The following is a 55,089-nucleotide window of genomic DNA, read 5'->3' as shown; positions in this document are numbered from 1 at the left end:
CTGCTGCCCAGCCTGTGCGACGCGACACCGCTCGAAAGTCAACTCGACTGCAAGTCCAGCGCGCACCGATTCATCGCGCCGCTCGTGGCGAGCAAGTCCATCAACGCGCAACCGATGCGCGTCGAAGCCAATTCCGTGAACGCTTTCAAGCCGACGCAGGGCAGCGAGCTCACGGCCTACGGCTTTCGCGTCTACGCCGTGCTGGGCTACGAGCACGGCGACGACATGTTCAAGCGCGGCAGCGGCCAGCCGATCAACGATTCGGCGTACGGCGTCGTGGTGCTCGGCGCGGCGGAGACGGTGGAGGCGAAGGTGCGCGAATCGGGCAGCACGGCGGTCGTGAAGCAGGTCGTGCCGATGGTCATGACCGCCGTCTTCTGCGACGGCAGCGGCCCGCGCGAGACGACGACCGCGGGGCCGGTCACCACGGAAGCGTCGCGCAGTCGCTGAATCTTCGTCGATAATGTTCTCCCGATCGAGCGCGCAAGTGTCGCGCTCGGCACAACAGGAGAACGCAAACATGTCCGACGCAGCCAACCAGTCTCAACGAATCGCCATCGTCACCGGAGCGGGCAGCGGCATCGGCCGCGCGGCGGCGCTGGCTCTGCTCGGCGACGGCTGGTCGGTCGTGCTGGCGGGGCGGCGTCCCGCGCCGCTCGAAGCCGTCATCGATGAATCGAACGCCGGCGATCGCGCGCTCGCCGTGCCGACCGACGTCGCCGATCCGCAATCGGTCGAAAAACTGTTCGGTGCGGCGGTCGCGCGCTTTGGCCGCGTCGATCTGCTGTTCAACAACGCGGGCGTGTCGAACCCGCCCGGACCGTTCGAAGACTGGACGCCCGAGCAATGGCGCAATGTCGTCGATATCAATCTCAACGGCATGTTCTATTGCCTGCAGCAGGCTTTCCGCACGATGAAGGCGCAATCTCCGATGGGCGGGCGCATCATCAACAACGGCTCGATTTCCGCGACGGCGCCGCGCCCGAATTCGGCTGCTTACACATCGACGAAACACGCGGTCGAAGGGCTGACGAAATCCGCGTCGCTCGATGGCCGCAAGTACGACATCGCGGTCGGTCAGATCGATGTCGGCAACGCGTTCACCGAGCTTTCGCAGCGCATGTCGAAGGGCGTGCCGCAAGCGAACGGCGAGATCGCCATCGAGCCGATGATGGACGTGAAAATCGTCGGCCAGTCGGTGCTGTACATGGCGAATCTGCCGCTCGACGCCAACGTGCTTTTCCACACCGTGATGGCGACGAAGATGCCGTTCGTCGGCCGCGGCTGAGCGTTTCTCCTACGCGGTCCGATACCAGACGCGTATGCCCGAGTACCAGTGGCTGACGCTGGTATCGTCGCCGGCGCCGAACGTCGAGAGGCTCTCGACGTTCAGCACGTCGATGCCGTGTTCCGCGATCCACTTGTTCGCGCGCTCGACGAGCGCCGCGCCGTTCTCGTACACGTTGCCCTTGATGATGTGATGCTGCAGGATCTGTCGCTCGAAATCCTCGTAAGCGATTTTCGTCATCCGTCGTCTCCTGAATTTTCGTTTTGATGCGCCGCTCGAACCGGCACGCGTTTTTGCTGCGGCGCAGCGCTATCGCCGCATGACGCGTTCTGCCGATTCGAGCATCATATGGCCTGATACACGGTCGTGCGAATCGGTTTATCCCGCGTTCGCGCGGCGAGCATGACAGCATTGCCCGAAGGCGATCACAACGAAAGCGCGCGCCAGCGCCAATAAAACGCCCGGCTCACGGAGACACAAGGAGAGCACGCATGGACATGCGGCAACGCGAGCACATCGAGGCAGTCGTCGCGGCGACCACGCGGGCGGACGCGCTCGGTTCCGCGCGCACGCACGACAGCATCATCGAGTCTTCGTGGCGGCGTTGCGTGCATCAGTACGGACTCGATCCGTCGCGGATGCAGGAAGCGCGCATCCTGCCGCAGACGCGTCTGCGCGAGCATCAGCAACGCATTGACGATTTCGCGCGCATCGCGCGGCACGGGCTCGAAACGCTCTACGAGCAGGTTGCGGGCATGGGCTACGTCGTGCTGCTGACCGACGCGCTCGGGGTGACGGTCGATTACATCGGCGACGCAAACACCGACTCCGCCTTGCGCCGCGCCGGCCTTTATCTCGGCGCGCAATGGAGCGAAGCGGGCGCGGGCACCTGCGCGGTCGGCACCGCGCTCACGACCGGCCAGGCGCTGACCGTGCATCAGATCGACCATTTCGACGCGACGCACATTCCGCTCACGTGCACGGCCGCGCCGCTCTACGACTCGCGCGGCGCGCTGTGCGCCATTCTCGACATCTCCGCGCTCACCTCGCCGCAAGCGCGTGACAGCCAGAATCTCGCGCTGCAGCTCGTGCGCATCTACGCGGGGCATATCGAGAATGCGAATTTCCTGCGCACGCATCGGCAAGACTGGATTCTGAAGCTGAACACCTCGCCGGAATTCGTCGATGTCGCGCCGGAATACCTGATCGCGCTCGATGCGGGCGGGCGCATCGTCGGACACAACCGGCGCGCGCACGCCATGCTCGCGGCGGAAATCGGCCGGCCGATCGCGCCGGGCGTGCTGTCGGCCGATGGCGCGGCGTCGTTGATCGGCGCGCGCTTCGACGCGCTGTTCGACGCGCGTATCGAAGACCTCGGCCGCTTCGTGTATTCGCGCCCGAGCGAACTGCGCGCGGTGCCGCTCGCGAAATCCGGCTCGCTGCTGTATCTGAGCGTGATGCCGCCCGCGCCGTGCTTCACGGCAACGGCGAACGCGGCCGCGCCACGCGCCGTCGAAGTGCCCGCGCCGCTTGCCGCGCTGTGCGGCGGCGATGCCGCGCTCACGCGGCAACTGGAACGGGCGGCCAAGCTCGTCGATTCGCCGATCAATTTGCTCGTCAACGGCGAAACCGGCAGCGGCAAGGAATTCTTCGCGAAGGCGCTGCATCGCGCGAGCGCGCGGCGTGCGGGGCCGTTCGTCGCGGTGAACTGCGCGGCGATTCCGGAGACGCTCATCGAAAGCGAATTGTTCGGGCATCTGCCGAACAGCTTCTCGGGCGCGGGCGCGCGGGCCAAACGCGGCCTGATTCAGGAAGCGGACGGCGGCACGCTGTTTCTCGATGAAATCGGCGACATGCCGCGCGAACTGCAATCGCGACTCCTGCGCGTGCTGGCCGAAGGCGAAGTGCTCGCGATCGGCGCATCGCGGCCCGTGTCCGTCGATGTGCGCGTGATTTCCGCGACGCATCATTCGCTCGACGCGCTCATGCAGGACGGACGTTTCCGCGAAGACCTCTACTACCGTCTGAACGGCGCGCGCTTCGCGTTGCCGCCGCTGCGCGAGCGAACGGATCTGGACTGGCTCATCGCCCGGTTTCTCGGCGACGACCGGGTCACGCTGTCGCCTGCGGCGCGCGAGCGCCTGCATCGGCATGACTGGCCGGGGAATCTGCGCGAGCTTTCGAACGCGCTGCGCTATGCGCGCGCGGTGTGCTCGAACGGCCTGATCGACGTCGATGACCTGCCCGAAGGATTCAGCGCGCCGCAGGCTGCGCCGCCGCGCGCGATCGAAGACTTCGATCCGCATCGCCTGCCGCCCGAAGGCATGCTGCTGATGCAATACCTGCGCGCCGCGAGCTGGAATCTGAGCGCGGTTGCGCGGCAGATCGGCGTGAGCCGCATGACGCTGTACCGGCGCATGGCGCGCTATGGCATCAAGTCGCCGAACCAGCGCGACGCGAACGGACATTGAGCGCCGATACGCCTGTACGCTCCGATACACCTGCCGCTGTGACACCTGTCACGGCGGCGCACGTTACACCCCGCTAAAACGCCCGCTTTCTACGGGAAATCCCTCGAAAATCCGATTGGCATAGCGCTTGCCTTTATCCGCCGCACAACACACAAAGCGGAGACACAGGCATGCGTGAAAGCGCAACGCCGCTCGTCGGCATCATCGCCAATCCTGTTTCGGCGCGCGACATCCGGCGCGTCATCGCGAACGCGAACAGCCTTCAGCTCGCGGACCGCGTGAATATCGTATTGCGCCTGCTTTCGTCGCTGGCGTCGTGCGGCGTGCCGCGCGTACTGATGATGCCGGACCGCGAAGGCCTCAAAGTCATGCTCCAGCGCCATCTCGCGCGCCGTCAGGGCCCGGACGCCGCGCTCGCGGCGGTCGAGTTTCTCGACATGCCCGTCACCGCACGCGTCGACGACACGTTCCGCGCCGCGCGCATGATGCGCGAAGCCGGCGCCGACGCGCTCATCGTGCTGGGCGGCGACGGCACCCATCGCGCGGTGGTGCGCGAGTGCGGGCAAGTGCCGATCGCCGGTCTTTCGACGGGCACGAACAACGCGTATCCGGAAATGCGCGAGCCGACCATCGCCGGACTGGCGGCGGGGCTCTACGCGACCGGCCGCGTGCCGTCGCGCGACGCGCTCGCGTCCAACAAGCGGCTCGACATCGAAATACGCGATGCGCAAGGCCACGTGCGCAGCGACATCGCGCTAGTGGATGCCGTCATTTCGCGCGAGCATTTCATCGGCGCGCGGGCGCTGTGGAAGATCGACACGCTCGCCGCCGTCTACGTGTCTTACGCCGATCCGCAGGCGATCGGCATGTCGGCGATCGCCGGTCTGCTCGAACCGCTCGGGCGGCACGAAGCGGGCGGCGTCGCGATCGAGCTTGCCGCGCCCGGCGAAGGCGAATTCGACCTGCACGCGCCGATCGCGCCGGGCCTCGTCGAAGCGGTGCCGATCGCGAACTGGACGCGCCTCGTCGATGGCGTGCCGCATCGCGTGAAGCAGCGCACGGGCATCGTCGCGCTCGACGGCGAACGCGAGCTCGCCTTCGGCCCCGGCGACGAAGTGACCATCACCTTGCATGAAAACGCCTTTCGCAGCATCGATGTCGCCGCGTGCATGCGTTACGCGGCGTCGTCCGGGCTGATGCGTCAGCTCAAGCGCAATACCCGCTAGACCACCTCAACGAAGGAGACAGAGATGACAGCTACGCAACATGCGGGCGGCTTGCCGCTCTCCAAGGACGAACTGCTGACCGCCTATCGCAAGATGCGCACGATCCGCGATTTCGAGGAGCGCCTGCACGTCGATTTCGGGCGCGGCGACATTCCCGGCTTCGTGCATCTCTACGCGGGCGAGGAAGCGGCGGGCGTCGGCATCATGAGTCATCTGAACGACGGCGACCGCATTGCGAGCACGCATCGCGGACATGGGCATTGCATCGCGAAGGGCGTCGATCCGATCGAGATGATGAAGGAGATCTACGGCAAGAAAGGCGGCTCGTGCAACGGCAAGGGCGGCTCGATGCATATCGCCGATCTCTCCAAAGGGATGATGGGCGCGAACGGCATTCTCGGCGCGGGCGCGCCGCTGATTTGCGGCGCGGCGCTCGCGGCGAAGTTTCGCGGCAAGGGCGAAGTCGGCATCACCTTCGCGGGCGATGGCGCTTCCAACCAGGGCACCTTTCTCGAAAGCCTGAACCTCGCGGCGGTGTGGAATCTGCCGGTGATCTTCGTGATCGAGAACAACGGCTACGCGGAATCGACGGCACGCGATTACGGCACGGCCGTGGACAGCTACGTAGATCGCGCGGCGGGCTTCGGCATTCCGGGCGTGACGGTGGACGGCACCGACTTCTTCGCGGTGCACGAAGCGGCGGGCGAAGTGATCCGGCGCGCGCGCGAGGGCGGCGGCCCGGCGCTGCTCGAATGCAAGATGATCCGCTTCTACGGCCATTTCGAAGGCGATGCGCAGACGTATCGTGCGCCGGGCGAGCTCGACGATATCCGCTCGAACAAGGATTGCCTCAAGAAGTTCGCGAACGCCGTGACGCAGGCCGACGTGATCGCGCCCGGAGAACTCGACGCGATCGACAAGGAAGTCGCCGCGCTGATCGACCGCGCGGTGCAGGAAGCGAAGGACGCGCCGCTGCCGAGCGCCGCCGATCTGCTCACCGATGTCTACGTCAAATACTAAATCGCCGACTTCAAACAGGAGACATACATCATGGCCCGCAAACTGAGCATGAAGATGGCGATCAATGAAGCCATCGATCAGGAAATGACGCGCGATCCGAGCGTGATCGTGCTGGGTGAGGACATCGTCGGCGGCGCAGGCGCGGACGGCGAGAAAGACGCGTGGGGCGGCGTGCTCGGCGTGACCAAGGGACTCTACGCGAAGCACGGCGACCGGCTGCTCGACACGCCGCTCTCGGAGTCGGCGTATATCGGCGCGGCGATCGGCGCGGCTGCGTGCGGCATGCGCCCCGTTGCCGAGCTGATGTTCATCGACTTCATGGGCGTCTGCTTCGACCAGATCTTCAATCAGGCGGCGAAGTTCCGCTACATGTTCGGCGGCAAGGCGGAAACGCCCGTCGTGATCCGCGCGATGGTCGGCGCGGGCTTTCGCGCGGCGGCCCAGCACAGCCAAATGCTGACATCGCTCTTCACGCACATTCCGGGGCTGAAAGTGGTGTGCCCGTCGACGCCTTACGACACGAAGGGCTTGCTGATCCAGGCGATCCGCGACAACGATCCCGTCATCTTCTGCGAGCACAAGAATCTCTACGGCTTCGAAGGCGAAGTGCCCGAGAACTCGTATGCGATTCCGTTCGGCGAGGCGAACATCGTGCGCGATGGCAAGGACGTGTCCATCGTCACGTATGGCCTGATGGTGCATCGCGCGCTCGAAGCGGCATCGGCGCTGGCGAAAGAGGGCATCGAAGCGGAAGTCGTCGATCTGCGCACGCTCTCGCCGCTCGATCTCGACACCGTGCTCGAAACCGTCGAGAACACGGGGCGGCTCGTCGTCGTCGACGAGGCGAATCCGCGCTGCAACATCGCCACCGATATTTCCGCGCAAGTCGCGCAGCACGCGTTCGGCGCGTTGAAGTCGGGCATCGAGATGGTGTGCGCGCCGCACACGCCGGTGCCGTTCTCGCCGACGCTCGAAGACCTGTACATTCCGAGCGCCGCGCAGATCGCCGACGCCGCACGAAAAACCATGAAGGGAGGAAAGCACTGATGGCCGCAATCACACCGATCGTCATGCCCAAATGGGGCTTGTCGATGAAGGAAGGCACGGTCAACGAATGGCTCGTGGAGGAGGGCACGGAGATCACTGTCGGCATGCCGATTCTCGATGTCGAAACCGACAAGATCGCCAACGCGGTCGAAGCGCCCGATGCGGGTCTGCTACGGCGGCGGGTCGCGGCGGCGGGCGATGTGCTGCCGGTGAAAGCGTTGCTCGGCGTGCTCGCGCCTTCTTCAGTGAGCGATGCGGAAATAGACGAGTACGTGTCGTCCTACGTCACGCCCGCCGAGGATGAGGACGAGGGCGAGGAAGCGGCGGCGTATCACTTCGTCGATGTGGACGGCATCCGCGTGCGCTACGCCTCGCGCGGCGGCGACGATGCGGCGCGTTCAGCGGTGCTGTTTCTCCACGGCTTCGGCGGCGATCTCGACAACTGGCTCTTTAACCTCGACGCATTGGCCGAAAAGAACCGCGTGTTCGCGCTGGATTTGCCGGGCCACGGGCAATCCACGCCGAACGTGCCGGGGACGTCGCTCGCGGCGCTGGCGTCGTTCGTGGGCAAGTTCATGGACGCGGTCGGCATCGAGCGAGCGCATCTCGTCGGCCATTCGATGGGCGGCGGCATCGCGGCGCAGATGGCCGTCGATTCGCCCGCGCGCGTGCAATCGGTGTCGCTGATATCGCCCGCCGGTTTCGGCGACGAAGTGAACAATGCGTACACCGAAGGCTTCGTCACGGCGGAGTCGCGTCGCGAATTGAAGCCGGTGGTCGAACTGTTGTTCGCGAATCCCGAACTGGTGAGCCGCCAGATGCTCGACGATCTCCTGAAGTACAAGCGGCTCGACGGCGTGTCGGACGCGCTGACATCGCTCAATGCGGGATTGTTCGCGGGCGGGAAACAAAGCGCGCAGCCGGGCGGACAGCTCGCGGAATCGGGCAAGCCGGTTTTGGTCATCTGGGGTGCAAAGGACCAGATCATTCCGGCCGCGCACGCGAAAAATGCGCCTCAAGGCGCGACCGTGAAAGTGTTCGACGATGCCGGGCACATGAGCCAGATGGAGAAGGCGAACGAGGTGAACGCGTTGCTGAAGGAGCAGGTGGGCAAGGGCGGGTGATCGCCCGATGCGCGCCGCGGCGGAGCATCGCACCGTCGCGGCGCGCCCACGCTTTCTTGACTACCATGTCGGGATCGCGCCAATCCGTCGAATTTATGTCTTTCGAACTCATCGATCCCGCCGCGCTGCCCGCCGATCCGATGCAGGCAGAAGAAGCGCTGCTCGCGCGCGCCGTCGCCGGACAGGCCGTCGCGCATGTCTGGGAAGCGCCGTTATCGCTCGTCGTGCCGCGCAGCTATCAACGCTACGCGGCGCTCGCCGATGCCCGCGAAGCGTTCGCGGCGCGGGGCTGCCCGGTGTGGCTGCGTCTGTCGGGCGGCGGGCTCGTGCCGCAAGGGCCGGGTATTCTCAATCTGAGCCTCGCGTACCCGGTGCGCGCGCCGATGGGCACGCTGTCGGAATCCATCTATGTCCACCTGTGCAGGATCGTCGCGGACGCGCTCAACTCGCTCGGCGTGCTGACGCACTGGCAGGCCGTCGAAGGCTCGTTCTGCGACGGCCGGTTCAACCTTGCCTGGGGCCCCGGCGACGACGCGCGCAAGATCGCCGGCACCGCGCAATACTGGCGGCGCGTGCCGCACGGCGAGAGCGACGACCGGCCGCTCTACGCGGTGCTCGCGCACGCCGTGCTGCTCGTCGATGCGGATCCCATCGACATCAACGAGCGCGCCAACGCGTTCGAAGCGATGATCGAGAGCGGCCGCCGCTACGAAGAAATGCGCGTTGTGACCGTGGCGCAGGCGCTTGCCTACGAATGTTTCGCGATTCCCGCCGACGTGCGCGAGCGCGTGCGCGCGGCGCTCGTCCAACGCGTGAAAGAGGCGTCGCTGCCGGAGCAATAAAAACGCATCGAGGTGGCCATGCCGCTCAGAAGTGCTTCGAACGGGTTCTTCTTCGCGCTGTGGGTGGCCGTCTGCTCGGCCGCGCCCGAGTTTCTGTGGCAAGGCCTGTTTTCCCTGTTCGGCCATTTCTCGCTGACGGACGCCGCGGCCGCGCTTTTCATCGGCGCGATTCTGGCGTTTTTCGTCGAACCGGTGCTGGAACGGCTGCGCAGTCTCGGCGATGCGTCCGCGCATGCGAGCAAATCGCCCGCTTTCGCCGCGTGCGAGGCGCTGACCTTCGCGGTCGTCGCGGTCTGCGTGCACGAGGCGATCACCGTCTATGTCGCGGCGAGCCATGCGAACGAGCAGGCGAGCGAAAATCTGGCAAAGGCCGTCGCGACCGCGCTGCAATGGGCGATCACGCCATTTTTCATCACGATTGCGTGGATGGCCGCGCGCGCTCCGTCGTGGATCGCGTGGCCCGTCGCGGCGCTCGCGGTGATCGCCGGCCTGGTCGCCGGCATCGTCTTCGACTGGCAGACGCGCGTGCTCGTGACGAGCGCGATCCCGTCGATCTGCGTGCTGATCGCGGGATGCGTGATCGTGCGGGAACAGTGGAACGCCTCGACGTTCCGGCGCTGCGCACGCGCAACCGGCGTGATCGCGCTGGCGTGGCTCCTGCTGACGGGCGCGCTGCAACTCGTGCTGTGGCTTGCGCACGTGCAGGCGTTTCGCATCTACGAGCGCTCGGAATTCTGGAGCGACCTGCGGTTTTATATCGGCTGGGTGACGGGCTTGCTCGTCGCGCCGTCGTTCGTGCCCGACACGCTGCTCGCGCGGCGGTAGGGCAATGGCCGCGAGTGCGTTAGCTGCGGGGCGGCGGAGGCGGCTGCCAGCCCGGCGGGGGCGGTGGCGGAGGCGGCGTGGTGTACGAGGAGCCAGCCGGTTGAATCGTGCGCACGCTGCCGCGCACGGGCACTTTGTCGCCCGCGGCGTACATGCATTGCAGATAGGCGTAGTCGTAGCGCTGCTGCACGTTGTAGCCCGACATCTGCGACGCCCCGACGCCGTAAGCGCTGCCGGTCAGCAAGCCCGCGCCCGCGCCGATGGCCGCGCCCGAGCCGCCGCCGAACGCCGCGCCCGCCGCCGCGCCGAGCGCCGTGCCGACGACCGCGCTTCCGACCGCGCTGTTGGTCGCCGCCTGATTCGCGTCCACGCCGCCGACTTGCTGAAGGGCGAACTGGCGGCAGGAATTGTCGTCGGCGCGGAACTGGTCGAAGGTTTTGGTGCTGCCGGGCAGCGCCATCACGCTAGGGCCGGTGGGCATCACGGTACAGGCCGAAAGGCCGATTGCGCCGAGCGCCGCGAGAAGCGGGGCAACCAGCGGGGCAAGCCTTGAATCTTTCATAAATTCTTGCGAATTCGCTTCATGGTCGTGTTCGGAATGCCGTAAAGCATCAGTTCGAGGGCGGCGTCGCCGGAACCGGACGCCACGCGCCCGCGCAGTGCTTCACGTAGGGGTAATAAGCCTTCGCGGCATCGCAGTAGTACCACATGCCGGTTTCCTGCAGCGGCGCGCCCGGTTCGACGGCGGGCTGCCCCTGTTCGACATACTGGACGGGCGCTTGCGGCGCGACCATCACGGGCGGCGGCGAATAGTAATAGTACGGCGCGGGTGCGACCGCATACGGGTAATACACGGGCCCGCCCACCCATACACCGACGCGCGCCCAGGCATGAGCATTGGCGGCGACGCACGCACTCGCCGCGAGCGAGAGTGCGATAAAAACCTTCAGGCGATTCACGACGTTCTCCGGGAAAAAATGTTCGCTGAGTCGAGGTCAATAACGGAAATGCGGACTTCGCAGTTGACCGCTCGCGGGACATCCTTGAACGCTATGCCACTTGCCGGAGAAATTCAATTGCGCGCGGCGGGGCGCATCTTTCGGCGCGTTACGGGGTAATAAATTGTGCCGGCATTACGCGCGCAGTACGGTGATTCCGGCGTGCTCGATCGGCTCGACGAGCTTCGCATCCGCCGCTTCCTCGACGATGATCGTCTGCGCCAGCTCGATTCCACCGATTCGGTACGCGGACGCCGCATTGAGCTTCGCCGCCGACGCGAGCACGACCGTTTCCGCCGCGCGCGCCGCGAGCGCCCGCTTGACATGCGCTTCCTCGAAGTCGCCGGTCGTGAGGCCGGCGCTCGGATGCACGCCGGTGACGCCCATGAAATAAATGTCGGCGTGAATATGCGACATGGCTTCGATGGCCGCCGCGCCCACGGCGACGATCGAATGCTTGTAGAGCTTGCCGCCGATCAGCACGACTTCGACCGACGGGTGTTCCGCCAGCGCCACGGCAACGCTCGGACTATGCGTGACGATGGTCGCGCAAAGCGTCGGCGGCAGATGCCGCACGAGCAGCGCGGAAGTCGTCCCGCCATCGACGATGACGACCTGCCCCGGCGCGATCATCTCCGCCGCTTTTTTCCCGATGCGCCGCTTCGCATCCGATTCCATCTCTTCGCGCTTTGAGAACGACGCAACCGCAGGCGATGCCGGCAACGCGCCGCCATGCACGCGCTGCAACAGTCCAACGGCGGCGAGCTCGCGCAGATCGCGCCGCACCGTGTCTTCGGAAACATTGAAGCGTGCGCTGAGATCGGCGGCGAGCACTTGCCCGTCGCGGCTGAGCGCGTCGAGGATCGCTTTCTTGCGTTGGCTGGTCAACATGGTTTTGCACGAAGTTGCTTGATATTGCACGAAGCTGCACGCTACCATGAGCGCGGTCGATTGTCGAACAGGTGAATGCGATGGAAACGAAAGAGCGCGTGCGCGTCCTCAAAACCGAAGTGCTGTCGGACGACTGGTACGTCCTCAGAAAGGTCACGTTCGATTTCCTGCGCCGCGACGGCACCTGGCAGCGTCAAAGCCGCGAAACGTATGACCGCGGCAACGGCGCGACCATTCTGCTGCGCGAGCGCAACACCGGCAACGTGCTGCTGACGCGCCAGTTCCGCATGCCCGCGTTCGTCAACGGGCATCACGGCATGCTGGTCGAAACGCCCGGCGGCCTGCTGGATGACGCCTCGCCGGAAGAGCGCATCCGCGCCGAAGTGGAGGAGGAGACGGGTTATCGCGTGCATCGCGTCGAAAAGATCTTCGAAGCGTTCATGAGCCCCGGGTCGGTGACGGAGAAGCTCTACTTCTATCTCGGCGAGTACGACAGTTCGATGCGCGTGTCGGACGGCGGCGGCGTGGCGGAGGAGGGCGAGGAAATCGAGACGATCGAAGTGCCGCTGCACACCGCGCTCGACATGATCGGGCGCGGCGAAATCATGGATGGCAAAACCATCATGCTGCTGCAATACGCCGCGCTGAAGGTGCGTTCGGAGGCGCGTTCAGGCCAGTAGCGACACCGCTTTCACCTGCGCCCACACACGCATGCCTTCGGCGATGCCGAGCCGGTCGAGCGAATAGCGCGTCACGCGCGCGAGCAGCGGCGAGCCGTCGACATCGAGCCGCACGACGGCTTGCGCCGGATTGGCGTCGTCCACGATGCCGGCGACCGTCGCGGGCAGCACGTTCAGCACGCTGCTGCGGTCATGCTCGTGCGCGCCGGTGATGAGACTCACGTCGCGCGCCTTCACCGTCACGCGAACCGGCTTGCCTTCGGCGGCGGGCGCATGCACGACCGTCAGCTTCGCGCGCGAGCCGGGCAGCGTGAGCGTGAGCAGGCCGTAGGCGCCGTCGTATCCGTCGACGATGCCTTCGAGCACGACCGATGCGTCGTCGGCGAGCGCGAGCGGCAGATCGAGCCGCGCGAGCGTATCGGCGATCGGGCCGCTCGCGAGCGCGCGGCCGCCGTCGAGCAGCACGAGATGATCGGCGAGACGCGCGACTTCTTCCGGCGCGTGGCTCACGTAGAGCACCGGAATGTCGAGCTCGTCGTGCAGACGTTCGAGGTACGGCAGGATTTCGAGCTTGCGCTTTTGATCGAGCGAGGCGAGCGGCTCGTCGAGCAGCAGGAGACGCGGGCTAGTCAAGAGCGCCCGCGCGATGCCCACGCGCTGCCGCTCACCGCCCGACAAGCCAGCGGGCATGCGCTCCAGCAAATGTCCGATGCCGAGCAGTTCCGCCGCCTGCGCCAGATCGACGCGCCGTTGCGCATCCCGCACGCGTTCGAGCCCGAAGCGCAGATTCTTCTTCACGCTCAAGTGCGGAAACAGGCTCGCTTCCTGAAAGACATAGCCGAGCGGGCGCTTGTGCGTCGGCAGGAAAACGCCGCGTTCGGTGTCCAGCCAGATTTCGCCATTGACGACGAGCCGCCCGGCGCGCGGTCGCGCGAGTCCGGCAAGACAGCGCAGGAGCGTGGTCTTGCCCGAGCCGGAATGGCCGAAGATCGCGGTGATGCCGCGCCCCGGTAGCGTGAGATCGAGATCGAGCGTGAAGCCGCCATGCTCGACGAGAAAACGCGCTTCGATGGCTTCGCTGGAACGGCTGCGCGCGGTATCGAGCGCGAGGCGCGATGAAGTGAGTTCAGACATGAGCCGTAACGGAGCGCCGGCTGGAATAGAGCAGCAGAAGAACGATGAACGAGAATAGCACCATGCCGCCCGCGAGCCAGTGCGCCTGAGCGTATTCGAGCGCTTCGACGTGATCGAAGATTTGCACGGAGACAACGCGCGTGCGTCCCGGAATATTGCCGCCGATCATCAGCACGACGCCGAATTCGCCGACCGTATGCGCGAAGCCGAGAATTGTCGCGGTGACGATGCCCGGCCTCGCGAGCGGCAACGCGATCGTGAAGAACGTGTCCCACGGTCCCGCGCGCAACGTCGCGGCAGCTTCGAGCGGACGCCGGCCGATCGCTTCGAACGCGTTCTGCAAGGGCTGCACGACGAACGGCAGCGAATAGATCACCGAGCCGACGACGAGCCCCGCGAACGTGAACGGCAACAGGCCGATGCCGAGCGCCTGCGTGAGCTTGCCGACATAACCGTTCGGGCCCATCAGCACGAGCAGATAGAAGCCGATGACCGTCGGCGGCAGCACGAGCGGCAACGCCACGACCGCGCCCACGATGCCCTTCATCTTCGAGCGCGTATGCGTGAGCCACCACGCGATCGGCGTGCCGACGACGAGCAGGAGCGCCGTCGTCAGCGACGCGAGTTCGAGCGTGAGCGTGATTGCCTGAAGATCGGCGCTATCGAGCGGCATTTTTACAGTTGATATCCGTACGACTTGATGACGGCGGCCGCTTTCGGGCCTTTCAGATAGTCGATGAACTGCTTCGCGACCGGATTGTCCTTACCTTTGCTCAGGATGACGGCGTCCTGTTTGATTGGCTCGTGCAGGTCTGCGGGCACGATCCACGCCGATCCGCTCGTGATCTTGCCATTCTTGTAGATCTGCGACAGCGCGACGAAGCCGAGTTCGGCGTTGCCCGTCGCGACGAACTGCTGCGTCTGCGAAATATTCTGGCCTTCGACGACTTTCGGCTTGATCTCGGTGGTAAGTCCGAGCTTGTCGAGCGTCTGATAGCCGGCGAGACCGTAGGGCGCGGCCTTTGGATTGGCGATCGCGATGTGCGTGAACGCGTTCTTCTTCAGGACCTCGCCTTTATCGTCGACATAGCCTTCTTTCGCGGACCACAGCGCGAGCGCGCCCGTCGCGTACGTGAAGCGGCTGCCGGGCACGGTGGCGCCTTCGGCGTCGAGCTTGGCGGGCGTGGTGTCGTCGGCGGCGAGGAAGACTTCGAAGGGCGCGCCGTTCTTGATCTGCGCGTAGAACTGGCCCGTCGCGCCGAAGGATGCGACGACCTTGTTGCCCGTGTCCTTCTCGAAGTCGGCGGCGATCGCCTGCACGGGCGCGGTGAAGTTGGCCGCGACCGCGACCTGCACTTCGCCGGCCAGCGCCGATGTCGCGGCGAGGGCCGCGGCGAGCGGAACGAACGCGGAAAGCAAAGCGCGCAAAATACGAATCTTCACGTAAAGCTCCTTGAATCGAGTTGGCGTTATGGTCATGGATCGATCGTGGATCGACTGCGGGCGGCCTGCCGGAGGCCGCGAGCGTGTGGCCGCGCTGTGGTCGCGCAGTCCGGTGAGCACCGTAATATATACGACTATATTGCGCTCGCGCATGCTCGTTGCGTGACATACCGGATAGGGCTCTCGTCGGACGATTGCGCCGAGAGCCGTTTGTGAGTCATGCTCAAAGAATGATGTTGACCATCGGCGCGCTTTTCGATGACACTTATCGATGAACGCAAGCCACGGAAATCAGGAAATTGAGCAACGCTCAATTCGAGAGAACAGGGAGACGACACCATGACCGACGCAACGAATCTGCAACGCCTGAAGCTCGGCATCGAAGGACACGTCGCGCGCGTGACGCTCGATCGCCCGGAGGTGCGCAACGCGTTCGACGACGCGACCATCGTCGAATTGACCGCCGCTTTCCGCGCGCTGGACGAGGATCCGAACGTGCGCGTCATCGTCCTCGCCGCGAACGGCCCGGCGTTCTGCGCGGGCGCCGATCTCAACTGGATGAAGCGCATGGCGGGCTATTCGGAAGCGGAGAACCGCGCCGACGCGCTCGGCCTCGCCACGATGCTCAACACGATCTACGCCTGCAAGAAGCCCGTCATCGCGCGCGTGCAGGGCGATGCCTACGCGGGCGGCATGGGTCTCGTCGCCGTGTGCGACATCGCGGTTGCGGTGGACACCGCGAACTTCTGCCTGTCCGAAGCGAAGCTCGGCCTGATGCCCGCGACGATCGCGCCTTACGTGATCCGCGCGATGGGCGCGCGCGCGGCGCATCGCTACTTTGTCACGGCCGAGCGCTTCGACGCCGCCGAAGCGCTGCGTCTGAACTTCGTGCATGAAGCCGTCGCCGCCGATCAGCTCGATGCGCGCGTCGAGGCGATCGCCGCCAGCATCGCCGCGAACAGTCCGAACGCCGTGCGTGAGTGCAAGCAACTCGCCGCCGATTTCGCGGGCAAGGACATCGACGAAACGTTGATCGCGGAGACCGCAGAGCGCATTGCACGCATCCGCGCATCGGACGAAGGGCGCGAAGGCGTGCGCAGTTTCCTGGAGAAGCGCAAGCCGACGTGGCTCGGCTGACGCGCGGAGAAAATCGACGTGATTACGCTGCATCATTGCATGAGCGCGCGTTCGTTCCGGCCGCTGTGGGCGCTGGAAGAGATCGGCGTGCCGTATGAACTGAAGATGTTGCCGTTTCCGCCGCGGGTGCTCGCCCGCGGGTTCAAGGACGTGAATCCGCTCGGCACGATTCCGGCGCTGACTGACGATGAAAACGGCGCGCTTTTCATGACCGAATCGGCGGCGATTTGTCAGTACCTGGCGGCGCGCTACTCGCCGGGCGCGCTCGACGTCGCGCCGCACGAAGCCGATTTCGGCCGCTATCTCAATTTCGTGCATTTCGGCGAGGCGACGCTCACGTTCCCGCAAACGCTCGTGCTGCGCTACACGCACCTGGAGCCGCCCGAGCGCGTTCAGCCGCAGATCGCCGAGGATTACGCGCGCTGGTTTCACGCGCGCCTGCGCACGCTCGCGCCGCTGCTCGAGGCGCAGCCGTACTTGTGCACGGGGCGCTTCACGGCGGCGGATATTTCCGTCGGCTATGCGTTGATGCTCGCGGAACTGATCGGGCTGAGCGAGCGCTTCGCGCCATCGATCGCGCAATACTGGCAGCGCCTGCGCGAACGCGACGGCTTCATCCGCGCGATGCGCGCGCAAGAGGCGGCGGCGATCGCGCAGAGCGTGTCGACGGTGCCTTCGCCGCTGCTTCGCCCGTAGCCACCCTCCTTCAAGTCCCCCCGTCCGTAGGGCTGTGCGATTCCACACACAGCCGTACTCTTCAATCACGCGCTGACGTTGAAGCGCCGATTCCGAGAGATCTACTTGACGAGGTTGGCGATGGCCGTCTTTTCCTGGTTCCTGTCGATGATCGTCGCGCTGTTCGCGACGGCCACCATTGCAATGGCGCTGCCGAGCTCCGCCGCCGACGAGCTGAGCGCCACCGCGCCGCAGTCGCTTTTCAGCATCGAGATGAACCGCATCGACGCGATGCTCGCTTCCTGCCTGCCGAAAGGCGACTAAGACTGCCGGCGCGCACGGGGCGCGTCGCTGGGCGTCGGTCGGAAGCAGTGTCGAATCAATGCGTTGCAGCAATACCTGAGGCGATATCCACAGGCTTGTGAACAAAATCTGTGGACAACCCGAAGCATCGAGGCCGAAGAGCCCGAAAACCGAAACCCCTAGCCAGTCGCGAGGGGCGCGTGGGGAGACCACCCTAAACGAAGTCCGAGCGTTCCGAAAAGTCGAATCCGCCGATAATAGCCGTTCACAAACAACCGGCGACGCACCGAGGAACCGCATGACCGCCCAACTTCCCAGCGCCTGGGGCGAGGATTACCGGCGCTGGCTCGCCGAACTGAAAGTTCGCGTCGAAGCCGCGCGCCGGCGTGCGGCGGCCAGCGCGAACCGCGAACTGATCACGCTGTACTGGCAGATCGGCCGGGACATTCTCGATCGTCAGCGGCGGCAAGGCTGGGGCGCGGGTGTCGTCGACCAGCTCGCGCGCGATCTGAAAGCGGCGTTTCCCGACATGCGCGGCTTTTCACCGCGCAATCTCAAGTACATGCGCGCCCTGGCGCAAGCCTGGCCGGACGAGGCATTCGTGCAGCAGCCTGCTGCACAATTGCCGTGGTTCCATCTCTGCACCTTGCTGGACAAGGTCAAAAATCCGGACGATCGAAACTGGTATGCGGACAAGGCGCTCGAACACGGCTGGTCGCGCCAGGTGCTGGTGATGCAGATCGAAACCGCCGCCAGCGCACGCAGCGGCAGCGCCGTCACCAATTTCAGCGAGCGGTTGCCGCCGCCTCAGTCGGACCTGGCACGCGAAGCGCTCAAGGACCCGTACATCTTCGATTTCCTCGGACTGGCCGAAAACGCGCAGGAGCGGGACATCGAACAGGCGCTCACGCGCCATATCACGCGGTTTCTGCTGGAGCTGGGCGCGGGGTTCGCTTTCGTCGGGCGGCAATACCGGCTGGACGTGGGCGGCGACGAATTCTTCATCGACCTGTTGTTCTATCACCTCAAGCTGCGCTGTTACGTGGTCGTAGAGCTGAAAACCACAGCGTTCAAGCCGGAGTACGCGGGCCAGCTCAATTTCTACCTCTCGGCGATCGATGCGCAACTGCGCGCGCCCGACGATCAGCCGACCATCGGACTTCTGCTGTGCAAGGAAAAGAACCGGCTCGTCGCCGAATATGCGCTGCGCGGCGTCGCCAAGCCGATGGGCGTCGCTGAGTATCAACTGCTTCGCGAGGTGCCAGAATCGCTGGAGGCGACGTTGCCGTCCATCGACCAGATCGAGGCCGAACTGGGCGACGGGCTGTCCGAGGGGAACGAAGGCTGAGGGGAATTTCGGGCGAAAAAAAGCCCGCTTCGATGAGCGGGCTTGAATCCACATCGGTTGAGACATGGAGGAGACAGGTCTTAGTATAAACCCTTAAGTCCCCACGTCAATACCTAAATCAAAAAAAATCGCAATCGGGTTTGGTCCGCAGCGAAATTGCAACACGTCCGGCGATGTCACTGCTTGCCGAGGCTGTGGTAATACGCCGAGAGATTGGCCACATCCGCGTCCGACAAGGTTTTCGCCATCATCGTCATCATTTCGTTCTTGCGCGCGCCGGTGCGGAAATCGTTGAGCGCCTTCACGAGATATTCCTCGGTCTGCCCTGCGAGATTGGGCGCTTCGGGCAATTTCGACATGCCGTCGATGCCGTGACACGCCGCGCATTGCGCCGCCTTCGCCCGCCCGGCCTTGATGTCGCCGGCGGCGAACGACGCGTGCGCCGCCGCCGCGAGCAGGCCCGCCAGAAGCGCGCCCGTCAACGCTCTCTTCATTTGGCCCCCGAATACGAGATGCGATAGATCGCGCCCGCGTAGTCGTCGGAGACGAGCAGCGAGCCGTCCTGGAGCACCTGCACGTCCACCGGACGGCCCATGTATTCGCCGCTCTCGGTGAGCCAGCCTTGCGCGAAGACTTCCGGCTCGCCCGCGGTGCCGTCTTCCTTGATCGGGATATACATGATGCGCGCGCCAACCGGCTTCGTGCGGTTCCACGAACCGTGCTCCGCATCGAAGATGCCGCCCTGATACTTCTGCGGGAACATCTTGCCGTTGTAGAACGACATGCCGAGGTCCGCGGCGTGCGCGGCGAACTCGACCTGCGGGAAGACCACGCCCGCCGGCGGATTCTGGTCCTTGTACTCGACCGTGCGCACCTTGCCGCCGCCGTACCACGGAAAGCCGAAATTCTCGCCGGCCTTGGTCGCGTGATCCAGCTCGCCGGGCGGCGTGTCGTCGCCCATGCCGTCGACCTGGTTGTCCGTGAACCACAGCGTCTTGTCCTTCGGATTGAAGTCGAGACCGACCGAATTGCGCACGCCGTGCGCATAGACTTCGCGGTTCTTGCCGTCCTGATCGATGCGGATGATGCCCGCGAGCCCATTCTTGTCGAGCTCGGCGAGCTTGTCCTTCGGCGGCACGTTCCACGGCTGGCCGAGCGCGATATACAGCTTCTTGTCCGGGCCGACGCGGCATGCACGCGCGCCGTGGTTGAAGCTCTCGAATTGCGTCGGAATCAGCTTGCCCTGCGGCACGACGACCGCCGCCGCGACGTCCGGCCCGCCTTCGCCGAAGAACTGCGCGGCGGGAAAGGCGAGCACGCGATTCTGCTCGACGACGTAGAGCACGCCGTCCGGCGAGAAGCACACGCCGTTGGGCACCTTGAACGTCACCGAGGAGGCAAATTGCACGACATCGCTCGCAACGCGCTGCTTCGTCCGGTCCGTCACCTGCCACACGCGATTCTTGCGCGTACCGACGAACACCACGCCCGTCGACGGCTCGATTGCCATGTGACGCGCTTCCGGCACCACCGCGTACAGTTCGATCTTGAAGCCCGGCGGCAGCTTGATCTGTTCGAGGTTCTTGCGCAGTGCATCGGCGGTCGCTCCGCTTTGCGGAATCTTTTCCGCCGGCGTGGCGTTGCCGGTCTGACGGAAGTTCGACAGCGTGTTGACGTTGTCCTGCGCGGCGTTCGCCACATTCGCGAACGGCAGGCAGGCGAACAGGGTGCCTACGGCCAACGGCAAAAGCTTGAGCGTTGTCTTCATCTGGGTTGTCTCCTGTTGTACGGCTTTTTAAGATGCACTGAACAACACACGACCACTCTCGCCGAGGCGAACGGCCCGAGACGCAACCGGACGCGAACGCCGCGACGCTGCCTGCGGTGAAACAATCTTAGGATACAAATTGCCTTTGTAAGCAACGGGCGCTTAACTTTCGCGGCGGTCCGCGTCTTCACGCGGCATCTATTTCCGCCCGTCGAAGAGGAACACGTCCGCGCGATCCGGGCTTGGCAACGCAACCAGCAGTCGGGCGCCGTCGAGCACCGCGTTACCGGTCACGGTCGCATCGGGGAGGGGGCAGGGCGCGGGACCGAACGTCACCGAGACGTCGTATGCGTTCGCGCCTTCGTGCGGCGCGACGGTTCCGCGGAAGATGCAGCCGGAGGTCGTGCTGCCGGCCAGATAGCCGTCGCCGGCCACGGTGATGCGCGTCTGCGTCGTCCCGGCGAGGGACATGCCGCGTCCGCTGTAGAGTCCGCCCGCGTTGGCCTTACTCGGCGCGATGTCGAGCATCGGCGCGGCGCGGCCGGAAAACGCGAGCGCCGCGCCGTCTGTGTCCGCGACGGTGGCGGCGACGGCCGGCGCGTGCGAGAAGTCGGCGCTGAACACGGCCGCCGACGCGCTCGCTTTCCCCACACGATAGTCGAACGCCGAATCGCTGGTGAAACGCCCGTTGCCCGCCTGCGCGCCGTGGGCCGCGACCGCGACGCCCGCGAGACCGGTCCCGCCCGCGCCGCTGTAGAAGAGATACGCGGCGCCGTTGAAGAGCATGAGCAGCGTGGCGTCGGCGGAGCTGCCTTTGAGCGCGCCCTTGTAGACGCCGCCGGGGGGAAGTGTCGCCGTGACCGATCCGGGCGGCGCGGTGGCGGACGTATTGGCGCTGTCCGTCGAACACGCGGCGAGGGCAACGGCGCACAGCACGAGGGAAAGCGCGTTTCTCGTCATTCAGGACTCCGGTCGCGAGCGGTGACGTTCCTGTATAAGCGCTTCAATCATGCAGGTCAAGCGCGCCGCGACGCGTAATTCCGCGCTCATTCGGCCTCTTTACGATGCTCCACATGGCGCCGCGATGCACGAAACGCGGGCCGATTCCAACGAGACATCGTCCGATTCGAGGAGAGAAAAATGAACAAGTCGACTATCGCCGTATGTGCATTGGCCGTCGCCTGCACGGTGGGCATGAGCGGCTGCGCGTCGATGGGCAATTCCGCCGACGTGTACGACAGCATGCAGACCCAGCGCGAACAGACGGTGCGGATGGCGACCGTCGAGAGCGTGCGCCCTGTCACCATCGACGATAACGACGGCCGGCCGGGCGCGCTCGGGGCGATCGGCGGCGGCTTGCTCGGCGCGGTCGCGGGCAGCGCGATCGGCCGCGGGCATGGCTCGCTGCTTTCCGGCGTGATCGGCGGAATCGCGGGCGCGGTGGCGGGCGATCAGGTGCAGGACCGGATGGAAAAGCAGCACGGGCTCGAGATTACCGTGCGGCTGGATAACGGCGATCTGCGCGCGATCACTCAGGCCGCCGATGGCCAGATGTTCTATGCCGGCGAGCGCGTGCGTCTCTTGTCGAGCGGCGGCATCACGCGCGTGACGTCGTGAGCGAAGCGGGGCGGCGCGCCGATCATTCCCGCCGATACATCGACGACTGCGTGCCGCTTTTCGCCCGCCCCCAGATTTCCTCGTCCGTGAGCGTGGTTTCGATCAGCTCGACGGGCGCCTCGCCGTCGCGAATCACCGCGACGCGAAAGCCATCGATCGGTTCATAAGGGCCGAGCAGAATCACGTGGCCTTGCACGGCCTTCGCCAGATCGCTCACCTTGAACGCGGCATGCGGCACCGTGCGCATCAGTTCGGGCAGCGCGCTGCCTTCTTGGAAACGGTGATACTGCACATGCATGAGTTCGCATTCGGCATCGCTCGTGTACATGCGGAACTGCGCGCTGTAACGCTCGCCCGCGCGCGGCTCGCGCGTGGGAATGCCCATGTGATGAAACTCGTAGGTGACGCCGTCTCGTATGAACATCGGTCGCTCCAGCGGACTCGGTCTCGCGGACGTTGACGATGGCCCGCTTACGCGTTGTCGTCAAGCCAGTTTTCAACCGTCACACCGGGATAATGCGCGAAGTCCCTGACATTGTTCGTGACGACGGGCACGCCCAGCGCGACCGCATGCGCCGCGATCAGCTTGTCGAGCGCGCCCTTGTTGCGCTCGCGCGAGGCGTGGCGGATCGGACCATACGCGGCTGCGGCCTCTTCGCCGAAGGGCGCGACTTCGATCAACTCGACGAGCGAGGCCAGATTGGCGCGCTCTCGCTCGGGCCTTGCGCTCATCGCGACGCCGAATTGCAGCTCGGCGTACGTGATGGCGGACATGACCACGTCGCCGACGTAGCATTGCTCGAAGCGCCGGGCGACTTGCTCCGGCTGGTGCTTCATCAGATAGATGCACATATTGGTGTCGAGCAGATAACGCGGCATCAGAAGAACTCCCGATCGTCTTGCTCCGGCTGGTTGCGACCGGACGCCATGAAATCGGAATCGAAGCGCTTGAAGCGGTCGAGCGCGCCCGCGAGCGAGCGGCGCACGGGATGAATGCGCAGTTCGTCGCCGATCCGTTCGATCTCGACCTCGGTCTCCGTTTCCGGATAGGCGAGTTCGGCAGGAATGCGAATGGCTTGCGAGTTGCCGTTGCGGAAGATTCGGGTGATAGGCATGATGATTCCGTGTGTGTACCCTCGTGTGTACTTTAACAGAACTCCGCCAGCAGCGTGCATCAACATGTGTGTTTTCTCCAGAATTTGGAACTGAGCGTTCGTCAGTTCGACGGGTTCATGCTGCCTGTCGAGCGCTTCCTTGAATAGGTGGCCTTTTGGCTAATCCGCGAGCCGCGCACAACGGCCCGATCATCTTCGGCGCGTTCGATCGTCATAACTTCGGCGACATGCTGTTCGCGCACGTCGCCGCGCGTCTGCTCGAAGAACGCTTGCCGGGCATCGAACCGGTGTTCGCCGGATGCGCGCAACGCGACTTGCGCGCGTTCGGCGGCCACGACGTCGCCGCGCTCCCGCAACTCGCAGCGCGCTGGCGCGACGAGCCCGTCACGCTGATTCACGCGGGCGGTGAGCTGCTGACGTGCGATGCATGGGAAGCTGCCGTCATGCTGACGCGCCCCGAGGACGCGCAGTCCTGCATCGCCCGCTACGGCTCGCGCGCGGAAGAGCGCCGCGTCTGGGCGCGCGCGCAACTCGGAACGGACGCGCACGCGCCTTACGTGATCGGCCGGGAGACGTTTCCTTGCGCGGCGTCGATCTGCTTCGACGCAATCGGCGGCGCGACGCTCGATCTGCGCGATGCCGCGCTACGCGACGAAGTGCTGACGAAGCTCCGAACCGCCGACGCCATCGGCGTGCGGGACACGCAAACGCAAGCCACGCTGCGAGGCGCGGGCATCGACGCGCGGCTGGTCCCCGATCCGGCGGCCCTCGTAGCCGAACTCTTCGACGAGCGCATCCAGGCGGCGCGCCCCGTAGGGTCGCGCGGCTATCTGGCCATCCAGTTCAGCGCTGATTTTGGCGACGAAGCCACGCTTGCGCGCATCGCGCATCAACTGGATCTGCTCGTCGAATCAACCGGGCTCGGCATTGCGCTCTTTCGTGCAGGCGCGGCGCCGTGGCACGACGACATCGCCGTATACGAACGCATGACGGCGCGCATGCGCCATGCCGCCGTGAAGATTTTCGATTCGCTGAACGTCTGGGATATCTGCGCGCTGATCGCGCGCAGCGAAGGGTTTGCGGGCAGCAGCCTGCATGGACGCATCGTCGCGATGGCGTACGGCCTGCCGCGCGTGAATCTGCAACACGGCGATGCGCACAAGCAGCGCGCGTATGCATCGACGTGGGAGATCGCGAACGCGCCGGGCGTCGTGCCCATCGACATATTGCACGCGGCCATGCGCGACGCCATGTCGATCCGCCGCGAAGCGCTTCGCCGTCACGGCGCGATGCTCGCACGCGCGCACCGCGCGGGATTCGAAGCGCTACATCTGTGACGCCGCCGCATCGACATAATCGAGATAAGCCCGCACCGCCGGCGCGCGCTCGAAACGCCGATACACCATCGCCACTTCCGATGGCACCGCCTTGCCCGCGATCTCGCGATATTCCACGTCCGGCACCGTCACGCATTGCGCAAGCGAACGCGGCACGACGGCGACATCGCCGCCGAGCGACACGTGCGCGAGCACGGCCGCGAGCGTGCCCGGCTGCGCGACGATCCGCGCCGTGAAGCGCCCGCGCCGCGCCACTTCGAGCGTGCCGGACTCCTGTTCGGGCACGACGAACGATTGCTCGCGCAACTGCGCCGGCGTGATCGTGCTCGACGCCGTCAGCGGCGAATCCGCGGGCAACGCAACGATGAACGTATCGCGATGCACGGTGCGCGCCTCGACGCCTTCCGGAAACGGCACCGGCGGCCGCACGTAGGCGATGTCGATGCGCCCTTCGATCAGCAGCGCGCCCGCGTCACGCATCACGATTTCCTCGATGCCGATCTCGACCTTCGGATAGCGCGCCCGAAAGCCGCGCACGGTCGCCTGCAGCACGCCGGAATACACCGCCGACCCGACATAGCCAATCACGATGCGCCCCAGCTCTCCACGCTCCGCCAGCGCCGCGCGCTCGGCCCCGCGCGCGAGATGTTCGAGCGCGCCGACGGCCTCGCTCAGATAGGCCTCGCCCGCGGCCGTCAGCGCGACCGATCGCTTCGTCCGATGAAACAGCCGCACGCCGAGCAGCCGCTCGGCTTCCTGAATCTGCTTGGTGAGCGCGGGCGGCGCGATGCCGAGTTCCTCCGCGGCGCGCGCGAAATGCAGATGCCGTGCGACGCTCAGGAAACAGCGCACATGACGCAATTCGACAGGCATGGTGTATTCACGATTTCGATAATTATTTGACGATTCTATGTCAATGACAGGAAAGAGCGATGCCACTAGCATCGACGGACCGATCGCTTATCTCGAAATCGCTATGTCATCGACCGCCTCCGACCGCTTCGTGCTGCTCACCGCCTCCGCGACGTGCGCGCTCATCACGCTCGACACGAACGTCGTCGCGGTGGCGCTGCCGTCCATCGCGCGGGATTTTCATGCCGGATTCGCCGAGGTCGAATGGGTCGTGAGCGCGTACATGGTCGCGTTCGCGGCGTGCCTGTTGCCCGCGGGCGCGCTCGCGGACCGCATCGGCCGCCGGAAAATGCTGATCGCCGGGCTCGCCGTGTTCTTTCTCGCGTCGCTCGGCTGCGGACTCGCGCCGTCGGCGCTGGCGCTGAACATCGCGCGCGCGGCGAAGGGCGTCGGCGCGGCGATGCTGCTGACGTCGGCGCTCGCGATCATCGCCAACACCTTCCACGAAGGCGCGGCGCGCGCCCGCGCGTGGGCCGTGTGGGGCACCTGCATGGGCGTCTCGACGACGATCGCGCCGCTCGTCGGCGGCGTCATCACGCAATGGGCCGGCTGGCGCTGGATCTTCCTGATGAACCTGCCGATCTGCGCGCTGCTCGCGTACTGCGCGTGGCGCGGCATACGCGAATCGCGCAACCCTCACGCGGGCGCGCTCGATCTCGCCGGGAGCGCGCTCTTTGCCGCGGCGCTCGCGCTCGGCATCTGGGCGCTGATCGACGCGCAAGCGGACGGCTGGACGGACTGGCGCACCGAAGCGCGCCTCGTCGCGTGCGCGGCGCTTTTCGCCGTGTTCGTGCGCGTGCAGCGCTCGCGCGCGCACGCGATGATCGATCTCGCGCTCTTTCGCCAGCCGCGCTTCGTCGCCGCCGTCCTCGCGATGTTCGGCTACGCCGCCTGCGCGCAAGTGATGATGACCTTCCTGCCGCTCTATCTGCAAAACGCGTTCGGACTGCCGGCGGTGCGCGCGGGCATCGGCATGTTGCCGTTCGCGATCGCGATGGTCGTCGGACCGTACATCGGCGCGTCGCTCGCGAGGCGCATTCCGCCGATGGCGCTGCTCACGCTCGGCCTCGCGATCATCGGCGCGGGCAATCTGCTGACGGCGCTGTTCGCGGGGATGTCGAGCTACGCGTTGATCGCCGTGGGCATGATCGTCACAGGGCTCGGCGCGGGCGTGCTCAATGGCGACACGCAAAAAGCGATCATGGCGTGCGTGCCGGCGCATCGCACCGGCATGGCGTCGGGCATCAGCACGACGACCCGCTTCACCGCGATCGTCACGTCGGTCGGCGTGCTGGGCGCGGTGCTCGCGAGCCGCACGCACGCCGCGCTCGATCTGCACGCGAGCAGCCTCGCGGATCCGAAAGCCGTGCTCGATGCGAGCTTCCTCTCGCGCCTGCTCTCGGGCGACCTCGCCCACGCGGGCGCGGGCAGCGAAGCGATTCTGCGCATCGCGCGCGCGAGTTTCGCGAGCGGCTTCTCGGCGTCGCTCGCCGTCGCGGGCGTGTGCGCGCTGAGTGTCGCCGCCGCGGTCTGGTTGCTCGCGCGGATGGCGTCGGCGCGTGAAAACGTAAAATTTGATGTATCCGGACGCTCGGGCGACATCGTTCGATAGCGCCGGTTCAAGCTGCGGCGCTACGATGGCAGGCCGATGAATCTCCGCGCACGGACGCTCTTTTAGCTGAACGGTTCGCGCGCGGCCCGAGGTTGCAAGTCATGCCAAGCAGCGCCCGCAAGCGTCACGCGTATCCGAAAATCAGGCCCGGCCGGACCCTCATCGAGATGATGAGAGTGATGTGGCATCTCTCGCCGCTCTTTCTCGTCAACATTGCCGGATTCATCGCGCTTGCGGTGACGATGTACTACTTCGGCGGTCCCGTGAACACTGTCGATCACGCGCCGGTCACGTTCGGCGAGACGCTTTACATGTGCGGCGTGACCGGCCTGACGATCGGCTACGGCGACATCGTTCCGACCACGCCGGTCGGGCGTGTCGTCTCGGTTTCCGTCGCGTTCCTCGGCATCCTGCTGACGGGGCTGGTCACGTCGGCGGCGGTGCTGGCCGTGCAGCGGGCCGCCGCGCGCCCCGAATCGGAAGGACAATAGCGTTCCGGGCGTCGCGCCGAAGGGCCGCCGCCGTTTCGACCTACGCACAGGCGGAGAACGCGATGAACACTCTCGAAGGCAGGATCGTCGCCATCACGGGCGGCTTTGGCACTCTGGGACTCGCGACGGCGCGCGTGCTCGCCGGACGCGGCGCGCGCATCGCGTTGATCGGCCACGGCGGCAAGCAGGACGCGTTGCCCGCGCCGCTCGCCGATGCGTGCATCGTGACCGGCATCGACCTGGCGGATGCGAAGTCGGCGCAAACGGCGATGGACGCCATCGTCGAGCAGATGGGCGGCCTGCATGCGCTCGTGAACGTGGCCGGCGCGTTCACATGGCAGACGATCGCGGACGGCGGCGCCGATACCTGGCAAGCCATGTTCGACGTGAACGTGAAGACCGCGCTGAACGCATCGAAGGCGGCGCTCGCGGCGCTGAGCGCGAACGAAGGCGGGCGCATCGTCAACATCGGCGCGCTGGCCGCGATGAAAGCGGGCATGGGCATGGGCGCGTACGCGGCATCGAAAGCCGCGCTGCTGCGCCTGACCGAAGCGCTGGCCGAAGAACTGAAGGACCGCGGTGTGACGGTGAACGCGGTGTTGCCGTCGATCATCGATACCCCGCCGAATCGTCGCGACATGCCTGACGCCGATTTCTCCCGCTGGGTGAAGCCCGAAGCGCTCGGCGCGGTGATCGCGTTTCTGCTGTCGCCCGATGCGCAATGCATTACGGGCGCGGCGATTCCGGTGAGCGGGCGCGTCTGACGATCAGCGCGTCTGCGCCTTGAACGCCTCGCCCTGCATGCCCGCGCGATCTACCGCCGCGATGCGATTGCGGCCGTTGTCCTTCGCGTGATAAAGCTGCGCATCGGTGAGATTGATGAAAGCCGTCACGTCCATGCGATCGCCGGGCACGACCGTGCCCACGCCGAAGCTCGCGGTCACTTGCTGATCGTGCGGCGAGCGCACATGCGGGATCGCTTCGTTGGCGATCAGCGTGCGGCAACGTTCGGCAAGACGCATCGCGGCTTCGGCATCGGTGTCGGCGAGAATCAGCGCGAATTCCTCGCCGCCGAAGCGCCCGAGAAAATGCCGCTCGCCGGCCGCCTCGCCGAGCACGCGCGCGATGCGCTGCAGGCAGGCGTCGCCCTGAACGTGGCCGTAGTAGTCGTTGTACGACTTGAAGAAATCGATATCGATCATGACGAGCGACAGCGGCTTGCCCGCTGCCTTCGCGGCGTCCCACTCGCGCGCCATGACGTTGTCGAAGTGGCGCCGGTTGCCGACGCCCGTGAGACTGTCGCTGAACGACAGGCGCTCCAGTTCCCGCTGCAACTGCGCGAGCTTTTCCTCGGTGCGCTTGCGTTCGCTGATGTCGAACATGAAGCCGATCAGCGCCTCGACTTCGCCCTTGCCGTTGCGCTCGACATGCACGACGTCGCGCAGCCAGACATAGCCGCCGTCGCGGGTGAGCGCGCGGTAATCGGCTTCGTGGTCCGTACCCGCCTTGGACTGGCCGACGCAGAAGTTGACCACGGCTTCGCGGTCATCCGGATGCATGCGCTCGGCCCAGTCGTGCACGGTCTTCCAAGACGAAGGCGCCCAGCCGAGCAGCGCCTCGATCTGCGGCCCGATGTACACGAATTCCATCGTCGCCCAGTCGATCTTCCAGGGAATCGCCTTGGTCGATTCGAGCAGCGTGCGATAGACGGCGTGATCGTCCTCGCCGAGCGCGCGTTGCGGCGGCGCGAGGGTGTCTTCGTGCCGCAGGAAGGCGGCCTGGAGCGGGCTTGCGGAAGAGTCGCGTTTCATCGGATCGAGTGGCTGCAGTGGCTGATGACGTCAGCGTGTTTATCGGCAGCGCACGGCGAGTTCTGAAGGGGGGCTTGGAGTGGGATAGGGATGCGTGGGAGCGCGTTTCGGACTCTACGGTGTCCTCAAGGCGAAAACGCGCTCGTCGGCCGCGCCGTGTCCGACGCCGAGCCTCCCCCCCCCACCTCAATCGTAATGACGATGCTTGTGATGCCGCTTGCCCGACCGATGGCCGCGCGAATAGTCGTCCGCATACGAGTTCGAGCGCGACACGTTGCCGCCGAGCGCCGCACCCGCGCCGCCGCCCAAAGCCGCGCCGACGAGGCCGCCGCTACGGCCGCCCATCGCGTTGCCCGCCGCGGTGCCGGCGCCGCCGCCAAGCGCGCCGCCGACGATCGCGCCGGTGCGCTCCCTGCGATTCGACGTGACCGCACCACCCGCGCCGCCGCCCACCGCGCCGCCGATGACCGCGCCCGTGCTGCCGCCCACCGCGCCACCCAGCGCAGCGCCGGCCACGCCGCCAAGTGCGCCGCCAAGCGCGTTATTCATGTCGCCGGCCACAGCCGGCAGCGAAGCCGCAGCGGCGATCGCCGCGATACCGACCATCTGCACGATTTTTTTCAACATAAGAGGCTTTTCGTTTTTTTGAGACGGGGCTGAGTATAACCGCCCATCGAAAGGCCTCTGTAACTTGCCGGTCTTACCCCGGTAAGAGCTGTAACAAAATCATCTGCGCAATTACCGGCTTGCCGAGAGCATCGTGCCGCGGCAGCCGGGCGCGGAACATCGGCACGCGTAGAGCCGCTTGACGGCCGCGGTGCGCCGGCCATCCACGGTCAGGCAATAGTCGATGAACAACTCCTGTCCCTTCCCGATCGGCCTGATCGCGCGGATGAACACGCGCTCGCCGTCCTGCTCCGCCTCGCAATTCGGCGCGCAACTGTGATTGAGCCAGCGCGCGGAATTGCCGCCGCGCGCGCCATCGATCACGCTGCCGTCGTCGAGACCGAAGAGGAACGTGTGACCGTTCTCCGCGTTCGACTTCTCGTGCATGCGCTGCGCTTCCTTCCACGAGAGACGCAAACCCTTGTATTCGAGCAGCAGCGCGCCCGTGGGCAGATCGGCGAGAGCGAAGACGCCCCGGCCATGTATGGGCGACGTGCGGACAGTGATTCGACGCATGGTGTGGCGGATCGCAGTGAGGATGTCTGGTATTTGAGAGAAGGCGTGCGCATCGCTATGATGTGGCCGTCATAAATCGTTGTCACGTCCATGCCCGCAGTTTCTCCCCGCAAGAGCAGGAAGCGCAAGCCGTTACGCGGCTCGCTTGCGCGATATCGAAACCGTATCGTCGAAGTGCTCGGAGAGGCGCGCGGCCAGCGCGTGATGATACGGTCGATTCATGACGATGGCGTTGAGCGCCGCACCGCAGTGAAGTGGATCAACCTGCTGCCGCTCGACACGGAGTTGTTCTAGCTAGCTTCGGCACAACCCGCGCGCCTGTTCCAGCAACGCAGCCGCGGCAAGAAACTCCTTGCGGCCCGCCATCGTGAGCGCGGCCATTGCGGTGTCCTTGAAGAGTTCATCGTTCGATACGGCCGCCGCGCGCCCTTGCCGCAACCGGAAGAACGCCAGCATCTCGAACGCCTGAGCGCGCAGGTCATCGCTCGCGCCAGCCGCCACCAGTTCCGCCGCGCCGGTCAGTTGCGTCAGCGCGCTTTCGAAGTCGGTCCGTTCCATCGTCACCCTCGCTGCACGAGCCCGCCGGTCATTGTCGCGCGTTTTGGTTCAAACTATCGCATCTGACATCGACACAAGACAACAAACGGAGACGACGCATGGCGGCAAGCGAAGCAGTGATGGCATTGCGTGAAGCGCTCGGCGCGCAGGTCGTGGCGCTCCCCGATGAATTCGGCGACAGGCGCGTCGCGGACTGGAGCGGCATGCCCGGCGCCACGCCGCTTGCGATCGTCCGTCCGCGCACGACGGAAGAAGTCGCCCGGGCGCTCGCCATCTGTTCGCGCTGCAAGCAGGCGGTCGTCACGCAAGGCGGTCTGACCGGGCTCGTCGGCGGCGCGAATCTGCTCGGCGGCGAAGTGGCTTTGAGCCTCGAACGGATGAATCGCATCGTCGAGATCGATGCGATCTCCGCCACGATGACCGTCGAAGCCGGCACGCCGCTGCAAGTCGTTCAGGAAGCGGCGAGCGAGGCGGGCTTCTACTTTCCGCTCGATCTCGGCGCGCGCGGAAGCTGCACCATCGGCGGCAATCTCGCGACGAACGCGGGCGGCAACCGCGTCATCAAGTACGGCATGATGCGCGATCAGGTGCTCGGCGTCGAAGCCGTGCTCGCGAGCGGCGAGACCGTCGGCGGGCTGAACAAGATGATCAAGAACAACAGCGGCTACGACCTGCGGCACTTGTTGATCGGCAGCGAAGGCACGCTCGCGGTCATCACGCGCATCGTCTTGCGGCTGCGGCCGAAGCCCACCGCAACGGCCACCGCCTGGTGCGGCCTGCCGGATTTCGCCGCCGTCACCACGCTGCTCACGCGCGCGCAGGCGAGCCTCGCGGCAGGCGTGTCCGCGTTCGAAGTGATGTGGGCGGGCTATCACGACACGGTCATCGCCAATCTGAAGAACCTGCGCGCGCCGCTCGCCGATGCGCATCCGTTCTACGTGCTGCTCGAAAGCGTGGGCGCCGATCCCGCGCGCCACGGCGAGGCGTTCGAGGCGTTTCTCGGCGACATGCTCGAAGCGGGCATCGTGAGCGACGCGGCGATCGCATCGAACGAAGCGCACGCGCGCGATTTCTGGGCGATCCGCGATGCGCCCGGCGAGTACGACCGCTTCATCCCGAACTACGCGGCGTACGACGTGAGCTTCTCGATCGCGCAGGTCGGCGAGGCGGCGGCGCAGTGCGAGGCGCGTCTGCGCGCGCGCTGGCCCGACGCGATCGTGATGACGTACGGCCATCTCGGCGACGGCAACATTCATATCGTCGTGGACGTGCCCGGCCGCGGCAAGCAGGATCACGACGATCTCGACGCCGTCATTTACGACGTCACGCGCGAGTTCGAAGGATCGATTTCGGCGGAGCACGGCATCGGCACGAAGAAGCGCGATTATCTGCATCTGGCGCGCCGCGAAGCCGATATCGCGTCGATGCGGGCGATCAAGTCGGCGCTCGATCCGCACGGCCTGCTCAATCCGGGCAAGGTGTTCTAGCCGCGCGTGTGCGCATGCCTGTGATGCACGTCGGGGAAATGCGCGTGCGTATGCGTGATCGGCAGATGCACGTGCGCATGCGTGTGCGGTTCGTCGCCGGACCACGGAAAGTCGTGTTCATGCCGATGATGCGCGTCATGCACATGCCGATGCGTATGTTCGAGCCGCTCGTGCGTGTGCTCGTGTTCGTGCCGCTCGCGCACGTGCAGCCATACGCCGAGCGACATCAGCGCGGCGGCGATCCAGAACGCGGCGCCGGGCGCTTGCGGCCACAGCGCGAGCGAAAGCGCGACGCCGAACACCGGCGCGACCGAAAAGTATGCGCCCGTGCGCGCGGTCCCGAGATGCCGCAGCGCGATCACGAATAGCACGAGACTCACGCCGTAGCCGCCGAAACCGGTCGTCATCGCGGCGATGGCGATGCGCGGCGCGGGCAGATGCGCGCCCATCGCGAAGGCGATGCCGAGGTTCGCCGCACCCGCGACGAGCCCTTTCGCGCAGGCGATCACCATGGCGTCGGCGGTGGCGATCTTGCGCGTCAGATTGTTGTCGATGGCCCAGCACAGGCACGCGAGCGCGATCAGCAGCGCACCCGCCGACGCATCGGTCGCGCCGGGCTGCCACGCGAGCACGATGCCGCCCGCGACGATCGCGGCCATGCCGAGAAACACCGGCATATCGACGTTCTCCCGAAACACGATCCACGCGATCGCCGCTGTCAGCACGCCTTCGAGGTTGAGCAAGAGCGCGCTCGTGGCGGCGGGCGTGCTCGTCAGGCCGAGCATCAGCAAAGCCGGACCGGCGACGCCGCCGAACGCGATCGCTCCGAACAGCCACGCGCACTCCCGCGCGCCGACGCCCCTCGCCTGCGCGCGCAAGAGCGTGCGGCCGAGCAGGACCGCGCCCAGCCCGACGCCGCTGCCGAGATAGAACAGGCCCGCGACCATGAACGGCGGCATGGGGCCGAGCAGCGCCTTGGCGATCGGCGTGGTGGCGCCGAAAAGCGCCGCGGCGGTCAGTGCGGTGAGGATCGATGCGAATCGGCTGTCCATGATGAATCAGTCTAGTCGATGCTCATTCTTCTCTCATTCTCCCGCGGCAGAATCCTCCCATCGACAAAACGGCAAAAAGGAGACGGCACTTGAAAGCGATCAAACATGCAATCCTGGCGTGCAAACTCACCTTCGGCCTCGTGACCATCGCGCAGGCGCATCCTTTCATCGGCGTGGGCATCGTGGGCGGGCCGGTGTTTCCGGTCGCGTCGAGCGCGCAAAGTGCGCCGCCGCTGCCGGTCTATGCGCGCGCGACGGACTCAGGCCCCGCGCCGTTGCCGCCCGATGCGCCGCCGGTGCGCTACTTGCAACCGGCCATCGGCAATATCGCGGCGATCATGGCGCGCGCCGATGCGCCGGATGTTCGCCTGTAAGTCAATCGCGCTCACATCGAAGCAAAAATAATTCGTTTGAGCCGTGGCGCGCGCCGCGTTAGCCTGAACCGATGAGCGAAATCATCGACTATGCGGCGATCGCCGACGCCGCGCGCGACGGCTACATGAATCGCGTCGTTTCCACCGTCAACGATCACGATGTTCACATCAGCGTGATGGACGCGCCGTATCGATGGCACGTTCATCCGAACTCCGACGAGACTTTCGTTTCGGTGGAGGGCACGCTGATCATCGAGTTCGAGGAAGGCGTCGTGGAATTGCGCGCCGGTCAATTGCTGACGGTGCCCGCCGGAAAACGGCATTGCACGCGGCCGGGCGGCGCGCGGTCGGTCAATCTGACCATCGAGAAAAAGGACACGGAAACGGTGTTCTGCGACGCGCCTTCCTAAAGCTAAAGCAACGCGCGCGCTTCGAGATGCTCGACGAGGCGCTGCGCGGCGGGCTGAAGCGTATCGAAATCGCGAAAGCACACGACGAAGCGGCGCTTTGCGAACGCATCGGAGAGCGGCACTGCTTCGATGCCGAGCGCCTGCCGGTACGTTCCGGCGACTTCCATCGGCACGACGCTGATGCCCAGCCCCGCCGCGACGACGCGAAACGCCGCGTCGAAACTCGACACGATCACGCGGTACGACATCGTCTTGCCCGCCTGCGCGGCCGCGCGCTGCAACATCGTGTGAACGGCGGTGGCGGGGGGCAAACCGACATGCTCGAATTCGAGCGACTCCTCGAACGCGACTGAACGGCGCTTCGCCAGCGGATGACCGGCGGGCACCGCGAGCGCCAGCCGATCGTGCCGGTACGCCCGATGCCGCAAGCCGCGCAGATCGACGCTGTCCCAGCACACGCCCACCGACGCCACGCCTTCGCGCAACTGCCGCACGAGATCGTTCGACAGGCGCTCCTCCACATCGACCTTGATGTTCTGGTTCGCGGGCTCGCGCATGAACGACGCGATATCGTCGAGCAGCGCCTCCGCAATCGCCGAGGCCGACGCGCAAATGCTCACGCGCCCCTTGAGGCCGCCGCCGAACGCGGCGACATCGTTCGCGATGCGCTCCATCGTGAAGAGCACGCTGCGCGCGTGTTCGAGCAGCGCGATGCCGGCGGGCGTCGGCTCGACGCCGCGCCGCGAGCGCGACAGGAGCGGCACGCCGAGCGAGGTCTCCAGTTGCGCGATGCGCTTGCTGATCGCGGAAGGCTCGATGTGCGATTCCGCCGCCGCACGCGCGATGTTCTGGTGTTCGCACACCGTCACGAAGAGACGCAGCGTTTTCAGATCGATATCGCGCATGGAGACATTCCGGATGGGAAGCATGGGCCTTCCAAAATACCGCTTTTAGGGCATTTGCGGAATGTCTAGAGTCGAGCTCATACACACACAAGACCCGGAGACAAACCCATGCCCGCGTTCCCCCAGAACGCCGTGATCCGCGAAGTCGGCCTGCGCGACGGCCTGCAAAGCATTCGCACGATCGTGCCGACCGAACGCAAGATCGAATGGATCGGCGACGCCTACGCCGCCGGTCAGCGCGAAATCGAAGTCGGCTCGTTCGTGCCCGCGCGCCTGCTGCCGCAACTCGCGGATACGGCCGAGCTCGTCGCCTATGCGAAGACGCTGCCCGGCCTCTTCGTTTCCGTGCTCGTGCCGAATCTGCAGGGCGCGCAGCGCGCCATCGACACGCAAGCCGATCTGATGCTCGTGCCGCTTTCCGCGAGCCGCGCGCATAGTCTCGCGAACCTGCGCAAGACGCCGGAGGAAGTGGTCGCCGAAGTCGCGCGCATGCGCGCCGCGCGCGACGCGGCCGGTTCGAAGACGATGATCGAAGGCGGCATCGGCACGGCGTTCGGCTGCACGCTTCAGGGCCGCGTCGAGCACGCCGATGTGCTGCGCCACATGCAGGCCTTGCTCGATGCGGGCGCGGATCGCGTGTCCATTGCCGATACGGTCGGCTATGCCGGTCCCGCCGCCGTGCGCGCGCTGTTCGAGAAGGCGCGGGAGATCGCAGGCGAGCGCTTCTGGTGCGGCCACTTCCACGACACGCGCGGCCTCGCGCTCGCCAACGCGTATGCCGCGCTCGACACCGGCGTCGCGCGCTTCGATGCGACGCTCGCGGGCATCGGCGGCTGTCCGCATGCGCCGGGCGCGAGCGGCAATGCGTCGAGCGAAGACCTGGCGTTCATGCTCGCCGGCATGGGTATCGAAACCGGCATCGACATTTCCGCCTTGCTGACGCTGCGCGCGAAGCTCGCGCGCTGGCTCGACGGCGAGACGCTGCATGGCGCGCTCGCGCTCGCGGGCCTGCCCGTCACGTTCGACACGAAAACCGCAATCGAAGTCTGAGGACGCTATGAGTCATTCAACCCTGCCGCTCGAAGGCGTGCGCGTGATCGAGTTCACGCATATGGTGATGGGACCGACCTGCGGCATGATCCTCGCGGATCTCGGCGCGGAAGTCATCAAGATCGAGCCGCCCGGCGGCGACAAGACGCGCAATCTGCCGGGACTGGGCATCGGCTTTTTCCGGTCGTTCAATCGCAACAAGAAGAGCGTCGTCATCGATATCAACACGGATGAGGGCCGCGAGGCCGCGACGGAACTGATCGGCGAATGCGACGTGCTGCTCGAAAACTTCCGCCCCGGCTTGATGGCGAAACTCGGGCTCGACTACGAAACGTTGTCGAAGGCGCATCCGAAGCTCATCTACGTTTCGCACAAGGGCTTTCTGCCCGGCCCGTACGAAAAGCGTCTCGCGCTCGACGAAGTCGTGCAGATGATGGGCGGTCTCGCGTACATGACCGGTCCGGCGGGCCGGCCGCTGCGCGCGGGGACCTCGGTGAACGACATCATGGGCGGCATGTTCGGCGCGATCGGCGTGCTTGCCGCGTTGCGCGAACGCGATCTCACCGGGCGCGGCCAGGAAGTGCAGAGCGCGCTTTTCGAGAACTGCGTGTTCCTCTCGGCGCAGCACATGCAGCAATTCGCGATGACGCGCGAAGCGCCGCCGCCGATGCCCTCGCGCGTCTCGGCGTGGAGCGTCTACGACGTCTTCACCCTGGCCGAAGGCGAGCAGTTGTTCATCGGCGCGGTCAGCGACAAGCAGTTCGTCACGCTGTGCGACGTGCTCGCGCGCCCCGATCTCGCGCAAGAACCCGAGTTCGCGACCAACGCAATGCGCGTCGCGGTGCGGCCGCATCTGCTCGAACGGCTCGGCGAGATTCTCGCGCATCATCGCGCGGACGAACTCGCGCCGAAGCTCGAAGCGGCCGGCATTCCGTACGCGCCGATCATGCGGCCCGAGCAGTTGCTGGACGATCCGCATCTGAAGGCGAGCGGCGGACTCGTGCCGATGCAGACCGACGACGGCGGCACCACCGATGTCGTATTGCTCCCGCTCACGATGGGCGGACGCCGCCCCGGCGTGCGCCAGCCGCTCGCGCGCGTGGGCGAGCATACGGACGAAGTGCTGGGCCGGCTTTCCAAACGCGTCATCGCATGATGTGAAGCGAAGGGCGCACATAAAAACCAGCGCCATCGTCAATTCAGGAGACAAGACAATGCAGCCAACCTTCAGCGCGGTCGCCGAGCCGCTTGCATCGCCCGACGTCCGCGTCGCCACGACGCCCGGCGCGCACATTTCCGCGCGCATGGATCGCCTGCCGGTCACGCGGCATCTCTGGATGCTCGTGTTGCTCATCTCGCTCGGCGGCTTCTTCGAAATCTACGATCTGATCTTCACCGGCTATATCGCGCCGGGCATGGCCAAAAGCGGCCTCTTGCAGACGACCACGCACGCGTTCTTCGGCTTCACGGGCATCGCGGGTTTCATCGCGGCGACCTTCGCGGGACTGTTCATCGGCACGTTCTTCTTCGGCTGGCTGCCCGACCGCTACGGGCGGCGCAGCGTGTTCACGGTCTCGCTGCTGTGGTATTCGATCGGCTCCGCGATCATGGCGTTTCAGACGACGCCCGAAGGCGTGATCTTCTGGCGCTTCGTGACGGGCATCGGCGTGGGCGTGGAGATCATCACCATCGACAGCTACGTGACCGAACTCGTGCCGCAACACATGCGCGGCCGCGCGATGGCGTTCAATCAGATGGTGATGTTCGCCGCCGCGCCCGTCGCCGCGATTCTGTCGTACTGGCTCGTGCCCGAAACCGTGTTCGGGCTCGACGGATGGCGTATCGTCGTGCTCGCCGGATCGGTCGGCGCGGTGATCGTGTGGTTCATCCGGCGCGCGGTGCCCGAAAGCCCGCGCTGGCTCGCGATGCACGGCAGGCACGACGAAAGCGAACGCGTCGTGAGCGAGATCGAACGCGTGGTCGAGCGCCAGTCGGGCGCCGCGCTGCCGCCGCCCGCGGCTGTCGTCGAGCAGCCGGCGCACCGGCGCGCATCGCTGTCCGAGTTGCTGCGCGCGCCGTATCGCTCGCGTCTCATCATGCTCATCGTCTTCAACTTCTGTCAGGCGATCGGCTATTACGGCTTCGCGAACTGGGTGCCGACGCTGCTCATCGGGCAAGGCATCACCGTCACGAAGAGTCTGCTGTATTCGTTCATCATCGCGTTCGCGTTGCCGGTGGGCCCCATGCTCGCGATGTTCTACGCCGATCGCATCCAGCGCAAATGGCTGATCGTCGGCGGCGCGCTCGTCGTGATCGCGAGCGGCATCGCCTTCGGACAGATGAAATCGCCCGCCGCGCTCATCGCGCTCGGCGTGCTGATCTCGCTCGCGGGGCAGACCATCTCGGTGTGCTATCACGCGTATCAGACCGAGCTCTTTCCGACGGCCGTGCGCTGCCGTGCGAGCGGCATCGTGTACTCGGCGAGCCGCGCGGGCGCGATGATGTCGGGCTTCATCATCGCGTTCCTGCTCAAGGACTTCGGCGTGCCGGGCGTGTTCACGGGCATCACGGTCTTCATGCTGATCGTCGCGCTCGCGATCGGCCTGTTCGGGCCGAGAACCAACGGGCTGCGTCTCGAAGAACTGAATCACTGAGGGCGGCGCGTCCGGCCTTACGCGGGAACGATCCGTGCTGCGAGCGCAGTGCGACGGCGGCCAGCGTGTGCCGCCGCGCCGTTCGATAGTGACGGGGTGATCCGATGATACGGTCGTACAACCACAAGGGCTTCGTGCTCGAAGTCGCGATCGAAACGAGTTGCAGGCTGGTCCCGCCGCCTGGCGCGATTCACTATCTGGCGAGCGTGACCATCAGCCGGTCGGGCAGGCCGGTCACGGCGTTTTCGCCGCTGCGCATGGGCAGCAATGCGTCGAGCTTCGTCTCGGCCGAGGACGCGCTGATGTGCGCACACACGGCGGCACGCGCGCTCGTCGACGACTGGGTGGGCGCGGTGTCGTCGCCGCCCGGGGCTACGCGGTCGAGCTAGGCGGCGGCGCGCCGGCTCTGCTGTCCTTCTTCCTGCACGTCGGCGGCGGAAGAAGCGGACTCGAGCGCGCTGTCCAGCAACGCGAGCTTTTTCTGAAGCAATGCGACGCGCTGGCTTTGCGACGGCACGAGATCGTATTGCTCGTCCAGTTGCGCGACGCGCATGTCCCAATATCGCGCGGGCAGGCGATCGGACGCCACGCTGGGATCGACGAAATTCGCCAGGATCATCTCAAGATGCTGAAGCTCGCGCTCAGCGAGTTGGGCGGGTCGACGCTGTCGAAACGCGGGGACGGTGGTCGCATTGGCACTTCTCTTCATGGCACTGTTCCGGCTGATTTTGCAGAGACCTCTATTTAAGCAATTCATGTACCGCACAGGGAATTCAAAGCACTACAAGATGTTTCGAATTGAAACGATGCTGGCCAAACCCGCGGCGGGCTCAAGCGGCAAACGTTTGGGCGCTGGTTACACATTTATGAATGGCAGATGAAATTTCTTGCGGATGCATTGCGGAAGCTGGCGGATTGCACGTCCCGCGCCGCATTAGTGCGCAAAGTTTTCAAAGCGAACGGGATATTCCGTAAAACATATCGCGTTTAGCGCATTTATGCGTCTAAATGCGAGTCGTTCCGATATCCGTGCGAATTCTCGCGAGAAATCGTTTGGAAAACTGAATATTTCGCGCGACGTAGAAAATGCGAGACGATTAAAACGTCGCAAGCGCGCATATTGACCAATCGCAAAGAAAAGCCAATTCATTTCATGAAGGCGCGTTGAAACGGAGCGGTCTCCTCTCGCGAAACCGCTCCGTGTCCTCAGAATAACTTCTCGGAGTTCTGTTGACGGATGCAGCTTAACAACCGCATCGGCGGATATAAACCGCACGCGGCGCAATGGACTTATCCGCGATACGCACTAATGACGTCGCCCATGCGCAACAGGGTTCGGTGCATTGTTCACACGGAATTGCCGCTAAGCAGTTGAGCTTAAACGGATATGAAGCCCTCGGCGCACCGATTCGCGAAATCAGCAAATGATTATTGCGCGCGATGCGCAGCCAAATTCGCGCGCTCGTCGCATACAGTGTGTCCAGTTTCTCGCGGGAAGCGAAAGGCCAATGGCCCGCTGCACCCCGGAAGCTTTCGCATTAAACAGGACACTCAGAGAACCATGAAAAAAACTCTTCTCATCGCGGGCATTCTCGGCACGTTCGCAGCGGCGGCCCACGCGCAGAGCAGCGTCACGCTGTACGGCACGCTGGACGCAGGTCTCGTCTACACGAACAATTCCGGCGGCCATAACAACTGGCAGCAAGGCAGCGGCGCGCTTTCCGATACGTATTTCGGCCTGAAAGGCACGGAAGATCTGGGCGGCGGTTTGCACGCGCTTTTCAAGTTGGAGAGCGGCTTCAACCTGAATAACGGCCGTTACACCGAAAGCAATACGATGTTCAACCGCCAGGCTTATGTCGGCCTGCAACACGATCAATACGGCACGGTTACGCTCGGCCGTCAGTATGATTCGATGGTCGATTATCTCGCGCCGCTCTCGGAAGCGGGTTCGGGCTTCGGCAATAATATGGCCGGGCATCCGTTCGATAACGACAATCTCGATCATTCGTTCTCGATCAAGAACTCGGTCAAATATCAAAGCGCGAATTACGCGGGCTTCAAGTTCGGCGGCCTGTACGGCTTCTCGAACGACGCCGGCGAGTTTTCGAATAACCGCGCATGGAGCGCGGGCGCTTCGTACGGCAATGGTCCGCTGAATTTCGCGGCGGCTTATCTGCAGACGAATAATTCGCGCAACGGCACGAACGCAAATGGCGCGGTGTCGGCCGGACAGGGCAACAACGCCAATCTGACGGCCGAGTTGCAACGCACCTTCGGCGCGGGCGTGAACTACACGTACGGCCCGGCGCAAGTCGGCTTCGTGTGGACCAACACGCACTACGACCAGTTGCTCGCCGCGTCGCAAGGCGGCACGTCGATCGCGATTCCGGGCAACACGAACCTGCATCTGAACAACTTCGAGCTGAACGGCCGCTACGCGCTTACGCCGGCGCTCGCGCTCGACGCCGCCTACACGTACACGGACGGCAAGGTGACGGGCAGCAACGGCTCGGGCGATCCGAAGTGGCACACGGTTTCGCTGCAGGCCGACTACTCGCTCTCGAAGCGCACTGATGTCTATGTCGAAGGCGTGTATCAACACGCATCGGGCGACCTCGGCAATGCCGGCGCGAACGTTGCGATGATCAACACGCTGTCGCCGTCGTCGACGCAGAATCAGGTCGCCGCGACGGTGGGGCTGCGCCACCGCTTCTAAGCGCAGCGCTGCATCAGAAAGCCACGCGAAGGCAACATGAAACGGCCGCGATCGACGAGATCGCGGCCGTTTTTATTTCTTCTCCTGCTCCGCGCGCTTCAGAAGCTGTTCGATATCGTGCCCCGCGCCGCCCGTGCCCGCCGCGAGGCGCGCGAGCGCGGTCGCGGCGGTATCGCGCCTGACGCCGCTTTCGGGGCGGAACTGCTTCGGCAGCGCCATGTAGAAGGTCGCGCCGCGATCCGGCGTGCCTTCGGCCCACGCCTTGCCGCCATGCCGCTCGATGATGCGCCGCACGTTCGCGAGCCCGATGCCGGTGCCGTCGAACTGTTCGTTCACATGCAGCCGCTGAAACACGCCGAAGAGCTTGTCGACATACCGCATGTCGAAGCCGACGCCGTTGTCGCGCACCCGATACACGGCGTGCCCGACCAGCTCGCCCGTGCCGTCCTGCGCCGCGACCTCGATCTCCGGCTGCTCGCGCTGCGCGCTGAACTTCACCGCGTTGGAAATGATGTTCGCGAACGCGACGTGCAGAAAGACGTGGTCGGCTTCGATCGGCGGCAGCGCCTCCACCGTCCAGCGCACGCGCGACGACGCCTGTTCGTCGATATCGTTCTGGATGACCGTGCGCACGAGCGCGTGCACATCGACCTTGTGCGGACGCAGCGCCGCGCGGCCGAGTTGCGCGAACGACAGCAGATCGTCGACGAGACGGCCGCCGAAACGCGCCGACGTGACGATCCGGTCCAGATACCCGCGCCCGCGCTCGGAGAGCTTCTCGCCGTCCATCTGCTTCAACAGATCCGCGAAGCTCACGATGTGCCGCAACGGCGCGCGCAAATCATGGGACACCGTGTACGAAAAACCTTCGAGCTCGTGATTCGCGCGTCCGAGTTCGGTCGCGAGCTGCGCGATTTCCTCCGCGCGCCGCAGCACGATGCCGAGCACCGCCGCGCGAAATTCAAGCGCGATCTCGCGTTCCGCGGCACGCCACGGCAGCGAGCGGTCGCGCACGACATCGGTCCAGGTATCGAAGCTCTCGCGCGGCGAAAGCGAAGCGGCGAGACTGGTGAGCTTGGCGCGCGGATCGCCGGCCCATTCGATCGTCTGCACGACTTCGCGGCGAAACCAGATCACGTAGTTGCGGTAGATCTTCGAGATCGACACCGCGAGAAAGCCGGCCACGTCCGGCGAGCCGGCGAGCGCGGCGCAATCCCGCGACGCGCAATCGGACAGCACGACGTCTTCGCTCTGATCGTCGAGCCAGTCGACGAGCGCGGTGACGCCATGCTCGCCCGGCGTCACGCCGACGAGCGACGTGCGGCCTTCGAAGATCACCGCCGCGCCCGACGAGCGGGTGAAGCCGAGCAGATCGGCGGCGTCGCCGACGAGTGCTTCGACGAAGCTGTCGGTGTTCGCCATCGACGAAAGCAGCTTCGACAGCATGCGGCGCAGTTCGAGCCGGTAATGCGCTTCGTTTTGCGTCTCGCGCGCCTCGATCTGCAGCGACACGATCTGCGCGACATGCTCGCACGCGGTGCGCACTTCGAACGGCGGCAGGCGCGGCGTCGCGTGATGGCAGGAAATCAGGCCCCATAGCTTGTCGTCGACGATGATCGACATCGACATGGACGCGAGCGTGCCCATGTTGCGCATGTATTGCAGATGCACGGACGAGACGCTGCGCAGCGACGCGTGGGTGAGATCGGTCGGGCGGCCGGTCGCCGGATGCAGCGCGGGCACGAGCGGCGCGGCTTCGTAGTTCGCGTTCGAAATGAGGCGGATGCGGTTGCGGCGATACAGCTCGCGCGCCTGCGCCGGAATGTCGGAGGCCGGAAAGTGCTGATTCAGATACGACGGATAACCCGGCTCGACGCTTTCAGCGAGCACGTTGCCGTGACCTTCGTCATCGAACTGATAGACCAGCGTGCGGCCGAAGCCCGCGATGCGCGAGATCTCCGTCGCGGCGAACTGGCACAGCTGCTCGACCGTGCGCATGGATTGCACGTCGGTGACGAAGGAGCGCATGAGCGGATACATGGTCGAGAAGACGTCGGCCGTGTCCTGCGCAGGCTCGACTTCGACGAACAGCAGGCCGTCATGCCGATGCACGACGATCGCGACCGGACCGCGCGGCGTCCATCCGTCGAGCACGACATTGCCGACGTGGATCGTCGCGCCGTCGCGCGAGAGTTGCTTGAGGCCCGCGCTCGCGCGTTCGGCGGCCTGCTGGCCGAGCACCGAGGACAGCGCGCGGCCGAGGCACGCATCGGCTTCGATATGCGCGAACTGCGCGACGTTCGCGCTCGTCTGCGTGATGTAACAGTGCGCGTCCACGCTGAAGAGCACGCCGTGAGGCTGAATGCCGCCGGGAATGTGAATCGGCTCGCGCGCGCATTGCGCGCTGGCGGACGCATCGGGCGTCGCGGTGTCGGTCATGTCTGCGCCGGTTGAGGATTTGTCCATCATGGTCCTGACAATGCGGGGTCGGCCGTGCATCAAGCCGATCAACTTCGAATCATAGATGGGTTGAGCGCTCCGCAGATAGGCTCGCGGCATGTCGTAATACGCGTGGCGCGAGCGAGCGGTTATTCCTACTGGCTCGCGCGGCATGCCGGGTCATTTCTACGCGCGATGGCGCGCAGCTAACAAGCTTGCCGCATGAGTCGTTCCGCGCCGCGCGACGCGCTGATACCATGCGAAGCCCGACCACGCGAGACAACGCCGGAGCCGACATGATTCATGTTCGCCGCGCGCGCCGCTTCGATTGACGCGCGCCCGACTCGCCGCAACGCTTTTGTCCGCGCTCGTCTGCGTCGTTCATGCAGGCGAGGCCGCCGCGCAGTCGTATCGCGATGTCGCGCCGCTCGCGCCGCCCGCCGCCGCGAGGCCACGCGCAGCGCCATCGCCGCCCGAGCCGGGCGACGGATCGCACGATATCGCGATCCGCGATCTGCGCGGCATCGCTTTCGTGCGTGCCGACGCCGCTTCACCGATGCAGTCGGGCGCGAACGGCGCGATCACATCGAGCGGCGTTCCCTTGCTCACGCCCGAGTTTCTCGACGGCTTCTCGAACGATCTCCACAAGCCGTTGACCTTCGCGCGTCTCGCCGAGATTCGCCGCGCGGTCGTGAAGCGCTATCGCGATGCGGGCCAGCCGCTCGTCGATGTCTACGTCCCCGAGCAGGACGTGAGCAACGGCGTCGTGAAGATCGCGATTGCGGAGTTTCGCGCGGGGCGCGTGACGCCCAAAGGCAATCGCTATTTCTCCGATGCGCTGCTCATGCGCGAGATGCCGCTCGCGCCCGGCGAGCCGATCCGCGAAGCCGATGTCGCCGCGGGCCTAGCGCTGCTCAATGCGAATCCGTACCGGCGTGTGGATGTGGTCTACGCGCCCGGCGTCGCCGCCAATACGACCGATGTCGTGCTGCAAACCGAAGACCGCTTTCCGTTTCGCCTCTACGGCGGCTATAACAACGACGGCGTGCGCGATCTCGGCCGCGATCGCATTCTCGCGGGATTCGACTACGGCAACCTGTTCGGCATCGATGCGCGCATCGGCTATCAGATGACCGCGAGTAACGATCTGCTGAGCGGCAATCCGGATATCGAAGGGCGGCCGGATCGTCCGCGCTATATCGCGCATGCATTCAACGTGGTCGCGCCGCTGCCGTGGCTGGATCGCGTCGAACTGTTCGGTGTGTTCGCGCAAAGCACGCCGCGTCTGCCGGACAGTTATGGACAGACGGGCCTGAGTGCGCAGCTCAGCTTTCGCTACGACTGGCGCTTGCCGCCGCTCGACAACGCCGGCGCGTGGCAGCAGCAGGTGCAGATCGGCTACGACTTCAAGCGCTCGAACAACGACCTGGAGTTCGGCGGCTTTCAGGTGTTCAATGCGAACACGCATATCCATCAGTTCGTCTTCGCCTACGACCTGCTGCGCAGCGATGCATCGGGCGACACGCATCTGAATGCCGCGCTCTTTGTGAGTCCCGGCTATTTCGACAGCAGCAGCAACGACGCCGCCTACGATGCGGCGCGGCTCGGCGCGAAGCCGCGTTATCAGTACATGCAACTGTCGGCGCAGCGCGACATGCCGCTCGGCAAGTCGGGCTTTTCGGTGTCGGCGCGCGGGCTTCTACAGTGGACCGGAAGCACGCTCTTGCCGAGCGAGGAACTCGGGCTGGGCGGCGATGCCACCGTGCGCGGCTACGAGCCCTACACCGCGCAGGGCGATCGCGGATGGAACGTGCAGACGGAGTTGCGCGCCCCGGCGATTTCGGCGGGCATCGCGGCGATGCAGCCGTTCGTGTTCTTCGATGCGGGGCACGTCTGGAATCGGATCCCCGAATTCGGCGAGCCGAACAATGCTTCGCTGGCGGGTATCGGGGCGGGGATTCGCGTGCAGGTGGGGCGCTTCGTGAGCTTTCGCGGAACGTATGGGTTTCCGTTGAAGGCGGCGGTGCCGAATGGATCGAAGGCGCCGGTGGGGGAGGTGTTTTTGGTGATCGGGAGCTAACACGCGGGACAGCGCGCATCGCGCCATCCCGCGAACCACCTCAAGGCTGCGCCTGCTGCCACTGCAATACCGGATGCGTCGCGCCGGCCGGCATCGCCCAGACGCCGCCCGCCGGAATATTCCAGTCGAGGTAATTCGACACGTTGCTCATCTGCGCCGTCGTCAGCCCGTTCGAATCGGGCGGCACCGTGCCCGAGTTCGATCCCGCCGCGCTCGTCCGAATCGTCGTCTCCTTGTTCCAGTAGACGTTGTTGTGAATCGCGCCCTGGTTGTACGCCGCGATGCCGCCGTAAGCATCGCCCGGCGGCCCGCCGCCGCCGACCTGCCCGACCGCGAACGATTCGTTGATGACGCCCGTCGTGCCGTTCTCGTACACGAGCCCGCCGCCGCCGAAGCCGCCGACGCCGCCCGTCGCGTACGACTGCGTGATGAGCCCCGCGTTGAACGCGACGAGTCCCGCCGTCTCGCCGTGCGAGCCGGCGAAGGTCGTGCCGGTCGCATACGACTGCGCGACGGTGCCGTTGTTCGTGCCCACGAGCCCGCCCGCCGGCGTCTGATAGCCGACGTCCGCCGTGCTCGACGAGCGCTCGATCGTCCCGTTGTTCACGCCGACGAGCCCGCCCGCGCCGCGTCCGCCGAAGCCGTTCTGACTGACCGCGCCCGTGGTATTGACGTAGGTGACGAGACCGTCGTTCTGCCCGGCGAGCAAGCCGAGCCCGCCCGACGAATAGCCGCTCACGCTCGCGTTCGTGAGATTCAGGTTGCGTACGACGCCGCTCGCGCCGATCACGCCGAACATGCCGTAATAGTCGTCGTTGGCATTCGAGATCGACGCGAGCTTGTCGATGGTGTGACCGAAGCCGTCGAACTGGCCGGTAAACGGCGTGGACGTCGCCCCGATCGCGGTGAAGTAGTTCGGATAGCTCGTCGCGCTCGCATCGATATCCTTGCCGAGCGCATAGCTGCCCGCGAGGTCTTGCGACACCTTTTGCAGATCGCCGAGATTGTTCACGAGCTTGTACGCGCTCGCCTGCGCGACGACCCCGCTATACGGCGCGGCGGTCCATCCGCTGTTCGTGAGCACGGTGCCCGGTGCGTACGTGCCGTTCATGTCGTAGAGCGCGCTAACGATGCCGCCGCTCTTGGACCAGTCGATCGTGCCGCCATTGGTCACGCCGCCGCCGTTGTCGATGCCGCCCGCATCCGCGCGCAGCGTGAGATTGCCGTTGCCGGTGTTGCCGATCGTCGCGCCGGGAGCGATCGTCACGCTATGCGCCGCGCCGAGCGTCAGCGATCCGTTGCCGCTCCATTGCACGTTGCCGTTCACGGCGAGATCGCCGCTCGCCGTTTCGACATCGACCGAGGTGCCGTTCGTCAGGCTGCGCGCGAGTGAAGCGCCGCTCGTCTGATCGACGGTGAACGCCGGCGCGCCGAGCTTCCAGGTGCGCGCCTGGACGTTCGCGCCCGCGATATCGAGCGTGTTGCCGGTCGTCTCGACCGTGCCGCCGCTGCCGTCCGCGTTGGCCGCGGCGATCGCGCCGTTCGCGTGCACGTTGCCCTGGTCGGCGACGAGCCACACATGGCCGTCGCGCGTCGCCGTGCCGGTCGCCCGGATCGCGGCGCTGTTGCCCGCGAGCGCGTAGACGTTGCCGTCGGCGGCTTGCAGGTTCGCCTGCGCCGCCGCGATCGCGCCGCCGTTCATGGCCGTGCCGCCGCTGCCCGCCTGCACGAAGACCTGCTGCCCGCCCGACGCGTCCTGCAGCAACACCTGATTGCCCGCCGCGATCTCGACCGTGCCCTGCGGCGCGCTGATGCTGCCGCCGTTCACCGCCGCCGTGCGCGACACGAGAAACACGTCGCCGCCGCTCGAACCGATCTTGCCGAGATTGATGACCATGCCGTCGCCACCGCCCGAGAGCGTGAGCGGGCCGCCTTGCATGAACGCGTCGTTGCCGATGTCGAGCGCCGACGCGACGAAGCGCCCGCCCGTCGCGACGACGCCGCCCGGGCCCACCAGCACGCCCTGCGGATTGACGAGATAGACGCTGCCCGTCGCGTTGAGCTGGCCGAGGATCACCGAAGCGTCGCCGCCCGTCACGCGATTGAGCGTCGCGCCGTTGCCGTTGTTGAACGTCACCTGCCGTCCGCCGCCGATCGAAAAGCTGTTCCAGTCGATGACGCCGCGCGATGTCGTCTGATTGATCGTCAGCGACGCGCCGCCGCCCGCGATCGCGCCGCTGCCCGCGACGAACTGGCCGCCGGCCGGCAATGGCGGCGCGGCCTCGGCGATGCCGGCGAGCGTCGCGCACGACATTCCCGCAAGGAGCGGCACGAGCATCGCGAGCGGTCGCAGGCGGGCGCGGCGACGAATACGGTTTGTGGAAAGAAGCGGACGAATGCTGCGCTGCATGGCTGCCTCCGTTCAATCGGGCGTTTTTGTTCGTTTATGGTCGTTTTGGCCGCTGACGGTGTAGCCGCTTTTCGCCCCGGCGATTCGATCACGGGAGCGCGAACATCGACGTGCGAGCAGGCGCGCCGATGGTAGCGCCCGGCGTTGCGCGCCTATGTGGGGTTCCGCACATTCGTGCGGCTCAAAAAAATGGGGCTGCGCGCACGCGAGACGCGCCGGGGCACGTGTGCGGCGCGGCATGGAAATTGAGCGCCGCCGGGCGCAACTATGAAGGGAGATTGAAAGTGCTTCTAGTGCGAAGGCTTGCGCCGGCTCGTCAGTTCGATCCAGCATTCGTGATAGATGCGCTGCACGAGCGCGCTCTCGTAGTCGAGATCTTCGCCTTCGAGAATGCGCTCGATGTCGCCGCGCGAGGCGTCGGCGTCGAGCGTCGTGGCAAAGCGCATGGCGAGCGACTGCGCGGCCGCCGAAAGCCGCGCGGTTTCGATCCACTCTGCCGCGCGATGATGCCGGTCGAGCCAGCGATGCGCCGCGCGCACCTGAAACGACGTATCGGGCCAGTCGCCTTCGATGTAGTACGCGCCGAGCAATCCGCACGTGAGCCAGCACAGCAGATGAACCCGGTCATCGGGCCCCAGGGGATAGCGCACTTGGCTCATGATGGCGGCATCGAAATGACGCATCGACGATAGCACGCTGTGCGCGCCCGCGGCATGCGGCGCGCGTATGGTCCGGCGCGGCCGCCATGCAGGCTTCGTGCGAAAGACGTCAGAACGCGTGCCGCAGCGCCACGCGTGCGACGAACTGCTCCGAGTTCGACGACAACCCCTGCGTGCCCGGAATGAACGCCTGATCCATGACGGAATCCGTCGAACTGCCCGCGATCTTCTGATACGCGCCCTGCACGTAAATGTCCGTGCGCTTCGAGAGGAAGTAGTCCGCCATCAGACCCGCCGAATGAATGTGCGGCTTCACGGTGCCGGCCGTCGAATCGTAGGTTTCCATCGAGTAGACATACTGCGCGCCGACGAAGAACGCCGGCGTGAACTGATACTTCCCGTTCACTTCGAAGTTCTGATACTTGAGGTTCCTGAGCGTGTTGCCGGCCGACGCGAGCGGCACACCGATATATCCGTTCGTCACCGGATTCGCATAGCTCGAATTCGTATAGGCGAAGCCCGCCGTCGCCTTGCCGAACGTGTAATTCACGCCCGCGCCGAAGATCTGCATGCGCTGCGCGATGAAGCTCGCATCGTTCGTGGCGATGGCGCCGTTCGCCGTGAGGCCGGTGCCGTCGGCGCGCAGATAGGCCGCGCCCGCGAGCAGGCCGCCGTTCGCATACGACGCCCCGACGCTGAATTGCCGGTTGTTCGCGAAGTTCGTGTCGTTGCTGAAGCTGTACGTGCCGCCGAACTGGAATCCGCCGAAGGACGGGCTCGCGTACTTCACCGTGTTGTTCACGCGGAACGAGTTGTCGGTGTTGTCGTTGTCGAACGGATGCGCGAACAGATAGCCCGCCCAGTTGCCGTTGGCCGTGGTCGGCGCGAGATAGTCGACCACCGAATCGTATTGACGGCCGAACCTGACCGAGCCGAACCGGTCATTGGTCACGCCGATATAAGCCTGCCGCCCGAACATGCGTCCGCCTTGCCCGGCCGCGCCGTTGCTCAGGTTCACGCCGCTTTCGAGCTGAAACACCGCTTGCGTGCCGCCGCCCAGATCCTCCACGCCGCGCAAACCCCAGCGGCTGCCCGACGCATAACCGCTCGTCAGTTCATACGCGCGATTTCCGCCGACGTTGCTCGTGTAGTCGAACCCCTCGTCGAGCACGCCGAACAGCGTGACGCTGCTTTGCGCATGAGCCGACGATGCGATGCACGCGAGCGCGGCAAGCGAAATTGCTTTGATTCTCATGTAAGTCTCAAGTCTTTTACTTTTGGATGAAGAAGTCCCGGCAGACGTTCGCCGGAACCGCGAGCGACCGATTGTGAGCGATGCGAACGACCCTGAAAAAGGATTTAGTCGAACAGCCATCGTGAGTTTTTTGAATGTTCTTCCAGCGAATTCTTCGCTTGTCGTTGCAGCGCGACGCACGAAAGAATGCGTTGCACAGCGATCAAGGAACCCGCCAGACATGAAGCTAGAACGGAATTTTGTGAACGGACGTTTCATCGAGCCCGTGAGCGACGAAGTCACCGCCATCCTGAATCCCGCGACCGAGGCGTTGCTGGGCCATGTTCACAACGCATCGCGTGAACAGGCGCTTACGGCCGTCGATCAGGCCGCCGCCGCGCAACGCCTGTGGCGCGTGACGCCGGCCGCCGAACGCGGCGCGCATATGCAGCGTCTCGCCGATGCGATCGCCGAAGCCTCCGCCGAGATCGGCGCGGCGCTCGCGCTGGAATCCGGCAAGAGCCTGCTCGACGCGACCAACGAGGCCGTCTACGCGGCGCAGATCACGCGCTATCACGCGGAATGGGCGCGGCGCATCGAAGGCGAAGTCATTCCGAGCGATACGACTGATGAGAACCTCGTGCTGCATCGCGAACCGATCGGCGTGGTTGCGTGCCTGATCCCGTTCAACTTCCCGATCTACACGCTCATGCGCAAGATCGCGCCTGCGCTGATCGCGGGCAACACGGTCGTCGTGCGCCCGAGCAACAACACGCCGCTGTCCGCCTTCGAACTGGCGCGCGCGGTCGAGCGCGCGGCGCTGCCCGCGGGCGTCGTCAATATTCTCGCGATGGATCACGCCACCGCCGAAGTCGTCTGCACGCATCCGAAGGTCGGCATGATCACGTTGACGGGCAGCGTGAACGCGGGCCGCAAGGTGCTCGAATACTGCAAGGCGAACATCGCGAAGCCTTCGCTGGAACTCGGCGGCAAGACGCCCGCGATTGTCGAGCCGGATGCCGATCTGGAGAAGGCGGCGCGCGAGCTCGTCGCGTCGAAGCTCACGCACAGCGGCCAGCTCTGCACGGCTATCGAGCGCGTGTACGTGCACGAGAGCATTCATGACGCGTTCGTCGGCCTGCTGCGCGCGCAGATGCAAGCGAAGCGGATCGGCGACCGCAGCGAAGACGCGAGCCACATGGGCCCGCTCGTGAACAAGGCGTCGCGCGACGGCATTCACGCGATGGTCCGCCGCGCGATCGAAGCGGGCGCGACGCTCGAAACCGGCGGCGAAGTGCCGGCGGGCAAGGGCTTTTTCTATCCGCCGACGCTGCTTTCGAACTGCCGCCAGGACATGGAGATCGTGCAGGAAGAAACCTTCGGTCCCGTGCTTGCGGTGCTGAAGTACGGCACGATCGACGAAGCGCTCGCGATGGCGAACGATCATCAGTTCGGGCTTTCGTCGGTGCTCTACACCGAGAACTACCGCACGGCGATGAAAGTCGCCAACGCGATCGAAGCGGGCGAGCTCTACATCAACCGCACGCCCGCCGATCCGTATCAGGGCTTTCATGCGGGCTGGAAGCGCTCCGGCATCGGCGGCGACGACGGCAAGCACGGCATGCTCGAATTCACGCAAACGCGTCTCGTCGTCATGAAGTACTGATTCTCGCGGCCGGCGTTCGCCGGTCCGCGCTCAATTCACCCAACAAAAAACATAGTGAAGATCCGGCGTCACGGCATCGACGTGTCGTGACGCGGCTCTTCGAGGAGCACATCCGTGTCATCGAATCCCGCTCAATCCGGCGCGAGCGTCGCCGCACCGCGCGAAAGCTCGCGCGCCGACCGCTATATCCAGCTCGCGCTGCTCGTGATCGCCGCTGGCGCCATTTATCCGATTCTGTATCTGCGGCAGGTCTACCAGCCGACGATGCTCGAAGTCTTTCATATCTCCGAGGCGCAACTCGGCTATCTGTACTCCGCGCTCGGCACGATCTTCCTCGTCTGTTATCTGCCGAGCGGCTGGCTCGCGGACCGCGTCAGGCCGCGCGTGCTCATCAGCTTTTCGCTGATCGCGACGGGCGCGCTCGGGCTGTGGTATTCCACGGCGCCTTCGTTCGGCGCGCTGATCGCGATCTTCGGCGGCTGGGGCCTGACGACCGGCCTCACGTTCTGGGCCGCGATCATCAAGCGCGTGTCGATGATCGCCGGCGCCGACGAGCAAGGCCGCTTCTTCGGCTTTCTCGACGGCGGGCGCGGCCTGATCGAGGCGCTCCTCGCGACCATCGCGATTTCGCTCTTCGCGTGGATGACGCAGACGCGCGGCGCATCGACCGAAGCGGGCTTCAGGCTCGTCGTCTATATGTACGCGTTCCTGTGCATCGGGCTCGGCGTGGTGCTCGGTCTCGTGCGCGATCCGAACGGCGGCGCGGCCGCGACGGCGGTGAAGCGCGAAAAGCGCAACGTGCTGCGCGATCTCTATTCGCTTGCGAAGAATCCGCAACTCGCGCTGCTGTCCGCGATCGTGTTCTGCGGCTATCAGGTCTTCTGGTCCACGTACAGCTTCTCCGCATATCTGCATGAAAAGGAAATCGGCCTGACGGTGGTCGCGGCGGGCTTCATCACGACGCTCAAGCTGTGGATGCGGCCGATCGGCGGCATCGGCGGCGGCTTTCTCGGCGATCGCTTTTCCAAGACTTCCGTGCTGATCGTCGCGCTGTTCTCGGCGTCCGCCGCGCTCATCGCGCTGATGGCAGCGCCCGGCATGTCGAGTCATGCGCTCGTCGCGGTCATCGTCCTGTTCATCGGCGTGATGACCTACGCGATTCGCGGCCTCTACTGGTCGCTGCTCGATCAATGCAAGGTGCCCGCCGAAACGATGGGTCTCGCGATCGGCCTCGTGTCCGTCGTCGGCTATTCGCCCGATGCGGTGCTGCCGCTCATCAACGGCTATCTGACGCAGAACTATCCGGGTGTCTACGGTTATCAGCTGTACTTCGGCTATATCGCCTTCATGTCCGCGCTCGGCGGCGTGGCGGCCATCTTGTTCAAACTTCGACTCGCGAAACAGGGAGCGCAACAATGAAAATCGCCACACTGGAAACGCATATCGTCGCCGTGCCGCCGCCTCATATCGGCGGCATGTACTGGATCTTCGTCAAGCTGCGCACGGCGTGCGGCATCGAAGGCGTCGGTGAGATCTATTCCGCGACGTTCCATCCGAAGGCGATGGTGCCGATCATCGAAGACGTCTTTCAACGTTATCTGGAAGGCCACGATCCGCATCGCGTCGAACGCTTCTATCGCGAGGCGTATTCGAGCGGCTTCACGCAGCGCCCCGATCTCACGATGATGGGCGTCGTGAGCGGCCTCGAAATGGCGTGCTGGGACATCATCGGCAAGGCGGCGGGCAAGCCCGTCTACGAACTGCTCGGCGGGCGCGTGCATGAGCGCCTGCGTTCGTACACGTATCTGTATCCGAAGAACAGCCGCGGCGAATACGACTACGACGATCCCGATCTCGCCGCCGAATGCGCCGCGCATAACGTGGCGAAGGGTTTCACCGCCGTCAAGTTCGATCCGGCGGGGCCGTACACCGCCTACTCGGGCCATCAGCTTTCGCTCGACGTGATGGACCGCTGCGAAACCTTCTGCCGCAAGGTGCGCGAGGCCGTGGGCAGCAAGGCCGATCTGCTGTTCGGCACGCACGGCCAGATGGTGCCGTCATCCGCGATCCGTCTCGCGCAGCGCCTCGCGAAGTTCGATCCGCTGTGGTTCGAGGAGCCGGTGCCGCCGGGCCAGGAAGGTGCGATGGCGCAAGTCGCCGCGAAGACCAGCATTCCGATCGCGGCGGGCGAGCGCCTCACGACGAAGTACGAGTTCTTCAAGCTGCTCGAAGCGAAAGCCGCATCGATCCTGCAATTCAATGTCGGGCGCGTGGGCGGTCTGCTCGAAGCGAAGAAGATCGCGAGCCTCGCCGAGGTCTATTACGCGCAGATCGCGCCGCATCTTTACAACGGTCCCGTCGGGGCGGCCGCGAGCATTCAGATCGCCGCATGTACGCCGAACTTTCTGATTCAGGAAAGCATCGAGACGTGGGGCGGCTTCCACGCCGAAGTGCTGAAGAAGCCGATCCGCTGGGAAGACGGCTACATCATTCCGTCGACGGAGCCGGGGCTCGGCGTCGAACTGAACATGGACGTCGTGCGCGCGCATACGCCGTACACGGGCGAACGGCTGCATCTGCAGATGGCGGCGCAACCCGCCGACGTGAAGGATCTCGCGCCCGCCAAGGGCTAATCAGGCATGAAAGACATGGAATTCGACTACATCATCGTCGGCGCGGGATCGGCGGGCTGCATTCTCGCCAATCGCCTGACGGAGTCCGGCGAGCATTCGGTGCTGCTGCTCGAAGCGGGCGGCGCGGACGATTCGTTCTGGTTCAGGGTGCCGGTCGGCTTCACGAAGACCTACTACAACCCGCAATACAACTGGATGTACTACAGCGAGCCGGAAGCGCAACTGCAGAACCGTTCGCTGTATTGCCCGCGCGGCAAGGTGCAGGGCGGCTCCGGCTCGATCAACGCGATGATCTACGTGCGCGGCCAGCCGCACGATTTCGACGACTGGGCGCGCGCGGGCAACGCGGGCTGGAGCTATCGCGACGTGCTGCCGTATTTCCGCCTCCTCGAATCGCACTGGGCCGGCGACACCGAATATCACGGCGCGCACGGAAAGATCGCCATTTCGTCGATGAAAGAC

The 55,089-nt window shown here is 65.3% G+C and carries 58 protein-coding genes (2 of these 58 running past the window's edge); 33 read left to right on the top strand and 25 right to left on the bottom strand.

Going from position 1 to position 55,089, the window contains the following annotated elements; translation table 11 throughout:
- Both AWB70_RS10755 and AWB70_RS10750 read left to right on the top strand, forming a co-directional pair.
- A protein-coding gene (locus AWB70_RS10755) for a hypothetical protein (protein ID WP_045459426.1) crosses the window boundary here: on the top strand, positions 1-450 show its 3' portion. The gene continues 54 nt to the left of window position 1, outside the view; only the last 450 of its 504 coding nucleotides appear in the window; its start codon lies off the left edge, out of view; its stop codon occupies positions 448-450.
- Positions 451-520: 70 nt separating this feature from the next.
- Complete coding sequence (locus AWB70_RS10750) at positions 521-1,288, top strand: SDR family oxidoreductase (protein ID WP_014252911.1); 768 nt, start codon at positions 521-523, stop codon at positions 1,286-1,288.
- A gap of 9 nt (positions 1,289-1,297) precedes the next feature.
- On the opposite strand, the gene AWB70_RS10745 is transcribed toward AWB70_RS10750, so the two are convergent.
- Positions 1,298-1,528, bottom strand: a complete 231-nt coding sequence (locus AWB70_RS10745; RefSeq protein WP_014252912.1) for a hypothetical protein — start codon at positions 1,526-1,528, stop codon at positions 1,298-1,300.
- Positions 1,529-1,779: 251 nt separating this feature from the next.
- On the opposite strand from AWB70_RS10745, the gene AWB70_RS10740 reads away from it, so the two are divergent.
- The 7 genes from AWB70_RS10740 to AWB70_RS10710 all read left to right on the top strand — a co-directional run bounded on the left by AWB70_RS10740 (position 1,780) and on the right by AWB70_RS10710 (position 9,843).
- Entirely contained in the window at positions 1,780-3,759 is a 1,980-nt protein-coding gene (locus AWB70_RS10740; RefSeq protein ID WP_053571748.1) for a sigma-54-dependent Fis family transcriptional regulator, read from the top strand.
- A 170-nt stretch (positions 3,760-3,929) separates the two neighbouring features.
- On the top strand, positions 3,930-4,985 hold the full coding sequence (locus AWB70_RS10735; RefSeq protein ID WP_053571749.1) for an ATP-NAD kinase family protein: 1,056 nt from the start codon (positions 3,930-3,932) through the stop codon (positions 4,983-4,985).
- Between the two features lie 24 nt (positions 4,986-5,009).
- Positions 5,010-6,005 carry a thiamine pyrophosphate-dependent dehydrogenase E1 component subunit alpha gene (locus AWB70_RS10730; RefSeq protein ID WP_053571750.1) on the top strand — a complete coding sequence of 332 codons (996 nt, stop codon included), beginning with the start codon at positions 5,010-5,012 and terminating at the stop codon, positions 6,003-6,005.
- 30 nt (positions 6,006-6,035) lie between these two features.
- Positions 6,036-7,052 (top strand): alpha-ketoacid dehydrogenase subunit beta, encoded by a 1,017-nt coding sequence (locus tag AWB70_RS10725; protein WP_014252916.1) that lies wholly within the window; start codon positions 6,036-6,038, stop codon positions 7,050-7,052.
- The gene (locus AWB70_RS10720) at positions 7,052-8,176 is read left to right on the top strand and encodes an acetoin dehydrogenase dihydrolipoyllysine-residue acetyltransferase subunit (protein WP_053571751.1); all 1,125 of its coding nucleotides are present in this window, start codon (positions 7,052-7,054) and stop codon (positions 8,174-8,176) included. The genes AWB70_RS10725 and AWB70_RS10720 overlap by 1 nt, the downstream gene beginning before the upstream one ends.
- A gap of 95 nt (positions 8,177-8,271) precedes the next feature.
- Positions 8,272-9,018 carry a lipoyl protein ligase domain-containing protein gene (locus AWB70_RS10715; RefSeq protein ID WP_053572130.1) on the top strand — a complete coding sequence of 249 codons (747 nt, stop codon included), beginning with the start codon at positions 8,272-8,274 and terminating at the stop codon, positions 9,016-9,018.
- Between the two features lie 18 nt (positions 9,019-9,036).
- On the top strand, positions 9,037-9,843 hold the full coding sequence (locus AWB70_RS10710; RefSeq protein ID WP_235024200.1) for a hypothetical protein: 807 nt from the start codon (positions 9,037-9,039) through the stop codon (positions 9,841-9,843).
- Between the two features lie 19 nt (positions 9,844-9,862).
- Here AWB70_RS10710 and AWB70_RS10705 read toward each other — a convergent pair whose 3' ends face one another.
- From AWB70_RS10705 to AWB70_RS10695, 3 genes are all read right to left on the bottom strand, one after another.
- Positions 9,863-10,405 carry a YMGG-like glycine zipper-containing protein gene (locus tag AWB70_RS10705; protein WP_053571753.1) on the bottom strand — a complete coding sequence of 181 codons (543 nt, stop codon included), beginning with the start codon at positions 10,403-10,405 and terminating at the stop codon, positions 9,863-9,865.
- Between the two features lie 49 nt (positions 10,406-10,454).
- Positions 10,455-10,802: a hypothetical protein gene (locus AWB70_RS10700; RefSeq protein ID WP_014252921.1), complete on the bottom strand. Its 348-nt coding sequence runs from the start codon at positions 10,800-10,802 to the stop codon at positions 10,455-10,457.
- Positions 10,803-10,976: 174 nt separating this feature from the next.
- The gene (locus AWB70_RS10695; RefSeq protein ID WP_053571754.1) at positions 10,977-11,780 is read right to left on the bottom strand and encodes a DeoR/GlpR family DNA-binding transcription regulator; all 804 of its coding nucleotides are present in this window, start codon (positions 11,778-11,780) and stop codon (positions 10,977-10,979) included.
- Positions 11,781-11,812: 32 nt separating this feature from the next.
- Here AWB70_RS10695 and AWB70_RS10690 point away from each other — a divergent pair, with 32 nt between their 5' ends.
- A complete protein-coding gene (locus AWB70_RS10690; RefSeq protein WP_053571755.1) occupies positions 11,813-12,412 on the top strand; it encodes an NUDIX domain-containing protein in 600 nt (199 codons plus the stop codon).
- Here AWB70_RS10690 and modC read toward each other — a convergent pair.
- Genes modC through modA form a run of 3 tightly spaced genes read right to left on the bottom strand, consistent with a single transcriptional unit; the run spans position 12,401 to position 14,989 of the window.
- Positions 12,401-13,546 (bottom strand): molybdenum ABC transporter ATP-binding protein, encoded by a 1,146-nt coding sequence (modC, locus tag AWB70_RS10685; RefSeq protein WP_053571756.1) that lies wholly within the window; start codon positions 13,544-13,546, stop codon positions 12,401-12,403. The genes AWB70_RS10690 and modC overlap by 12 nt on opposite strands.
- Entirely contained in the window at positions 13,539-14,219 is a 681-nt protein-coding gene (gene modB / locus AWB70_RS10680; protein ID WP_053571757.1) for a molybdate ABC transporter permease subunit, read from the bottom strand. Before modB ends, modC begins: the two co-directional genes overlap by 8 nt.
- A gap of 2 nt (positions 14,220-14,221) precedes the next feature.
- On the bottom strand, positions 14,222-14,989 hold the full coding sequence (gene modA / locus AWB70_RS10675) for a molybdate ABC transporter substrate-binding protein (protein WP_053571758.1): 768 nt from the start codon (positions 14,987-14,989) through the stop codon (positions 14,222-14,224).
- A 339-nt stretch (positions 14,990-15,328) separates the two neighbouring features.
- Here modA and AWB70_RS10670 point away from each other — a divergent pair, with 339 nt between their 5' ends.
- The 4 genes from AWB70_RS10670 to AWB70_RS10655 all read left to right on the top strand — a co-directional run bounded on the left by AWB70_RS10670 (position 15,329) and on the right by AWB70_RS10655 (position 18,452).
- Positions 15,329-16,126, top strand: coding sequence for an enoyl-CoA hydratase/isomerase family protein (locus tag AWB70_RS10670; protein ID WP_041733523.1), 798 nt, complete (start codon positions 15,329-15,331; stop codon positions 16,124-16,126).
- Positions 16,127-16,144: 18 nt separating this feature from the next.
- The gene (locus AWB70_RS10665; protein ID WP_053571759.1) at positions 16,145-16,822 is read left to right on the top strand and encodes a glutathione S-transferase family protein; all 678 of its coding nucleotides are present in this window, start codon (positions 16,145-16,147) and stop codon (positions 16,820-16,822) included.
- Between the two features lie 120 nt (positions 16,823-16,942).
- The gene (locus AWB70_RS10660) at positions 16,943-17,125 is read left to right on the top strand and encodes a hypothetical protein (protein WP_041733525.1); all 183 of its coding nucleotides are present in this window, start codon (positions 16,943-16,945) and stop codon (positions 17,123-17,125) included.
- A 277-nt stretch (positions 17,126-17,402) separates the two neighbouring features.
- Positions 17,403-18,452, top strand: a complete 1,050-nt coding sequence (locus AWB70_RS10655; protein WP_053571760.1) for a PDDEXK nuclease domain-containing protein — start codon at positions 17,403-17,405, stop codon at positions 18,450-18,452.
- A gap of 176 nt (positions 18,453-18,628) precedes the next feature.
- Here the strand turns inward: AWB70_RS10655 and AWB70_RS10650 are convergent, their stop codons facing one another.
- From AWB70_RS10650 to AWB70_RS10640, 3 genes are all read right to left on the bottom strand, one after another.
- On the bottom strand, positions 18,629-18,946 hold the full coding sequence (locus tag AWB70_RS10650; RefSeq protein ID WP_045459451.1) for a c-type cytochrome: 318 nt from the start codon (positions 18,944-18,946) through the stop codon (positions 18,629-18,631).
- Entirely contained in the window at positions 18,943-20,220 is a 1,278-nt protein-coding gene (locus AWB70_RS10645; RefSeq protein ID WP_053571761.1) for a PQQ-dependent sugar dehydrogenase, read from the bottom strand. The genes AWB70_RS10650 and AWB70_RS10645 overlap by 4 nt, the downstream gene beginning before the upstream one ends.
- A gap of 198 nt (positions 20,221-20,418) precedes the next feature.
- Positions 20,419-21,180, bottom strand: coding sequence for a hypothetical protein (locus tag AWB70_RS10640; RefSeq protein ID WP_053571762.1), 762 nt, complete (start codon positions 21,178-21,180; stop codon positions 20,419-20,421).
- 180 nt (positions 21,181-21,360) lie between these two features.
- On the opposite strand from AWB70_RS10640, the gene AWB70_RS10635 reads away from it, so the two are divergent.
- A complete protein-coding gene (locus AWB70_RS10635; protein WP_014252933.1) occupies positions 21,361-21,837 on the top strand; it encodes an outer membrane lipoprotein in 477 nt (158 codons plus the stop codon).
- Positions 21,838-21,859: 22 nt separating this feature from the next.
- Here AWB70_RS10635 and AWB70_RS10630 read toward each other — a convergent pair whose 3' ends face one another.
- Genes AWB70_RS10630 through vapB form a run of 3 tightly spaced genes read right to left on the bottom strand, consistent with a single transcriptional unit; the run spans position 21,860 to position 22,952 of the window.
- Positions 21,860-22,261, bottom strand: coding sequence for a glyoxalase/bleomycin resistance/dioxygenase family protein (locus tag AWB70_RS10630; protein WP_053571763.1), 402 nt, complete (start codon positions 22,259-22,261; stop codon positions 21,860-21,862).
- 47 nt (positions 22,262-22,308) lie between these two features.
- Complete coding sequence (locus AWB70_RS10625) at positions 22,309-22,716, bottom strand: type II toxin-antitoxin system VapC family toxin (RefSeq protein ID WP_014252935.1); 408 nt, start codon at positions 22,714-22,716, stop codon at positions 22,309-22,311.
- Entirely contained in the window at positions 22,716-22,952 is a 237-nt protein-coding gene (vapB, locus tag AWB70_RS10620) for a type II toxin-antitoxin system VapB family antitoxin (RefSeq protein ID WP_053571764.1), read from the bottom strand. Before vapB ends, AWB70_RS10625 begins: the two co-directional genes overlap by 1 nt.
- 155 nt (positions 22,953-23,107) lie before the next feature.
- Here vapB and AWB70_RS10615 point away from each other — a divergent pair, with 155 nt between their 5' ends.
- Positions 23,108-24,289 (top strand): polysaccharide pyruvyl transferase family protein, encoded by a 1,182-nt coding sequence (locus tag AWB70_RS10615; RefSeq protein WP_053571765.1) that lies wholly within the window; start codon positions 23,108-23,110, stop codon positions 24,287-24,289.
- Here AWB70_RS10615 and AWB70_RS10610 read toward each other — a convergent pair.
- Positions 24,278-25,162, bottom strand: a complete 885-nt coding sequence (locus AWB70_RS10610) for a LysR family transcriptional regulator (RefSeq protein WP_053571766.1) — start codon at positions 25,160-25,162, stop codon at positions 24,278-24,280. The two genes, AWB70_RS10615 and AWB70_RS10610, sit on opposite strands and share 12 nt — an antisense overlap.
- 103 nt (positions 25,163-25,265) lie before the next feature.
- Here AWB70_RS10610 and AWB70_RS10605 point away from each other — a divergent pair, with 103 nt between their 5' ends.
- The 3 genes from AWB70_RS10605 to AWB70_RS10595 all read left to right on the top strand — a co-directional run bounded on the left by AWB70_RS10605 (position 25,266) and on the right by AWB70_RS10595 (position 28,068).
- Complete coding sequence (locus tag AWB70_RS10605) at positions 25,266-26,813, top strand: MFS transporter (protein WP_053571767.1); 1,548 nt, start codon at positions 25,266-25,268, stop codon at positions 26,811-26,813.
- 101 nt (positions 26,814-26,914) lie between these two features.
- Positions 26,915-27,304 carry a potassium channel family protein gene (locus tag AWB70_RS10600; protein WP_014252940.1) on the top strand — a complete coding sequence of 130 codons (390 nt, stop codon included), beginning with the start codon at positions 26,915-26,917 and terminating at the stop codon, positions 27,302-27,304.
- 62 nt (positions 27,305-27,366) lie between these two features.
- Positions 27,367-28,068: an SDR family NAD(P)-dependent oxidoreductase gene (locus tag AWB70_RS10595; RefSeq protein ID WP_053571768.1), complete on the top strand. Its 702-nt coding sequence runs from the start codon at positions 27,367-27,369 to the stop codon at positions 28,066-28,068.
- 3 nt (positions 28,069-28,071) lie between these two features.
- Here AWB70_RS10595 and AWB70_RS10590 read toward each other — a convergent pair whose 3' ends face one another.
- The 3 genes from AWB70_RS10590 to AWB70_RS10580 form a co-directional block, all read right to left on the bottom strand.
- The gene (locus tag AWB70_RS10590; RefSeq protein ID WP_045459464.1) at positions 28,072-29,115 is read right to left on the bottom strand and encodes a sensor domain-containing diguanylate cyclase; all 1,044 of its coding nucleotides are present in this window, start codon (positions 29,113-29,115) and stop codon (positions 28,072-28,074) included.
- Between the two features lie 186 nt (positions 29,116-29,301).
- Complete coding sequence (locus AWB70_RS10585) at positions 29,302-29,742, bottom strand: hypothetical protein (protein ID WP_014252943.1); 441 nt, start codon at positions 29,740-29,742, stop codon at positions 29,302-29,304.
- A gap of 111 nt (positions 29,743-29,853) precedes the next feature.
- Entirely contained in the window at positions 29,854-30,297 is a 444-nt protein-coding gene (locus tag AWB70_RS10580; RefSeq protein ID WP_053571769.1) for an SET domain-containing protein, read from the bottom strand.
- 90 nt (positions 30,298-30,387) lie between these two features.
- Between AWB70_RS10580 and AWB70_RS10575 the strand changes: the two genes are divergently transcribed.
- Positions 30,388-30,591 (top strand): hypothetical protein, encoded by a 204-nt coding sequence (locus AWB70_RS10575; RefSeq protein WP_014252945.1) that lies wholly within the window; start codon positions 30,388-30,390, stop codon positions 30,589-30,591.
- On the opposite strand, the gene AWB70_RS10570 is transcribed toward AWB70_RS10575, so the two are convergent.
- Positions 30,592-30,855: a hypothetical protein gene (locus AWB70_RS10570; protein ID WP_053571770.1), complete on the bottom strand. Its 264-nt coding sequence runs from the start codon at positions 30,853-30,855 to the stop codon at positions 30,592-30,594.
- 98 nt (positions 30,856-30,953) lie between these two features.
- Here AWB70_RS10570 and AWB70_RS10565 point away from each other — a divergent pair, with 98 nt between their 5' ends.
- Complete coding sequence (locus tag AWB70_RS10565) at positions 30,954-32,342, top strand: FAD-binding oxidoreductase (RefSeq protein WP_053571771.1); 1,389 nt, start codon at positions 30,954-30,956, stop codon at positions 32,340-32,342.
- Here AWB70_RS10565 and AWB70_RS10560 read toward each other — a convergent pair.
- Positions 32,339-33,394: a DMT family transporter gene (locus AWB70_RS10560; RefSeq protein WP_053571772.1), complete on the bottom strand. Its 1,056-nt coding sequence runs from the start codon at positions 33,392-33,394 to the stop codon at positions 32,339-32,341. The genes AWB70_RS10565 and AWB70_RS10560 overlap by 4 nt on opposite strands.
- An 89-nt stretch (positions 33,395-33,483) precedes the next feature.
- On the opposite strand from AWB70_RS10560, the gene AWB70_RS10555 reads away from it, so the two are divergent.
- Entirely contained in the window at positions 33,484-33,768 is a 285-nt protein-coding gene (locus tag AWB70_RS10555) for a hypothetical protein (protein WP_053571773.1), read from the top strand.
- Positions 33,769-33,839: 71 nt separating this feature from the next.
- Positions 33,840-34,178 (top strand): cupin domain-containing protein, encoded by a 339-nt coding sequence (locus AWB70_RS10550; protein WP_014252948.1) that lies wholly within the window; start codon positions 33,840-33,842, stop codon positions 34,176-34,178.
- Positions 34,179-34,180: 2 nt separating this feature from the next.
- Here the strand turns inward: AWB70_RS10550 and AWB70_RS10545 are convergent, their stop codons facing one another.
- Positions 34,181-35,083 (bottom strand): LysR family transcriptional regulator, encoded by a 903-nt coding sequence (locus AWB70_RS10545; RefSeq protein WP_053571774.1) that lies wholly within the window; start codon positions 35,081-35,083, stop codon positions 34,181-34,183.
- 108 nt (positions 35,084-35,191) lie between these two features.
- Between AWB70_RS10545 and AWB70_RS10540 the strand changes: the two genes are divergently transcribed.
- From AWB70_RS10540 to AWB70_RS10525, 4 genes are all read left to right on the top strand, one after another.
- Complete coding sequence (locus AWB70_RS10540) at positions 35,192-36,133, top strand: hydroxymethylglutaryl-CoA lyase (RefSeq protein WP_053571775.1); 942 nt, start codon at positions 35,192-35,194, stop codon at positions 36,131-36,133.
- 7 nt (positions 36,134-36,140) lie between these two features.
- On the top strand, positions 36,141-37,289 hold the full coding sequence (locus AWB70_RS10535; protein WP_053571776.1) for a CaiB/BaiF CoA transferase family protein: 1,149 nt from the start codon (positions 36,141-36,143) through the stop codon (positions 37,287-37,289).
- Positions 37,290-37,347: 58 nt separating this feature from the next.
- Positions 37,348-38,787, top strand: coding sequence for an MFS transporter (locus AWB70_RS10530; RefSeq protein WP_041733538.1), 1,440 nt, complete (start codon positions 37,348-37,350; stop codon positions 38,785-38,787).
- Between the two features lie 104 nt (positions 38,788-38,891).
- Complete coding sequence (locus AWB70_RS10525; RefSeq protein WP_053571777.1) at positions 38,892-39,176, top strand: hypothetical protein; 285 nt, start codon at positions 38,892-38,894, stop codon at positions 39,174-39,176.
- On the opposite strand, the gene AWB70_RS10520 is transcribed toward AWB70_RS10525, so the two are convergent.
- Entirely contained in the window at positions 39,173-39,496 is a 324-nt protein-coding gene (locus AWB70_RS10520; RefSeq protein ID WP_075644313.1) for a hypothetical protein, read from the bottom strand. The two genes, AWB70_RS10525 and AWB70_RS10520, sit on opposite strands and share 4 nt — an antisense overlap.
- A gap of 852 nt (positions 39,497-40,348) precedes the next feature.
- Here AWB70_RS10520 and AWB70_RS10515 point away from each other — a divergent pair.
- Positions 40,349-41,506, top strand: coding sequence for a porin (locus AWB70_RS10515; protein WP_045459490.1), 1,158 nt, complete (start codon positions 40,349-40,351; stop codon positions 41,504-41,506).
- A gap of 72 nt (positions 41,507-41,578) precedes the next feature.
- Here the strand turns inward: AWB70_RS10515 and AWB70_RS10510 are convergent, their stop codons facing one another.
- Positions 41,579-43,945 (bottom strand): ATP-binding protein, encoded by a 2,367-nt coding sequence (locus AWB70_RS10510; protein WP_053571779.1) that lies wholly within the window; start codon positions 43,943-43,945, stop codon positions 41,579-41,581.
- A gap of 328 nt (positions 43,946-44,273) precedes the next feature.
- Between AWB70_RS10510 and AWB70_RS10505 the strand changes: the two genes are divergently transcribed.
- Positions 44,274-46,025, top strand: coding sequence for a ShlB/FhaC/HecB family hemolysin secretion/activation protein (locus tag AWB70_RS10505; protein WP_167351019.1), 1,752 nt, complete (start codon positions 44,274-44,276; stop codon positions 46,023-46,025).
- Between the two features lie 40 nt (positions 46,026-46,065).
- On the opposite strand, the gene AWB70_RS10500 is transcribed toward AWB70_RS10505, so the two are convergent.
- The 3 genes from AWB70_RS10500 to AWB70_RS10490 all read right to left on the bottom strand — a co-directional run bounded on the left by AWB70_RS10500 (position 46,066) and on the right by AWB70_RS10490 (position 50,349).
- A complete protein-coding gene (locus AWB70_RS10500; protein WP_053571781.1) occupies positions 46,066-48,435 on the bottom strand; it encodes a beta strand repeat-containing protein in 2,370 nt (789 codons plus the stop codon).
- Between the two features lie 290 nt (positions 48,436-48,725).
- Complete coding sequence (locus tag AWB70_RS10495; RefSeq protein ID WP_045461918.1) at positions 48,726-49,094, bottom strand: hypothetical protein; 369 nt, start codon at positions 49,092-49,094, stop codon at positions 48,726-48,728.
- Positions 49,095-49,203: 109 nt separating this feature from the next.
- The gene (locus AWB70_RS10490; RefSeq protein ID WP_053571782.1) at positions 49,204-50,349 is read right to left on the bottom strand and encodes a porin; all 1,146 of its coding nucleotides are present in this window, start codon (positions 50,347-50,349) and stop codon (positions 49,204-49,206) included.
- A 220-nt stretch (positions 50,350-50,569) separates the two neighbouring features.
- Here AWB70_RS10490 and aldA point away from each other — a divergent pair, with 220 nt between their 5' ends.
- The 4 genes from aldA to AWB70_RS10470 form a co-directional block, all read left to right on the top strand.
- Positions 50,570-51,994 carry an aldehyde dehydrogenase gene (gene aldA / locus AWB70_RS10485; RefSeq protein ID WP_053571783.1) on the top strand — a complete coding sequence of 475 codons (1,425 nt, stop codon included), beginning with the start codon at positions 50,570-50,572 and terminating at the stop codon, positions 51,992-51,994.
- A gap of 114 nt (positions 51,995-52,108) precedes the next feature.
- Positions 52,109-53,413, top strand: a complete 1,305-nt coding sequence (locus AWB70_RS10480; protein WP_053571784.1) for an MFS transporter — start codon at positions 52,109-52,111, stop codon at positions 53,411-53,413.
- Positions 53,410-54,627, top strand: a complete 1,218-nt coding sequence (locus tag AWB70_RS10475) for a mandelate racemase/muconate lactonizing enzyme family protein (protein WP_053571785.1) — start codon at positions 53,410-53,412, stop codon at positions 54,625-54,627. The genes AWB70_RS10480 and AWB70_RS10475 overlap by 4 nt, the downstream gene beginning before the upstream one ends.
- Positions 54,628-54,642: 15 nt before the next feature.
- Positions 54,643-55,089 carry the beginning of a GMC family oxidoreductase gene (locus AWB70_RS10470; protein WP_053571786.1) on the top strand. 1,212 nt of this gene lie beyond the right edge of the window, so 447 of the gene's 1,659 nt are visible here — the first part of the coding sequence; its start codon is at positions 54,643-54,645; its stop codon lies beyond the right edge, outside the window.

It is taken from the genome of Caballeronia cordobensis (assembly GCF_001544575.2).
Classification (GTDB): domain Bacteria; phylum Pseudomonadota; class Gammaproteobacteria; order Burkholderiales; family Burkholderiaceae; genus Caballeronia; species Caballeronia cordobensis.
The sequence above is the reverse complement of the archived record's forward strand: the minus strand, read 5'-3'. Positions and strand labels throughout refer to the sequence as shown.

Bases quoted from the DNA above. Each gene is read 5' to 3' on its own strand.
- AWB70_RS10750 (WP_014252911.1), top strand. From the start codon at position 521: ATGTCCGACGCAGCCAACCAGTCTCAACGAATCGCCATCGTCACCGGA.
- AWB70_RS10745 (WP_014252912.1), bottom strand. From the start codon at position 1,528: ATGACGAAAATCGCTTACGAGGATTTCGAGCGACAGATCCTGCAGCAT.
- AWB70_RS10740 (WP_053571748.1), top strand. From the start codon at position 1,780: ATGGACATGCGGCAACGCGAGCACATCGAGGCAGTCGTCGCGGCGACC.
- AWB70_RS10735 (WP_053571749.1), top strand. From the start codon at position 3,930: ATGCGTGAAAGCGCAACGCCGCTCGTCGGCATCATCGCCAATCCTGTT.
- AWB70_RS10730 (WP_053571750.1), top strand. From the start codon at position 5,010: ATGACAGCTACGCAACATGCGGGCGGCTTGCCGCTCTCCAAGGACGAA.
- AWB70_RS10725 (WP_014252916.1), top strand. From the start codon at position 6,036: ATGGCCCGCAAACTGAGCATGAAGATGGCGATCAATGAAGCCATCGAT.
- AWB70_RS10720 (WP_053571751.1), top strand. From the start codon at position 7,052: ATGGCCGCAATCACACCGATCGTCATGCCCAAATGGGGCTTGTCGATG.
- AWB70_RS10715 (WP_053572130.1), top strand. From the start codon at position 8,272: ATGTCTTTCGAACTCATCGATCCCGCCGCGCTGCCCGCCGATCCGATG.
- AWB70_RS10710 (WP_235024200.1), top strand. From the start codon at position 9,037: ATGCCGCTCAGAAGTGCTTCGAACGGGTTCTTCTTCGCGCTGTGGGTG.
- AWB70_RS10705 (WP_053571753.1), bottom strand. From the start codon at position 10,405: ATGAAAGATTCAAGGCTTGCCCCGCTGGTTGCCCCGCTTCTCGCGGCG.
- AWB70_RS10695 (WP_053571754.1), bottom strand. From the start codon at position 11,780: ATGGTAGCGTGCAGCTTCGTGCAATATCAAGCAACTTCGTGCAAAACC.
- AWB70_RS10690 (WP_053571755.1), top strand. From the start codon at position 11,813: ATGGAAACGAAAGAGCGCGTGCGCGTCCTCAAAACCGAAGTGCTGTCG.
- modC (WP_053571756.1), bottom strand. From the start codon at position 13,546: ATGTCTGAACTCACTTCATCGCGCCTCGCGCTCGATACCGCGCGCAGC.
- modB (WP_053571757.1), bottom strand. From the start codon at position 14,219: ATGCCGCTCGATAGCGCCGATCTTCAGGCAATCACGCTCACGCTCGAA.
- AWB70_RS10670 (WP_041733523.1), top strand. From the start codon at position 15,329: ATGACCGACGCAACGAATCTGCAACGCCTGAAGCTCGGCATCGAAGGA.
- AWB70_RS10660 (WP_041733525.1), top strand. From the start codon at position 16,943: ATGGCCGTCTTTTCCTGGTTCCTGTCGATGATCGTCGCGCTGTTCGCG.
- AWB70_RS10655 (WP_053571760.1), top strand. From the start codon at position 17,403: ATGACCGCCCAACTTCCCAGCGCCTGGGGCGAGGATTACCGGCGCTGG.
- AWB70_RS10650 (WP_045459451.1), bottom strand. From the start codon at position 18,946: ATGAAGAGAGCGTTGACGGGCGCGCTTCTGGCGGGCCTGCTCGCGGCG.
- AWB70_RS10645 (WP_053571761.1), bottom strand. From the start codon at position 20,220: ATGAAGACAACGCTCAAGCTTTTGCCGTTGGCCGTAGGCACCCTGTTC.
- AWB70_RS10640 (WP_053571762.1), bottom strand. From the start codon at position 21,180: ATGACGAGAAACGCGCTTTCCCTCGTGCTGTGCGCCGTTGCCCTCGCC.
- AWB70_RS10635 (WP_014252933.1), top strand. From the start codon at position 21,361: ATGAACAAGTCGACTATCGCCGTATGTGCATTGGCCGTCGCCTGCACG.
- AWB70_RS10630 (WP_053571763.1), bottom strand. From the start codon at position 22,261: ATGTTCATACGAGACGGCGTCACCTACGAGTTTCATCACATGGGCATT.
- AWB70_RS10625 (WP_014252935.1), bottom strand. From the start codon at position 22,716: ATGCCGCGTTATCTGCTCGACACCAATATGTGCATCTATCTGATGAAG.
- vapB (WP_053571764.1), bottom strand. From the start codon at position 22,952: ATGCCTATCACCCGAATCTTCCGCAACGGCAACTCGCAAGCCATTCGC.
- AWB70_RS10610 (WP_053571766.1), bottom strand. From the start codon at position 25,162: ATGCCTGTCGAATTGCGTCATGTGCGCTGTTTCCTGAGCGTCGCACGG.
- AWB70_RS10605 (WP_053571767.1), top strand. From the start codon at position 25,266: ATGTCATCGACCGCCTCCGACCGCTTCGTGCTGCTCACCGCCTCCGCG.
- AWB70_RS10600 (WP_014252940.1), top strand. From the start codon at position 26,915: ATGCCAAGCAGCGCCCGCAAGCGTCACGCGTATCCGAAAATCAGGCCC.
- AWB70_RS10595 (WP_053571768.1), top strand. From the start codon at position 27,367: ATGAACACTCTCGAAGGCAGGATCGTCGCCATCACGGGCGGCTTTGGC.
- AWB70_RS10590 (WP_045459464.1), bottom strand. From the start codon at position 29,115: ATGAAACGCGACTCTTCCGCAAGCCCGCTCCAGGCCGCCTTCCTGCGG.
- AWB70_RS10585 (WP_014252943.1), bottom strand. From the start codon at position 29,742: ATGTTGAAAAAAATCGTGCAGATGGTCGGTATCGCGGCGATCGCCGCT.
- AWB70_RS10580 (WP_053571769.1), bottom strand. From the start codon at position 30,297: ATGCGTCGAATCACTGTCCGCACGTCGCCCATACATGGCCGGGGCGTC.
- AWB70_RS10575 (WP_014252945.1), top strand. From the start codon at position 30,388: ATGCCCGCAGTTTCTCCCCGCAAGAGCAGGAAGCGCAAGCCGTTACGC.
- AWB70_RS10570 (WP_053571770.1), bottom strand. From the start codon at position 30,855: ATGGAACGGACCGACTTCGAAAGCGCGCTGACGCAACTGACCGGCGCG.
- AWB70_RS10565 (WP_053571771.1), top strand. From the start codon at position 30,954: ATGGCGGCAAGCGAAGCAGTGATGGCATTGCGTGAAGCGCTCGGCGCG.
- AWB70_RS10560 (WP_053571772.1), bottom strand. From the start codon at position 33,394: ATGGACAGCCGATTCGCATCGATCCTCACCGCACTGACCGCCGCGGCG.
- AWB70_RS10550 (WP_014252948.1), top strand. From the start codon at position 33,840: ATGAGCGAAATCATCGACTATGCGGCGATCGCCGACGCCGCGCGCGAC.
- AWB70_RS10545 (WP_053571774.1), bottom strand. From the start codon at position 35,083: ATGCGCGATATCGATCTGAAAACGCTGCGTCTCTTCGTGACGGTGTGC.
- AWB70_RS10540 (WP_053571775.1), top strand. From the start codon at position 35,192: ATGCCCGCGTTCCCCCAGAACGCCGTGATCCGCGAAGTCGGCCTGCGC.
- AWB70_RS10535 (WP_053571776.1), top strand. From the start codon at position 36,141: ATGAGTCATTCAACCCTGCCGCTCGAAGGCGTGCGCGTGATCGAGTTC.
- AWB70_RS10530 (WP_041733538.1), top strand. From the start codon at position 37,348: ATGCAGCCAACCTTCAGCGCGGTCGCCGAGCCGCTTGCATCGCCCGAC.
- AWB70_RS10525 (WP_053571777.1), top strand. From the start codon at position 38,892: ATGATACGGTCGTACAACCACAAGGGCTTCGTGCTCGAAGTCGCGATC.
- AWB70_RS10520 (WP_075644313.1), bottom strand. From the start codon at position 39,496: ATGAAGAGAAGTGCCAATGCGACCACCGTCCCCGCGTTTCGACAGCGT.
- AWB70_RS10515 (WP_045459490.1), top strand. From the start codon at position 40,349: ATGAAAAAAACTCTTCTCATCGCGGGCATTCTCGGCACGTTCGCAGCG.
- AWB70_RS10510 (WP_053571779.1), bottom strand. From the start codon at position 43,945: ATGACCGACACCGCGACGCCCGATGCGTCCGCCAGCGCGCAATGCGCG.
- AWB70_RS10500 (WP_053571781.1), bottom strand. From the start codon at position 48,435: ATGCAGCGCAGCATTCGTCCGCTTCTTTCCACAAACCGTATTCGTCGC.
- AWB70_RS10495 (WP_045461918.1), bottom strand. From the start codon at position 49,094: ATGAGCCAAGTGCGCTATCCCCTGGGGCCCGATGACCGGGTTCATCTG.
- AWB70_RS10490 (WP_053571782.1), bottom strand. From the start codon at position 50,349: ATGAGAATCAAAGCAATTTCGCTTGCCGCGCTCGCGTGCATCGCATCG.
- aldA (WP_053571783.1), top strand. From the start codon at position 50,570: ATGAAGCTAGAACGGAATTTTGTGAACGGACGTTTCATCGAGCCCGTG.
- AWB70_RS10475 (WP_053571785.1), top strand. From the start codon at position 53,410: ATGAAAATCGCCACACTGGAAACGCATATCGTCGCCGTGCCGCCGCCT.